General features: G+C 53.9%; 47 protein-coding genes and 1 pseudogene (1 of these 48 running past the window's edge). 17 read left to right on the forward strand and 31 right to left on the reverse strand.

Features of this window, described 5'->3' with window-relative positions:
- On the forward strand, nucleotides 1-1,075 hold the 3' portion of the coding sequence (gene hmpA / locus HMPREF1144_RS24970; protein WP_042928468.1) for an NO-inducible flavohemoprotein. Its footprint begins 116 nt before the window's first position; only the last 1,075 of its 1,191 coding nucleotides appear in the window; its start codon lies off the left edge, out of view; the stop codon is at nucleotides 1,073-1,075.
- Between the two features lie 58 nt (nucleotides 1,076-1,133).
- On the opposite strand, the gene glnB is transcribed toward hmpA, so the two are convergent.
- The 5 genes from glnB to purL all read right to left on the reverse strand — a co-directional run bounded on the left by glnB (nucleotide 1,134) and on the right by purL (nucleotide 9,490).
- Entirely contained in the window at nucleotides 1,134-1,472 is a 339-nt protein-coding gene (gene glnB, locus HMPREF1144_RS24975) for a nitrogen regulatory protein P-II (protein ID WP_002914032.1), read from the reverse strand.
- An 89-nt stretch (nucleotides 1,473-1,561) separates the two neighbouring features.
- Nucleotides 1,562-2,899: a two-component system response regulator GlrR gene (glrR, locus tag HMPREF1144_RS24980; RefSeq protein WP_004853246.1), complete on the reverse strand. Its 1,338-nt coding sequence runs from the start codon at nucleotides 2,897-2,899 to the stop codon at nucleotides 1,562-1,564.
- Nucleotides 2,886-3,590: a two-component system QseEF-associated lipoprotein QseG gene (gene qseG, locus HMPREF1144_RS24985; protein WP_004853248.1), complete on the reverse strand. Its 705-nt coding sequence runs from the start codon at nucleotides 3,588-3,590 to the stop codon at nucleotides 2,886-2,888. The genes glrR and qseG overlap by 14 nt, the downstream gene beginning before the upstream one ends.
- Before the next feature lie 13 nt (nucleotides 3,591-3,603).
- Nucleotides 3,604-5,040: a sensor histidine kinase gene (locus tag HMPREF1144_RS24990; RefSeq protein ID WP_085955011.1), complete on the reverse strand. Its 1,437-nt coding sequence runs from the start codon at nucleotides 5,038-5,040 to the stop codon at nucleotides 3,604-3,606.
- Between the two features lie 562 nt (nucleotides 5,041-5,602).
- Nucleotides 5,603-9,490 carry a phosphoribosylformylglycinamidine synthase gene (gene purL, locus HMPREF1144_RS24995; RefSeq protein ID WP_032721878.1) on the reverse strand — a complete coding sequence of 1,296 codons (3,888 nt, stop codon included), beginning with the start codon at nucleotides 9,488-9,490 and terminating at the stop codon, nucleotides 5,603-5,605.
- Nucleotides 9,491-9,664: 174 nt separating this feature from the next.
- Between purL and mltF the strand changes: the two genes are divergently transcribed.
- On the forward strand, nucleotides 9,665-11,281 hold the full coding sequence (mltF, locus tag HMPREF1144_RS25000) for a membrane-bound lytic murein transglycosylase MltF (protein ID WP_009654357.1): 1,617 nt from the start codon (nucleotides 9,665-9,667) through the stop codon (nucleotides 11,279-11,281).
- Here mltF and tadA read toward each other — a convergent pair.
- Nucleotides 11,278-11,784 (reverse strand): tRNA adenosine(34) deaminase TadA, encoded by a 507-nt coding sequence (gene tadA, locus HMPREF1144_RS25005; protein WP_004853255.1) that lies wholly within the window; start codon nucleotides 11,782-11,784, stop codon nucleotides 11,278-11,280. The two genes, mltF and tadA, sit on opposite strands and share 4 nt — an antisense overlap.
- 58 nt (nucleotides 11,785-11,842) lie before the next feature.
- Nucleotides 11,843-12,478 carry a phosphatidylglycerophosphatase C gene (gene yfhb, locus HMPREF1144_RS25010; protein ID WP_004853258.1) on the reverse strand — a complete coding sequence of 212 codons (636 nt, stop codon included), beginning with the start codon at nucleotides 12,476-12,478 and terminating at the stop codon, nucleotides 11,843-11,845.
- 209 nt (nucleotides 12,479-12,687) lie between these two features.
- Between yfhb and HMPREF1144_RS25015 the strand changes: the two genes are divergently transcribed.
- Nucleotides 12,688-13,536 (forward strand): MurR/RpiR family transcriptional regulator, encoded by an 849-nt coding sequence (locus HMPREF1144_RS25015; RefSeq protein ID WP_004853260.1) that lies wholly within the window; start codon nucleotides 12,688-12,690, stop codon nucleotides 13,534-13,536.
- A 167-nt stretch (nucleotides 13,537-13,703) separates the two neighbouring features.
- A complete protein-coding gene (locus HMPREF1144_RS25020; RefSeq protein WP_004114478.1) occupies nucleotides 13,704-13,964 on the forward strand; it encodes a YfhL family 4Fe-4S dicluster ferredoxin in 261 nt (86 codons plus the stop codon).
- A gap of 46 nt (nucleotides 13,965-14,010) precedes the next feature.
- Here HMPREF1144_RS25020 and acpS read toward each other — a convergent pair whose 3' ends face one another.
- The 8 genes and pseudogenes from acpS to HMPREF1144_RS25060 form a co-directional block, all read right to left on the reverse strand.
- Nucleotides 14,011-14,391, reverse strand: a complete 381-nt coding sequence (acpS, locus tag HMPREF1144_RS25025) for a holo-ACP synthase (RefSeq protein WP_004853265.1) — start codon at nucleotides 14,389-14,391, stop codon at nucleotides 14,011-14,013.
- Entirely contained in the window at nucleotides 14,391-15,122 is a 732-nt protein-coding gene (pdxJ, locus tag HMPREF1144_RS25030) for a pyridoxine 5'-phosphate synthase (protein WP_004853266.1), read from the reverse strand. The genes acpS and pdxJ overlap by 1 nt, the downstream gene beginning before the upstream one ends.
- A gap of 11 nt (nucleotides 15,123-15,133) precedes the next feature.
- On the reverse strand, nucleotides 15,134-15,871 hold the full coding sequence (recO, locus tag HMPREF1144_RS25035; RefSeq protein WP_004853269.1) for a DNA repair protein RecO: 738 nt from the start codon (nucleotides 15,869-15,871) through the stop codon (nucleotides 15,134-15,136).
- Nucleotides 15,872-16,069: 198 nt separating this feature from the next.
- Entirely contained in the window at nucleotides 16,070-16,975 is a 906-nt protein-coding gene (gene era / locus HMPREF1144_RS25040) for a GTPase Era (protein ID WP_004104571.1), read from the reverse strand.
- Nucleotides 16,972-17,652 carry a ribonuclease III gene (rnc, locus tag HMPREF1144_RS25045; RefSeq protein ID WP_004104573.1) on the reverse strand — a complete coding sequence of 227 codons (681 nt, stop codon included), beginning with the start codon at nucleotides 17,650-17,652 and terminating at the stop codon, nucleotides 16,972-16,974. Before rnc ends, era begins: the two co-directional genes overlap by 4 nt.
- A 226-nt stretch (nucleotides 17,653-17,878) precedes the next feature.
- A complete protein-coding gene (gene lepB / locus HMPREF1144_RS25050) occupies nucleotides 17,879-18,853 on the reverse strand; it encodes a signal peptidase I (protein ID WP_004853273.1) in 975 nt (324 codons plus the stop codon).
- A gap of 15 nt (nucleotides 18,854-18,868) precedes the next feature.
- Entirely contained in the window at nucleotides 18,869-20,668 is a 1,800-nt protein-coding gene (lepA, locus tag HMPREF1144_RS25055; RefSeq protein WP_004853275.1) for a translation elongation factor 4, read from the reverse strand.
- Nucleotides 20,669-21,145: 477 nt separating this feature from the next.
- A pseudogene (locus tag HMPREF1144_RS25060) lies at nucleotides 21,146-21,412 on the reverse strand (recombinase family protein); the annotation flags it as partial.
- Between the two features lie 138 nt (nucleotides 21,413-21,550).
- Between HMPREF1144_RS25060 and HMPREF1144_RS25065 the strand changes: the two are divergent.
- The gene (locus tag HMPREF1144_RS25065; RefSeq protein WP_042928471.1) at nucleotides 21,551-22,474 is read left to right on the forward strand and encodes a hypothetical protein; all 924 of its coding nucleotides are present in this window, start codon (nucleotides 21,551-21,553) and stop codon (nucleotides 22,472-22,474) included.
- A gap of 139 nt (nucleotides 22,475-22,613) precedes the next feature.
- Here HMPREF1144_RS25065 and HMPREF1144_RS25070 read toward each other — a convergent pair whose 3' ends face one another.
- The 3 genes from HMPREF1144_RS25070 to HMPREF1144_RS33810 are packed head-to-tail and all read right to left on the reverse strand — an operon-like array spanning nucleotide 22,614 to nucleotide 25,550.
- Nucleotides 22,614-22,832: a hypothetical protein gene (locus HMPREF1144_RS25070; protein ID WP_009654344.1), complete on the reverse strand. Its 219-nt coding sequence runs from the start codon at nucleotides 22,830-22,832 to the stop codon at nucleotides 22,614-22,616.
- A complete protein-coding gene (locus HMPREF1144_RS25075) occupies nucleotides 22,819-23,217 on the reverse strand; it encodes a hypothetical protein (protein ID WP_009654355.1) in 399 nt (132 codons plus the stop codon). The genes HMPREF1144_RS25070 and HMPREF1144_RS25075 overlap by 14 nt, the downstream gene beginning before the upstream one ends.
- A gap of 2 nt (nucleotides 23,218-23,219) precedes the next feature.
- The gene (locus HMPREF1144_RS33810; RefSeq protein ID WP_009654362.1) at nucleotides 23,220-25,550 is read right to left on the reverse strand and encodes a hypothetical protein; all 2,331 of its coding nucleotides are present in this window, start codon (nucleotides 25,548-25,550) and stop codon (nucleotides 23,220-23,222) included.
- 191 nt (nucleotides 25,551-25,741) lie between these two features.
- Between HMPREF1144_RS33810 and HMPREF1144_RS32080 the strand changes: the two genes are divergently transcribed.
- Nucleotides 25,742-25,894, forward strand: coding sequence for a hypothetical protein (locus tag HMPREF1144_RS32080; protein ID WP_009654380.1), 153 nt, complete (start codon nucleotides 25,742-25,744; stop codon nucleotides 25,892-25,894).
- A gap of 390 nt (nucleotides 25,895-26,284) precedes the next feature.
- Here the strand turns inward: HMPREF1144_RS32080 and HMPREF1144_RS25090 are convergent, their stop codons facing one another.
- Genes HMPREF1144_RS25090 through HMPREF1144_RS30790 form a run of 3 tightly spaced genes read right to left on the reverse strand, consistent with a single transcriptional unit; the run spans nucleotide 26,285 to nucleotide 32,637 of the window.
- The gene (locus HMPREF1144_RS25090; RefSeq protein ID WP_009654364.1) at nucleotides 26,285-28,759 is read right to left on the reverse strand and encodes a hypothetical protein; all 2,475 of its coding nucleotides are present in this window, start codon (nucleotides 28,757-28,759) and stop codon (nucleotides 26,285-26,287) included.
- 3 nt (nucleotides 28,760-28,762) lie between these two features.
- The gene (locus HMPREF1144_RS25095; RefSeq protein ID WP_042928474.1) at nucleotides 28,763-30,571 is read right to left on the reverse strand and encodes a hypothetical protein; all 1,809 of its coding nucleotides are present in this window, start codon (nucleotides 30,569-30,571) and stop codon (nucleotides 28,763-28,765) included.
- Nucleotides 30,568-32,637 carry a transglycosylase SLT domain-containing protein gene (locus HMPREF1144_RS30790; protein WP_009654376.1) on the reverse strand — a complete coding sequence of 690 codons (2,070 nt, stop codon included), beginning with the start codon at nucleotides 32,635-32,637 and terminating at the stop codon, nucleotides 30,568-30,570. Before HMPREF1144_RS30790 ends, HMPREF1144_RS25095 begins: the two co-directional genes overlap by 4 nt.
- A 120-nt stretch (nucleotides 32,638-32,757) precedes the next feature.
- On the opposite strand from HMPREF1144_RS30790, the gene HMPREF1144_RS25105 reads away from it, so the two are divergent.
- The 3 genes from HMPREF1144_RS25105 to xis are packed head-to-tail and all read left to right on the forward strand — an operon-like array spanning nucleotide 32,758 to nucleotide 33,593.
- Nucleotides 32,758-33,030 carry a hypothetical protein gene (locus HMPREF1144_RS25105; protein WP_009654349.1) on the forward strand — a complete coding sequence of 91 codons (273 nt, stop codon included), beginning with the start codon at nucleotides 32,758-32,760 and terminating at the stop codon, nucleotides 33,028-33,030.
- Nucleotides 33,031-33,037: 7 nt separating this feature from the next.
- A complete protein-coding gene (locus tag HMPREF1144_RS32085; RefSeq protein ID WP_071532314.1) occupies nucleotides 33,038-33,277 on the forward strand; it encodes a DUF4060 family protein in 240 nt (79 codons plus the stop codon).
- A 37-nt stretch (nucleotides 33,278-33,314) separates the two neighbouring features.
- The gene (gene xis / locus HMPREF1144_RS25110; RefSeq protein ID WP_009654360.1) at nucleotides 33,315-33,593 is read left to right on the forward strand and encodes an excisionase Xis; all 279 of its coding nucleotides are present in this window, start codon (nucleotides 33,315-33,317) and stop codon (nucleotides 33,591-33,593) included.
- On the opposite strand, the gene HMPREF1144_RS25115 is transcribed toward xis, so the two are convergent.
- The 5 genes from HMPREF1144_RS25115 to rpoE all read right to left on the reverse strand — a co-directional run bounded on the left by HMPREF1144_RS25115 (nucleotide 33,571) and on the right by rpoE (nucleotide 37,922).
- Nucleotides 33,571-34,800 (reverse strand): tyrosine-type recombinase/integrase, encoded by a 1,230-nt coding sequence (locus HMPREF1144_RS25115; RefSeq protein WP_009654389.1) that lies wholly within the window; start codon nucleotides 34,798-34,800, stop codon nucleotides 33,571-33,573. The genes xis and HMPREF1144_RS25115 overlap by 23 nt on opposite strands.
- A gap of 431 nt (nucleotides 34,801-35,231) precedes the next feature.
- Nucleotides 35,232-35,711, reverse strand: coding sequence for a SoxR-reducing system protein RseC (gene rseC, locus HMPREF1144_RS25120; RefSeq protein ID WP_009654369.1), 480 nt, complete (start codon nucleotides 35,709-35,711; stop codon nucleotides 35,232-35,234).
- Nucleotides 35,708-36,664 (reverse strand): sigma-E factor regulatory protein RseB, encoded by a 957-nt coding sequence (gene rseB / locus HMPREF1144_RS25125; protein ID WP_042928477.1) that lies wholly within the window; start codon nucleotides 36,662-36,664, stop codon nucleotides 35,708-35,710. The genes rseC and rseB overlap by 4 nt, the downstream gene beginning before the upstream one ends.
- Nucleotides 36,664-37,314: an anti-sigma-E factor RseA gene (gene rseA, locus HMPREF1144_RS25130; protein ID WP_004853279.1), complete on the reverse strand. Its 651-nt coding sequence runs from the start codon at nucleotides 37,312-37,314 to the stop codon at nucleotides 36,664-36,666. Before rseA ends, rseB begins: the two co-directional genes overlap by 1 nt.
- 32 nt (nucleotides 37,315-37,346) lie before the next feature.
- Nucleotides 37,347-37,922: an RNA polymerase sigma factor RpoE gene (rpoE, locus tag HMPREF1144_RS25135; RefSeq protein WP_004104583.1), complete on the reverse strand. Its 576-nt coding sequence runs from the start codon at nucleotides 37,920-37,922 to the stop codon at nucleotides 37,347-37,349.
- A gap of 424 nt (nucleotides 37,923-38,346) precedes the next feature.
- On the opposite strand from rpoE, the gene nadB reads away from it, so the two are divergent.
- Nucleotides 38,347-39,966, forward strand: coding sequence for an L-aspartate oxidase (gene nadB / locus HMPREF1144_RS25140; protein WP_004853280.1), 1,620 nt, complete (start codon nucleotides 38,347-38,349; stop codon nucleotides 39,964-39,966).
- Here the strand turns inward: nadB and trmN are convergent.
- Complete coding sequence (gene trmN, locus HMPREF1144_RS25145) at nucleotides 39,951-40,691, reverse strand: tRNA(1)(Val) (adenine(37)-N(6))-methyltransferase TrmN (protein WP_004853281.1); 741 nt, start codon at nucleotides 40,689-40,691, stop codon at nucleotides 39,951-39,953. The genes nadB and trmN overlap by 16 nt on opposite strands.
- 132 nt (nucleotides 40,692-40,823) lie before the next feature.
- Between trmN and srmB the strand changes: the two genes are divergently transcribed.
- A complete protein-coding gene (srmB, locus tag HMPREF1144_RS25150; protein WP_004853282.1) occupies nucleotides 40,824-42,155 on the forward strand; it encodes an ATP-dependent RNA helicase SrmB in 1,332 nt (443 codons plus the stop codon).
- A gap of 45 nt (nucleotides 42,156-42,200) precedes the next feature.
- Here srmB and grcA read toward each other — a convergent pair whose 3' ends face one another.
- Nucleotides 42,201-42,584, reverse strand: coding sequence for an autonomous glycyl radical cofactor GrcA (gene grcA, locus HMPREF1144_RS25155; RefSeq protein ID WP_004104596.1), 384 nt, complete (start codon nucleotides 42,582-42,584; stop codon nucleotides 42,201-42,203).
- Nucleotides 42,585-42,895: 311 nt separating this feature from the next.
- Between grcA and ung the strand changes: the two genes are divergently transcribed.
- Nucleotides 42,896-43,585: a uracil-DNA glycosylase gene (ung, locus tag HMPREF1144_RS25160; RefSeq protein WP_004853283.1), complete on the forward strand. Its 690-nt coding sequence runs from the start codon at nucleotides 42,896-42,898 to the stop codon at nucleotides 43,583-43,585.
- A 55-nt stretch (nucleotides 43,586-43,640) separates the two neighbouring features.
- Here ung and HMPREF1144_RS25165 read toward each other — a convergent pair whose 3' ends face one another.
- Entirely contained in the window at nucleotides 43,641-44,714 is a 1,074-nt protein-coding gene (locus tag HMPREF1144_RS25165) for a tRNA/rRNA methyltransferase (protein ID WP_004853286.1), read from the reverse strand.
- Between the two features lie 203 nt (nucleotides 44,715-44,917).
- Between HMPREF1144_RS25165 and trxC the strand changes: the two genes are divergently transcribed.
- From trxC to HMPREF1144_RS25190, 5 genes are all read left to right on the forward strand, one after another.
- Entirely contained in the window at nucleotides 44,918-45,343 is a 426-nt protein-coding gene (trxC, locus tag HMPREF1144_RS25170; RefSeq protein WP_004104599.1) for a thioredoxin TrxC, read from the forward strand.
- Between the two features lie 69 nt (nucleotides 45,344-45,412).
- Nucleotides 45,413-46,111, forward strand: a complete 699-nt coding sequence (locus HMPREF1144_RS25175) for a tRNA-uridine aminocarboxypropyltransferase (RefSeq protein WP_009654350.1) — start codon at nucleotides 45,413-45,415, stop codon at nucleotides 46,109-46,111.
- Between the two features lie 35 nt (nucleotides 46,112-46,146).
- On the forward strand, nucleotides 46,147-48,825 hold the full coding sequence (locus tag HMPREF1144_RS25180) for a bifunctional acetate--CoA ligase family protein/GNAT family N-acetyltransferase (RefSeq protein ID WP_004853290.1): 2,679 nt from the start codon (nucleotides 46,147-46,149) through the stop codon (nucleotides 48,823-48,825).
- Nucleotides 48,826-48,918: 93 nt separating this feature from the next.
- A complete protein-coding gene (gene pssA, locus HMPREF1144_RS25185) occupies nucleotides 48,919-50,274 on the forward strand; it encodes a CDP-diacylglycerol--serine O-phosphatidyltransferase (RefSeq protein ID WP_009654383.1) in 1,356 nt (451 codons plus the stop codon).
- A 39-nt stretch (nucleotides 50,275-50,313) separates the two neighbouring features.
- Complete coding sequence (locus HMPREF1144_RS25190) at nucleotides 50,314-50,640, forward strand: YfiM family lipoprotein (protein WP_004853293.1); 327 nt, start codon at nucleotides 50,314-50,316, stop codon at nucleotides 50,638-50,640.
- A gap of 2 nt (nucleotides 50,641-50,642) precedes the next feature.
- Here the strand turns inward: HMPREF1144_RS25190 and HMPREF1144_RS25195 are convergent, their stop codons facing one another.
- Both HMPREF1144_RS25195 and HMPREF1144_RS25200 read right to left on the reverse strand, forming a co-directional pair.
- Nucleotides 50,643-51,941, reverse strand: coding sequence for an MFS transporter (locus HMPREF1144_RS25195; RefSeq protein ID WP_004853296.1), 1,299 nt, complete (start codon nucleotides 51,939-51,941; stop codon nucleotides 50,643-50,645).
- Between the two features lie 273 nt (nucleotides 51,942-52,214).
- The gene (locus HMPREF1144_RS25200; RefSeq protein ID WP_032721880.1) at nucleotides 52,215-52,670 is read right to left on the reverse strand and encodes a DUF4385 domain-containing protein; all 456 of its coding nucleotides are present in this window, start codon (nucleotides 52,668-52,670) and stop codon (nucleotides 52,215-52,217) included.
- Between the last annotated feature and the right edge of the window lie 209 nt (nucleotides 52,671-52,879).

Genomic DNA, 52,879 nt, shown 5'->3' on the forward strand with positions numbered 1-52,879 from the left:
CAAAGAAATCTTTAATATGAGTAACCAACGCAACGGCGACCAGCGCGAGGCGCTGTTCAACGCCATTGCCGCCTATGCCAGCAATCTTGAGAACCTGCCTGCCCTGCTGCCGGCGGTGGAAAAAATCGCCCAGAAGCATACCAGCTTCCAGATCCAGCCCGAGCAGTACAACATTGTCGGTACCCACCTGCTGGCCACTCTTGATGAGATGTTCAGCCCCGGCCAGGAAGTGCTGGATGCCTGGGGTAAGGCCTACGGCGTACTGGCCAACGTCTTTATTAACCGTGAAGCGCAAATCTACAGTGAAAGCGCCAGCAAAACCGGCGGCTGGGAAGGCACCCGCGCGTTCCGCATCGTCAGAAAAACGCCGCGCAGCGCGCTGATTACCAGCTTTGAGTTTGAGCCGGTCGACGGCGGCGCGGTTGCTGAATACCAGCCGGGCCAGTACCTGGCGGTCTGGCTGAAGCCGGAAGGCTTTCCGCATCAGGAAATTCGTCAGTACTCTTTGACCCGCAAACCCGACGGTAAAGGCTATCGCATTGCGGTTAAGCGTGAAAACGGCGGCCAGGTTTCAAACTGGCTGCATGATTCTGCGAAAGAAGGCGACGTGATTTATCTGGCCGCGCCGGCCGGCGATTTCTTCCTCAACGTGGCGCCGGAAACGCCGGTCACGCTGCTCTCCGGCGGCGTCGGTCAGACGCCGATGCTGGCGATGCTGGACACGCTGGCGAAAGCACAGCATCCGGCGCAGGTTAACTGGTTCCACGCGGCAGAGAATGGCGACGTGCACGCCTTCGCGGAGGAAGTAAAAGCGCTGGGTGAAAACCTGCCGAAGTTTACTTCTCACGTCTGGTACCGCAGCCCGAGCGAAGCGGACCGTGAGGCCGGCGCGTTTGACAGCGAAGGATTGATGGATTTATCGACCCTGGCCGACAAGATCGGCGATCCGCAGATGCAGTTCTATCTCTGCGGCCCGGTGGCGTTTATGCAGTTTGCCGCGAAGCAGATGGTAAGGCTTGGCGTGGGCCGCGACAACATTCATTACGAGTGCTTCGGCCCGCACAAGGTGCTGTAAACAGAGCGATGGATGCAGGCGGCCCGGAAACTACCGGGCCGCCATTCGGTTTGTCAGCTTAAATCGCCGCGTCGTCTTCTTCGCCAGTGCGGATACGAATCACGCGCGCGACATCGAAAACAAAGATCTTACCGTCGCCGATTTTGCCGGTCTGCGCCGTACGGATAATGGTATCCACGCAGGTGTCGACGATATCATCGGTGACAACGATTTCGATTTTCACTTTCGGCAGAAAATCGACCATATACTCCGCGCCGCGATACAGCTCGGTATGCCCCTTCTGACGGCCAAAGCCTTTCACTTCCGTTACCGTCATCCCGGTGATGCCGACTTCGGCCAGCGCTTCACGCACGTCATCCAGTTTGAAGGGTTTAATAATCGCATCAATCTTTTTCATGGTGTTCCTGTCTTAGAGCCTGGCCCATTAGGGCTATTTTTCGCGTAACCGGTTGCTAACCGTATCATAACTTGCGTCATCACACGGAGCTACTCTTTAAAGTCGTTAGCGTCGAGCTCGTGGCGCGACAGCAGCTTATAAAATTCGGTGCGATTGCGCCCCGCCATCCGCGCCGCATGCGTGACGTTGCCTTTAGTGATTTGCAGCAGCTTGCGCAGGTAATTGAGCTCAAACTGATTCCGCGCCTCGACAAAGGTCGGCAGCGCGGTGTTTTCTCCCTCCAGCGCCTGCTCTACCAGGGCGTCGCTAATGACCGGCGAAGAGGTTAGCGCCACGCACTGCTCAATCACGTTCACCAGCTGGCGCACGTTGCCCGGCCATTTGGCGGCCATCAGCCGCTTCATCGCATCGGTGGAAAACGCGCGAACAAAGGGTTTGTGGCGATCGGCGGACTGGCGCAGCAGATGGTTCGCCAGCAGCGGAATATCTTCCGTACGCTCGGCCAGCGGCGGGATTTTCAGATTCACCACGTTGAGACGATAAAACAGATCTTCGCGAAACTCGCCGCGCGCCATGGCCTTCGGCAGGTCGCGATGGGTCGCAGAAATAATCCGCACATCAATGTCGATATCGCGGTTGCTGCCCAGCGGGCGCACTTTACGCTCCTGCAGGACGCGCAGCAGTTTAACCTGCAGCGCAACCGGCATATCGCCGATTTCATCAAGAAACAGGGTCCCGCCTTCTGCGGCCTGGAATAGCCCCTCGCGACTGCTAACCGCGCCGGTAAAAGCGCCGCGGGCGTGGCCAAACAGCTCCGACTCCAGCAGCTGCTCGGGAAGCGCGCCGCAGTTAATGGCGACAAAAGGTTTATCGCGGCGCGGGCTGGCGTTATGAATTGCCTGGGCGACAATCTCCTTGCCGGTACCGCTCTGGCCGTTAATCAGTACGCTGACGTCCGACTGCGCTACCATCCCGGCCTGCTCCAGCAGACGCTCCATCAGCGGGCTGCGGGTCACAATCGCCTGACGCCAGCGCTCATCGGTAGTAGGCGCGCTCTGCTCCAGCGCGTCATCAATCGCTTTATACAGAGCGTCTTTATCCACCGGCTTGGTGAGAAAGCTAAATACGCCCTGCTGGGTCGCGGCAACGGCATCCGGAATGGAACCGTGCGCGGTGAGAATGATCACCGGCATTCCCGGCTGAACCTTCTGGATTTCGCTGAACAGCTGGAGGCCGTCCATCTCGTCCATCCGCAGGTCACTGACCACCAGGTCGACTTTGTCACGGCTCAGCGTGCGCAGCGCCTCCGGCCCGCTCTCGGCGGTCAGTACGCTGTATCCTTCGCTGACAAGGCGCATGCCCAGCAGCTTCAGCAGCCCCGGATCGTCGTCCACCAACAGCAGACGGGCGGGTTTACGGATCGTCATGAATCACCTCCGGGACCTTTTCGCCGCCGTGCCCGGCGTCCGGGCTGAAGTTCCCGCCGGGTTTACGGCTGGAGAGCTGGCGCTCGATGTCGGTGAGATTCTCCAGCTTGCGGGTCGTCAGTTCGAGCTGACTGCGAAGTTCAATTTCCTGCTGACGCAGCGTCTCCAGCTCCGCATCGCTTGACTGCTGCAATTTGGCGTAGCGGGAGCGCTCCTCAATCAGCTGAAGCTGCCGGCCCTGGGCATCGCGCCAGAGCTGATAAAGCGGGCGAACCTGGGCGGCGATTTGCGGGCTGAAGGCATCCAGACTGGTCACCAGATCGCGACGTTCGTTGGGCGTAATTTTGGCATCGGCCAGTAAAATGCCGCGTTTAAAGGCATCCTGCCAGCTGTTGGCATCGTGCTGCCGGGCTTCAGCCCGCGCCTGTACCGGAGCAAGGCGGTCCGCGCAGTCAATTCCCCGCAGCCAGTAAAGCGGGTTTTTATCACTGGCCTCGCTTTGCAGGCTCCAGATGTCGGCACACTCCACCGAAAGAAAATCAGCGACCTGGTGCTGCGGCAGCGCGGAGAGCGTTTTGCCATCCGCGGCGTGTGGTGATGTAGAGGCGGAACATCCCGCCAGCGCCAGGCAGGACATGCCTGACAGCAGCCATCCCCTGAGGGGACGGACAAGTGCGAAGAAGTGGGACATATTCACCCGATAGTTATACGTTATTTTGTCCAGCCTCGGCGACGGGGAGCGTGATACGAAAACAGATTAGCCCTGATTTATCATCAACCAGGCTCAGTTCACCCTGCATTTGCCGTACGCAGTCGCGGGCAATGCTCAGCCCCAGACCGCTGCCTTTTACCGCCCCTTTACGCTGGTGGCTTCCCTGATAAAAAGGCTCAAAAATCATGTTTCTCTCTGCGGGCGGGATCGGCTCGCCGTCGTTAATGACGTCAATGCGCACCTGCTCGCCGTGCCGATAGCTATGGATTCGAATGTTACCGGATTCAGCACCATAGTGCACCGCATTGGAGTAGAGATTATCCAGTACGCTCACCAGCAGAGCAGGCTCCGCTTCGCAAAAACGCTCGCTGAGCGCCAGATCGGTATGCATCATTTTAGCTCTTGCCGGCAGGCTGTGGGCGGAAACCACGTTTTCCACCAGATCGGCCAGATTCACCGTCTCGCGCGCAATCGGGCCATCGGCCTGTTTACGGTTATAGTCCAGCAGTTGCTCAATCAGCTTTTGCAGGTTACGGCTGCTGTTATCCAGAATCTCAACGATCTCCTGCTGCTCGGGCGTCAGCGGCCCGGCCACCCGGTCGGCAAGCAGCTCTGTTCCTTCGCGCATACTGGCAAGCGGCGTTTTCAGCTCATGGGAAAGATGGCGCAGGAACTGGTGCCGCTGGGATTCCAGCCAGGCAAGGCGTTCGCTCAGCCAGATAATGCGTTTACCGACGGAGCGCAGCTCTCGCGGACCGGTAAACAGCGCGGCGTCGTCCAGCGACTTCCCCTCCCCCAGTCGGTTGATCATTCTCTCAATGCCCTTCACCGGGCCGATAATCATGCGGGTGAACAGCAGCACCAGCGCCAGGCTGAGCAGGAACAGCACCAGCGCCTGCCAGCCGAAGAACTGCCCGCGCTCGGCGATTTCCTGCTGCAGCTGCTGCCCGCGCGAATAGACCACCGTTCGGGTTGCCTGCACCATGTCGCTATTGGCCGAGGCAAACGCTTCCAGGCTGGCGGCTGACTTCGCCGCCGGACCGCTATTTTTACACTGTAGCTCGGCCAAATCGTCGAGATCCTGACGCAGCGCCTGCCAGATTTTCTCATCGGGCAGGACGCCCGCGTGAGCATCAAGCATTTCGCTGTAGCGTTGGCGCTGATTCTGGTAGACCCGCGCCAGCGTCGGATCGTCCAGCACGCAGTACTGGCGGTAGCTACGTTCCATCTCCAGCGATGCGTTAATCATCGCTTCGCTGCGGCGGGCGTCTATAAGGGTAGTACGGTTGATATGCGCCGCCTGCGCGCTCAGCGCGTTGAGGCTTTGCCACGCCTGCCATGCCAGCACCAGCAGCGGCAGCAGGATCAGCACGAAGGATAGCGTGACCAGCTGGCGCAGCGAACGGGGGAAAAGGGAGAGTCGCTTCACGGATAGGGTCTCAATCATTAGCTCATGACGATGCTAACCGAGGACGCAATAAACATCTACGCCGAAAATAATAAAGCCAGGCTACAGGAGCCTGGCTTTATTAAGAAATGAGGCGGTGCCTTACTCGACGTTTCGCCCGATGACTGATAAAGCAGAGCTGTTATCAGGAGTTGGACGGCAGGCACCTGTTTGTGCGTCATTCGAAGTTTATGTAGCGCGTCCCGGAGGGGCTGACATAAGAAGGTGAATGAGCCACTGGTTATAATTATGCACGAACTATGCCACATCTCAAAACATTTTATTAACACAATGAAATATAATACCTTTTTACTATTCATGGACATGAATGATGATGGTCAGTTTTCGCGCAAAGTGTCGCTGATTAGCAACACCGGATGAATGGTTTAGCAATGCTATTATAAATCAATATGTTAAGTGTCACCTTTTGACGACACCGCTATAGCGCGTTTGTCGGCGATCCCCGACACCTGCTGTCGATACGCCTCCCCAATAAAAAAGCCCCCTGCGCGGGCAGGAGGCTTAATGCGATTTGTGAGCGGTTTTAGCCCAGCTGTTTACGCGCGTTGCGGAAAATACGCATCCACGGGCCGTCTTCGCCCCAGTTTTCCGGGTGCCAGGAGTTCGACACGGTGCGGAACACACGTTCCGGGTGCGGCATCATGATGGTCGCGCGCCCGCTTTCGCTGGTCACCGCGGTGATACCGTTCGGCGAACCGTTCGGGTTAGCCGGATAGTTTTCCGTCACTTTACCGACGTTGTCGACGAAGCGCAGCGCCACCAGGCCTTTACTTTCCAGCTGAGCCAGATGTGCGCCATCGCGGACTTCCACCTGTCCTTCGCCGTGAGATACGGCAATCGGCATCATTGACCCCACCATCCCCTGCAGCAGCAGCGACGGGCTCTGGGTCACTTCAACCAGGCTGAAACGCGCTTCAAAGCGGTCGGACTGGTTACGCACAAAGCGCGGCCACAGCTCGCTGCCCGGGATCAGCTCGCGCAGGTTAGACATCATCTGGCAACCGTTGCACACGCCCAGCGACAGGGTTTGTGGACGATGGAAGAAGGTGGCAAATTCGTCGCGAACCCGCTCATTGAACAGGATCGATTTCGCCCAGCCCTCACCCGCGCCTAAAACGTCACCGTAGGAGAAGCCGCCGCAGGCCACCAGCGCCTGGAAGTCAGCAAGACCGGTACGCCCCGCCAGCAGGTCGCTCATGTGCACGTCGATGGCATCAAAGCCCGCGCGATGGAATGCCGCGGCCATTTCTACATGGGAGTTCACGCCCTGCTCGCGCAGCACCGCAACCTTCGGACGCGCGCCGGTGGCAATATAAGGCGCAGCGATATCCTCATTGATATCGAAGGAGAGCTTCACGTTGAGGCCCGGATCGGCATCGTTGGCTTTCGCCTCGTGCTCCTGGTCGGCGCACTCCGGGTTATCGCGCAGACGCTGCATTTGCCAGGTAGTTTCTGCCCACCACATGCGCAGCGTTGTGCGGCTTTCACTGAATACCGGGTGACCGTCGGCTTCGATGACAAAGCGATCGCCCGTCGTGGCCTGGCCAAGATAGTGAACGCAATCCGCCAGACCATGAGCGGCCAGCAGCGCTTCCACCGCCTGACGGTCGGCGGCACGAACCTGAATCACCCCGCCAAGCTCCTCGTTAAACAACGCGGCCAGACGATCCTCGCCGAGCGCGGCGATATCAACCTTGACGCCGCAGTGGCCGGTAAAGGCCATTTCGGCCAGCGTGACCAGCAGGCCACCGTCAGACCGGTCGTGCCACGCCAGCAGCTTACCTTCGGCCACCAGCGCCTGCATTGCGTCCCAGAAGCCTTTCAGCTGCGCGACATCGCGCACGTCGGCGGTCACATCGCCAAGCTGACGATAAACCTGCGCCAGCGCGGTCGCGCCCAGCGCATTGTTCCCCTTGCCTAAATCAATCAGCAGCAGGGCGTTGTCTTCGGTCGCGAGCTGTGGGGTGACAGTACGGCGTACGTCTTCCACGCGGGCAAAGGCGGAAATCACCAGCGACAGCGGAGAGGTCATCTCGCGCTGTTCAGTGCCTTCCTGCCAGCGGGTTTTCATCGACATGGAGTCTTTACCCACTGGAATCGTCAGTCCCAGGGCCGGACAAAGTTCTTCGCCAATCGCTTTTACCGCTTCATATAAACCGGCGTCTTCGCCCGGGTGACCGGCTGCGGCCATCCAGTTTGCCGACAGCTTCACGCGATTGAGCGCGCCAATCTGCGTCGCCGCGATGTTGGTCAGCGCCTCGCCGACCGCCAGACGGGCGGAAGCGGCAAAGTCCAGCAGCGCCACCGGCGCGCGCTCGCCAATGGACATGGCTTCGCCATAGTAGCTGTCGAGACTGGCGGTGGTCACCGCGCAGTTAGCCACTGGGATCTGCCACGGCCCCACCATCTGATCGCGCGCCACCATACCGGTGACGGTACGGTCGCCGATGGTGACGAGGAAGGTTTTCTCCGCCACGGTCGGCAGGTGCAGCACGCGATTCACCGCGTCGGCAATAGTAATTCCCTGGCGTTCCAGACTCTGGCCCTGAGCTTTGAGCGTCTGCACGTCGCGGGTCATTTTCGGCGTTTTGCCCAGCAGCACGTCAAGCGGCAGGTCGATCGGGCGATCGTCAAAGTGGGTATCGTCGAGGCTCAGATGCAGCGCTTCGGTCGCTTCGCCAATCACCGCGTACGGCGCGCGTTCGCGGCGGCACAGCTCATCAAACAGCGGCAGCTGCTCCGGCGCGACCGCCAGCACATAACGTTCCTGCGATTCGTTACACCAGATCTCCAGCGGGCTCATGCCCGGCTCATCGCTGAGGATATCGCGCAGCTGGAATTTACCGCCGCGTCCGCCGTCGCTGACCAGTTCAGGCATCGCGTTCGACAGACCGCCGGCGCCGACATCGTGGATAAACAGAATAGGGTTGGCGTCGCCCAGCTGCCAGCAGCGGTCGATAACTTCCTGGCAACGACGTTCCATTTCCGGGTTGTCGCGCTGTACGGAGGCAAAATCGAGATCGGCATCGGACTGGCCGGAAGCCATTGAAGAGGCCGCGCCGCCGCCAAGGCCGATGTTCATCGCCGGACCGCCGAGAACAATCAGCTTCGCACCAACGACGATCTCGCCCTTCTGCACGTGTTCGCCGCGAATGTTGCCGATACCGCCCGCCAGCATAATGGGCTTGTGATAGCCGCGCAGCTCTTCGCCGTTGTGGCTGCTCACCTTCTCTTCATAGGTACGGAAGTAACCGTTGAGCGCCGGACGACCAAATTCGTTGTTAAACGCCGCGCCGCCCAGCGGGCCTTCGGTCATGATATCCAGCGCGGTGACGATACGCTCCGGCTTACCGAAATCCTCTTCCCAGGGCTGCTCAAACCCCGGAATACGCAGGTTGGAAACCGAGAAGCCCACCAGACCCGCTTTCGGCTTCGCGCCGCGCCCGGTGGCGCCTTCATCGCGAATTTCGCCGCCGGAACCGGTCGCCGCGCCCGGCCACGGAGAGATCGCCGTCGGGTGGTTATGGGTTTCGACCTTCATCAGAATATGCGCGTCTTCCTGGTGGAAGTCGTAGCGGCCGGTTTCGTGGTCGGCGAAGTAGCGCCCCACGGCTGAACCTTCCATTACCGCGGCGTTGTCTTTATAGGCAGACAGCACGTAGTCCGGGGTTTTCTCGAAGGTGTTTTTGATCATTTTAAACAGCGACTTCGGCTGCTTTTCGCCATCAATGACCCAGTCGGCGTTAAAAATCTTGTGTCGGCAGTGCTCGGAGTTAGCCTGCGCGAACATATAGAGTTCGATATCGTTCGGGTTGCGCCCCAGCTTCTGGAAAGCATCCTGCAGATAGTCGATTTCATCCTCCGCCAGCGCCAGCCCCAGACGGAGGTTGGCGTCAATCAGCGCCTGACGGCCCAGGCCCAGCAGGTCAACGCTGGTGACCGGAGTTGGCTGATGGTGGGCGAAGAGTTTTTCACCCTCTTCCAGCGCCGTGAAGACGCTTTCCATCATGCGGTCATGCAGTTCGGCCGCCACCTGCGACCACTGTTGGTCATTCAGGCTGCTCGCTTCGACGTAATACGCCACGCCGCGTTCCAGGCGCACCACCTGAGACAGGCCGCAGTTATGGGCGATGTCGGTAGCTTTAGAAGACCAGGGAGAGATGGTGCCGGGACGGGGGGTAACGAGCAGTAGCTTGCCGGTTGGAGTATGGCTGCTTAAGTTCGGGCCATATTTGAGCAACCTTGCCAGACTCTCACGATCGTCGCCGCTGAGCGGGGCACTAAGGTCGGCAAAATGAACGTACTCGGCATATATCGTGCTGACCGGAAGGTTGGCCGCCTGGAAACGTGCCAGCAGTTTATTGATACGGAATGCCGACAGTGCAGGTGAACCACGCAAAATTTCCATCATAAGTCTCTCGTCTTCGAAGCTTTCATGGTGAGCCAGGGGGGAAACGGGCGCCATTATAGTGAATCCTGCGCCCCGACGAAACCGTTTGCGTAGAAATAAAATGATTGCCGGGGTTTATCAATTAATGTGACTCATCTCGCGAATAAGTTGCCAACTGACGCATTCTTAAGCAAAATGCCGCTCATTCTAAGACAACCTTTTCCTTTTTCTGGTCATAATCTGCTGAGGAACCCGAAGCTGCAGAAGATTAACTATCTGAAAAAACTAAAGATTAATTATCTGCTCATCGGCATAGTCACCCTCCTGCTGGCGGCCGCCCTGTGGCCGTCTCTCCCGTGGATGGGTAAACCAGAAAACCGCGTGGCGGGGATCATTGCGCGCGGAGAATTGCGCATCAGCACCATTAATTCGCCGATGACCTTCGCGACCCTCAATGATCAAACCTACGGTTTTGATTATGAGCTGGCGCAGCAGTTTGCTGACTACCTCGGCGTCGAGCTCAAAGTCACCACCAGGCAGAATATCAGCCAGCTCTTCGACGATCTTGATGAAGGCAAAGCCGACATGCTGGCAGCCGGGCTGGTCTACAACTCCGAGCGGGTGAAAAACTATCAGGTCGGGCCGACCTACTATTCAGTTTCGCAACAGCTGGTGTATCGCAAAGGCAACCTGCGTCCGCGCACCCTGGCAAACATCACCGCCGCGCAGCTGGCCATCGCTCCCGGGCACGTGGCGATTAACGATCTCCAGGCATTGAAAAAGCAAAAATATCCCGACCTTGAGTGGCACGTGGACGATAAGCGCGGCACGACGGCGCTGATGCAGGCGGTTATCGATGGCAAACTCGACTATACCGTCGCTGATTCGGTCGCCGTCAGTCTGTTCCAGCGCGTCCACCCGGAGCTGGCCGTCGCCCTTGATATCAGCGACGAACAGCCGGTCACCTGGTTTAGCGAAAAAGGTGAGGATAATTCCCTGCCGGCGGCAATGCTCGATTTCTTCAATAACATTAACGAAGATGGCACCCTGGCGAGGCTGGAGGAGAAATACCTCGGCCACGGCAACGATTTTGACTACGTTGACACCCGCACCTTCCTGCGCGCCGTGGAGAGCATCCTCCCTGACCTGCAGCCGATGTTTGAAAAATACGCCCGGCAGATAGACTGGCGGCTGCTGGCGGCTATCTCATGGCAGGAATCGCACTGGGATCCGCAGGCCACCTCTCCGACGGGCGTTCGCGGGATAATGATGCTGACCCGCAATACGGCGCAAAGCCTGGGCCTGACCGATCGTACCGACGCCGAGCAAAGCCTCGACGGCGGCATGCGTTATTTACAGGACATGATGAATAAAGTGCCGGAGTCGGTCCCACAGGACGAACGCATCTGGTTTGCGCTGGCGGCTTATAATATGGGCTACGCGCACATGCTTGACGCGATGGCGCTGACCAAAAAGCAGAAAGGCAACCCGAATAGCTGGGCCGATGTGAAGCAGCGTCTGCCGCTGCTAAGCCAGAAAAACTACTACAGCCGACTGAAGTACGGCTTTGCACGCGGGCACGAAGCCTACGCCTACGTCGAAAACATCCGCAAATATCATATTAGCCTTGTGGGCTATCTCTCTGAAAAAGAGAGAAAAGACGCGCAGATGGCCGCCTTGGGCGAACACTATCCGGCGGTCATGCCGGATGAGCTGGATAAAGAAGAGCAGTACACCAGGTCCTTTTTTAACTTTCGCGCCGAAACGCTGGTCGATAACGCAAAATTACAAATCCCCGGAATGGGGCATTAATCCTGCGCTTGCTGGCCAGCTCGCTTTAGCGCTTTTTTCTCTTCCCGCCGCCAGCGAAAGAAATCGCTCAGCATACCGGAACAAGCCTCCGCCATAACACCTTCCGCTATTTCTACCCGATGATTCATCCCTGGATGATGCAGCACATCCATCAGCGACCCGGCGGCGCCGGTTTTCGCATCCCTGGCACCAAACACCAGCCGGGAAATACGGCTGTGCACCATTGCGCCGGCGCACATCACGCAGGGTTCGAGAGTAACGTACAGCGTTGCGTCAATCAGGCGATAGTTTTGCAACACCAGCCCGCCCTGACGCAGCGCCATAATCTCGGCGTGCGCGGTGGGATCGTGGCGGCCGATGGGCCGGTTCCAGCCCTCGCCGATGACCTGATGATTATGCACCAGCACGGCGCCGACCGGCACCTCGCCCTCTTCCCAGGCGCGTTTGGCCAGCGTCAGGGCGTGACGCATCCAGTATTCATCATTTAATTCATGGTCAGACAAAGCGGGCACTCCTGCAGAAAAGCGGGGCGCATTATACATGGGCGCTATGTATTACACACTATTCTAACTGCTGAAGATCGCCCTGCGGCGTCACCCGCCAGCGGTGCTGGCAAAAAGAGAGCAGCGGGTTGTCCTGCTCGCTGTCGCTGTAGCCGCTATACAAGCGCAGCGGTGCGCCGATCTTTTGTTCCAGCTGCGTCACTTTTTCATTACCGAGACAGCGCAGGGTTAACCCCCAGCCGCCGTAGCGTCGCTCCATTCGGCTGGCGATCAGATTCACCCGCGGCAGCCAGGCTGTATCAAAATAGACCTGTTCAACCAGCGACTGCGGCGAACCGGTGATCAGCCAGACGTCAGCGTCCGTGCTGGTCAGATAATGTTTAAGCCGCGCCTGAACAACCGGGAATGCCGTGACGTGCTGGCGAAACCAGCGAACAAAATTGGCCTCCAGGCGTTTAAGCTGCTGCTCGCTGCGTCCGAAGGTTGATGCCCAGAGCAGCAGGCTCATCGGCCAGCGCGCGGCGCGACCGTATAACATCAATCCGGCCGCGATAACCGGCAATAAAGGAAGCAGCAGCAGCGCGTTCAGCGGCTGATGGCGCAGGGCATAGCGCAAAAAGCTGCCAAACATATCCTGCTGATGCAAGGTTCCATCCAGATCAAAGAAAACCACTCTCCGCGTGCTGCTATTCAAAACCCACTCCCCTGAACGATCGCATGATAACCAATAGCTTAACAGCCTTACGTCGCCAATAGCGAAAACATACGCTGCTGTTGAATCCATATTAAGAAAACGTCTTTGCCGAGAAATCTTAGGCACAGAATTTTTAATTCGCGATAATCCTCTTATAATCGAATACAAAATTCTTTCAGCCGAGGGTGAAGCTGTCCTCCGGAGCCGCTATGAACTGTTTGACCCGTATTCGCCAGCGCTATCCGACGTTGGCCGCAAGCGATAAAAAACTGGCCGATTTCATTCTGGCTCAACCGGATCAAACCCGCCACCTCAGCTCGCAGCAGCTGGCGGGCGAAGCCGGCGTCAGCCAGTCAAGCGTAGTGAAATTTGCGCAGAAGATGGGGTTCAAAGGCTTCCCGGCGTTAAAGCTGGCATTGAGCGAAGCCCTGGCAAGCGCGCCGACTCCGCAATCCGTACCGGTGCATAACCAGATTCGCGGCGACGATCCCCTGCGCCTGGTTGGCGAAAAGCTAATTAAGGATAACGTCGCGGCCATGCACGCCTCGCTGGACGTCAACACCGAAGAGAAGCTGCTGGAAGCCGTCACGCTGTTGCGCCACGCCCGTCGGATCATCATTACCGGCATCGGCGCGTCGGGCCTGGTGGCGAGAAACTTTAGCTGGAAGCTGATGAAAATCGGTATTAACGCCGTCTCTGAACAGGATATGCACGCGCTGCTGGCAACGGTACAGGCGATGTCCCCGGACGATCTGCTGCTGGCCATCTCCTATTCCGGTGAACGACGCGAGATCAATATGGCGGCCGGTGAAGCGCTGCGGGTAGGTAGTCAGATCCTGGCGATCACCGGCTTTAACCCCAACGCGCTTCAGCAGCAGGCAACGCTGTGCCTGTACACCATTGCGGAAGAGCAGGCCACGCGTAGCGCTGCGATCTCCTCCACCAGCGCGCAAATGATGTTGACCGATCTTCTGTTTATGGGGCTGGTGCAGCAGGATCTTGAGCACGCTCCGGAGCGGATTCGCCATAGCGAAGCGCTGGTGAAAAAGCTGGTGTAACCCCGAGTGCCCTGCCCGCTGTCAAAAGCACACTCTCTCTTATTGGCTCAGGCCGGGCAAAAATTTCTCCGCTGCGGATGGTCGCCCCGCGGTTGAAAAGAGCTGGCCCGGGCGAAAAATGAGCGTATAATGCCCGCCCTGTTTGTGTTGTTTCTGAGAATTTCCTGATGGCGCTGTTAATCACCAAAAAATGCATCAACTGCGATATGTGCGAGCCGGAGTGCCCGAATGAGGCGATATCCATGGGTGATAGCATTTATGAAATTAACAGCGATCGCTGCACCGAATGCGTTGGTCACTATGATACGCCGACCTGCCAGAAGGTGTGCCCGATCCCAAATACCATTCTGAAAGATCCGGCCCATAACGAAAATGAAGAACAGCTGTGGGATAAGTTTGTCCTGCTGCACCACGCGGACAAACTGTGATATTGCCGGATGGCGGCGTTAACCGACCTCTCCGGCCTGTAACACTCTAGCTTTCGATAATCACCGTGGCGCAGGCATAGTGACGCTCGTCGGCCAGCGTCACGTGAATGCTGCTTACGCCCATACGCTCGGCCAGACTCTTCGCTTCGCCCCACAATCGCAGCTTTGGCTTACCCAGCTCGTCGTTGTAAACCTCAAACTGATTAAACGCCAGACCATTGCGGATGCCGGTGCCAAGCGCCTTGGCCGCCGCTTCTTTAACGGCGAAACGCTTGGCCAGAAAACGGACCGGCTGCTGATGCTGTTCCCATATCGCCCACTCGCTATCGCTCAGGACGCGACGCGCCAGACGATCGCCGCTGCGGCCGATTACCGCTTCAATACGGGCAATTTCTACAATATCAGTACCCAGTCCGAGAATGGCCATCAGGCGCGCGCTTCCTGCATCAAACGCTTCATTTCCGCCACCGCTTCTTTCAGGCCGCTCATCACCGCACGGCCAATAATCGCGTGGCCGATGTTCAGCTCGTGCATTTCCGGCAGCGCGGCAATGGCCTTCACGTTATGGTAGGTCAAACCGTGACCGGCATTAACCTTCAGCCCCAGGCTGGCGGCATAGGCCGCCGCTTTGGCAATACGCTCCAGCTCTTTTGCCTGCTCAGCGTCAGTTTGCGCATCAGCGTAGCATCCGGTGTGAATTTCGATATAAGGCGCGCCAACGTCCGCTGCCGCCTTAATTTGCGCGTTGTCCGCGTCAATAAACAGCGAAACCAGGATACCGGCATCGGCAAGGCGTTTACAGGCGTCGCGCATTTTGTCGAGCTGGCCCGCCACGTCCAGTCCACCTTCGGTGGTCACTTCCTGACGTTTTTCCGGCACCAGGCAGCAAAAATGGGGCTGGGTCTCACAGGCAATCTTCAGCATCTCTTCCGTCACCGCCATCTCAAGATTCATGCGGGTATCCAGCGTCTGGCGCAAAATACGGACATCGCGATCGGTAATATGGCGACGATCTTCGCGCAGATGGACGGTAATACCGTCAGCGCCGGCCTGCTCGGCGATAAAGGCCGCCTGTACCGGATCCGGATAAGCGGTACCGCGAGCGTTGCGTAATGTCGCAATGTGGTCAATATTGACCCCCAACAGTAATTCAGCCATGACAATCCTCGTTAATCGTTATTTGTTTTATCGGCTCGCGCTGCCCGCGCGGGCAAAAACTGACGAAAAAGCTCGCGACTTTTTAGCGGCTTCCCGCCCAGATAGGGCTTCAGGGCGATACGGGTGAAACGCTTTGCCGCGCGCAGCGCATCGCTGTCCGGAAATTCACGGCTCGCCAGCGCCTTAAGATGGTGCCCGGTAAAGGTGTTGTTATCAATAACCACGCTGGCGATAAAGCCTTTTTCTTCACGGTAGCGATAGGTCATTGCGTCGTCAACCGCTTCTCCGCTGCCGGCGCAGTGCAGGAAATCCACGCCATATCCCAGATGCCCCAGCAGCGCCAGTTCAAAACGACGTAGCGCCGGTTCCGGCGAACCGCTTGCGCCAGCCAGAGACTGGATACAGTGCAAATAATCGAAGAAGAGTTCGGAGAAGCGCGTTTCGTGCTCAAGCACGCGAGAGAGAAGCTCGTTGACGTAAAGGCCGCTGTAGAGCGTGATGCCGCTGAGAGGGAGCGCCAGCGAGACGGCTTCCGCGCTGCGCAGCGTTTTGACTTCGCCGCGCCCGCCAAAGCGAAGCAGTAAGGGAGTAAAAGGCTGAAGCGCGCCTTTGAGGTTAGAACGTTTGGAACGTGCGCCTTTAGCCACAAGGCGCACGCGGCCGGACTCTTCCGTGAAGACGTCCAGCATCAGGCTGGTTTCGCTCCAGGGACGGCTATGCAGTACGAAAGCGCGTTGCCAGCCTTCCATCATACTCGTCGTCTTTCAGGCCGCAGGTGCGTTGGCTGCGCCCACTCACCCCAGTCACTTACTGAAGTAAGCTCCCGGGGACTCGCGGTCTTGCCGCGTGACTCAGCCTCTGGCCTCACTCCTTCGGAGCCAGCGCAAGCGCTGTTCAAAACACTTTGTGTTTTGTCCTGCACCTCGAAAGCCATAGAGTATCCAAACTTAGAGATCGTCGCCGTAACCGAGACTGCGCAGCGCGCGTTCGTCATCAGCCCAGCCGGACTTCACTTTCACCCACAGCTCGAGGTGAACCGGCGCTTCAAACATATCCTGCATGTCTTTACGCGCTTCGATACCGATGGTTTTGATTTTGGCCCCTTTGTTGCCAATCACCATCTTCTTCTGCCCTTCACGCTCAACCAGAATCAGACCGTTGATATCGTAGCCGCCGCGCTCATTGGTTACAAAACGTTCGATTTCCACGGTAACGGAATACGGCAGTTCAGCGCCGAGGAAACGCATCAGCTTTTCACGAATGATCTCGGAAGCCATAAAGCGCTGAGAGCGGTCGGTGATGTAATCTTCCGGGAAGTGATGAATGGCTTCCGGCAGATGCTTACGCACGATACCGGCGATGGTATCAACGTTCAGTCCCGTTTCCGCGGAAATCGGCACGATATCAAGGAAGTTCATCTGGCTGCCAAGGAACTGCAGGTGCGGCAGAAGATCGGCTTTTTCCTGTACGTTATCGACTTTGTTGACCGCCAGAATCACCGGCGCTTTACCGTCGCGCAGCTTGTTGAGCACCATCTCGTCGTCCGGCGTCCAGCGGGTACCTTCAACGACGAAAATAACCAGCTCAACGTCACCAATTGAGCTGCTTGCCGCTTTGTTCATCAGACGGTTAATCGCGCGTTTTTCTTCCATATGCAGGCCCGGTGTATCGACGTAGATCGCCTGATATGGACCTTCAGTATGAATACCAACGATGCGGTGACGCGTCGTCTGCGCTTTTCGGGAAGTGATCGAGATCTTCTGCCCGAGCAGCTTGTTCAGCAATGTGGATTTGCCCACGTTTGGACGACCAACGATGGCAATAAATCCGCAGTAGTTCTTTTCTTCGCTCATTCCAGCTCCAGCTTTTTCAGCGCCTGTTCGGCGGCAGCCTGCTCCGCCTTGCGGCGGCTAGAACCCGTGCCAACCACCGGTTCACTCAGGCCGCTAACCTGGCAGTGGATAGTAAATTCCTGATCGTGCGCTTCACCGCGAACCTGTACCACCAGGTAAGACGGCAGCGGCAGATGGCGCCCCTGCAGATACTCCTGCAAGCGCGTCTTCGGATCTTTTTGCTTGTCACCCGGGCTGATTTCATCCAGACGACTCTGGTACCAGGAGAGAATAAGGCGCTCAACGTTCTGAATATCGCTGTCGAGGAAAATCCCGCCGATTAACGCTTCAACGGTGTCCGCCAGTATAGATTCACGGCGAAAGCCCCCGCTTTTCAGTTCACCCGGCCCAAGACGCAGACATTCACCTAATTCGAACTCGCGGGCAATCTCTGCCAGCGTGTTGCCTCGTACCAGGGTCGCGCGCATGCGGCTCATATCGCCTTCGTCTACCCGAGGGAAACGATGATAGAGCGCGTTCGCGATCACAAAGCTCAATATTGAGTCGCCTAAAAATTCCAGGCGCTCATTATGTTTGCTGCTGGCACTGCGGTGAGTTAATGCCTGTTGCAACAGCTCCTGATGATGAAAAGTGTAGCCCAGCTTCCGTTGAAGCCGATTAATTACGATGGGGTTCATGCGTTACCAATAGATGAATGCGTCAAAAATGCAGCACACGAAACCGACCTGAGTAAAAACCAACGCGGTTTCGTGTGCTGTGTCAATCTTACGAGAGACAACCTAAAACTTCGGGGGGATATTCTATACGCAACGACAAGGGATGTCGTTAGTTTGAATAGATTTAAATTTTAAATAATTCACGCTGCCGTTATTGCGTCGGCAGCGTGAATAAAGCAGGAAAAATTTACTGGATACCACCGATACGCGATAAACGTACGCCGGTAGGCCATTCGCCTTCCTGTTTTTCGAAACTCATCCAGATTGCGGTTGCTTTACCCACCAGATTCGCTTCCGGCACAAAGCCCCAATAACGGCTATCGGCGCTGTTATCGCGGTTGTCACCCATCATAAAATACTGTCCCGGCGGGACAATCCAGGTCGCCAGCGGCAGACCGGACTGATGGTAATACATCCCCACCTGGTCCTGAGCAATCGGTACGGTCAATATACGGTGCGTCACTTCGCCCAGCGTCTCTTTACGTTCAGTCAGACGGATGCCATCGGCTTTCGTCTCGCCTTTCGGCAGTTGCCAGAAACCGCTGGTCGCTTCGCCGCCGTTGCTGCGGGAGAAGGTCTGTACGAAATCGCTCGGCTCAACGTTGGAGTAAGTGACCGGCAGCGCGTTGCCGCAGGCCTGGCCAGAACTACAGCCCGGCTGGATAGTGACCTGCTTGGCAATCGGATCGTAAGTCACTTTATCACCCGGTAAACCGACCGCACGCTTGATATAATCCAGGCGCGGATCTTGCGGATATTTAAAGACGACAATATCGCCGCGCTTCGGATGTCCGGTTTCGATCAGCGTTTTCTGGTAAATCGGATCTTTAATGCCGTAGGCAAACTTCTCAACCAGAATAAAATCGCCGATCAGCAGCGTTGGCATCATCGAGCCGGAGGGGATCTGGAAGGGCTCATAAATGAATGAGCGAACCACCAGCACAATCGCCAGTACCGGGAAGATTGACGCGCCGGTTTCCAGCCAGCCCGGTTTCGGGCCGACCTTTTTCAGCGTTTTCTTGTCCAACTGGTCGCCGGTCGCCACCTGGGCAGCGGCCTGACTTTCGCGACGTTTTGGCGCAAAGATAAACTTATCCAGGCACCACAACAGACCCGTCACCACAGTAGCGATGACCAGGATCAGGGCAAACATGTTCGCCATGCCAACTCCTTAGGGTTATTTGCCGTCTTTACCAACGTGCAGAATGGCGAGGAACGCTTCCTGCGGAAGCTCGACGTTACCGACCTGCTTCATGCGTTTCTTACCGTCTTTCTGCTTCTGCAGCAGCTTTTTCTTACGGCTGACGTCGCCGCCGTAGCATTTCGCCAGGACGTTTTTACGCAGCTGTTTTACGGTAGAGCGGGCAATGATGTGGTTGCCGATGGCAGCCTGGATAGCGATATCGAACTGCTGACGCGGGATCAGCTCTTTCATCTTCTCTACCAGTTCGCGGCCGCGGTACGGCGCATTGTCGTTATGCGTGATCAGCGCAAGCGCATCCACACGCTCGCCGTTAATCAACACATCCACACGCACCATGTTGGAAGCCTGGAAGCGCTTGAAGTTGTAGTCCAGCGACGCATAGCCGCGGGAGGTAGACTTCAGTCGGTCGAAGAAGTCGAGCACCACTTCCGCCATCGGGATTTCATAGGTCAGCGCAACCTGATTGCCGTGGTAGACCATGTTGGTCTGTACGCCGCGTTTTTCGATACACAGGGTGATGACGTTGCCCAAAAACTCCTGCGGCAGCAGCATGTGACACTCCGCGATCGGCTCACGCAGTTCCTGAATATTGTTCAGCGGCGGCAGCTTGGACGGGCTGTCGACGTAAATAACCTCTTTCGAGGTGGTTTCGACTTCATAGACTACCGTCGGCGCCGTGGTGATCAGATCCAGATCGTATTCACGCTCCAGGCGCTCCTGGATGATCTCCATATGCAGAAGACCCAGGAAGCCGCAGCGGAAACCGAAGCCCAGCGCCGTAGAGCTTTCCGGCTCATAGAACAGAGAAGCATCGTTGAGGCTCAGTTTGCCCAGCGCGTCGCGGAAGTTTTCATAATCATCGGAGCTGACCGGGAACAGGCCGGCATAGACCTGCGGTTTCACCTTTTTAAAGCCGGGCAGCGCTTTATCTGCCGGGTTGCGCGCAAGCGTCAGCGTATCGCCGACCGGCGCGCCGAGGATGTCTTTAATGGCGCAAACCAGCCAGCCTACCTCGCCGCATTTCAGCTCGGTACGGTCCACCTGCTTCGGCGTGAAGATGCCCAGGCGATCGGCGTTATACACCTGCCCGGTACTCATCACCTTAATTTTATCGCCTTTGCGCATGGTGCCGTTTTTGATACGCACCAGAGAAACGACGCCGAGGTAGTTATCAAACCAGGAGTCGATAATCAGAGCCTGCAGCGGCGCTTCCGGATCGCCTTCCGGCGGCGGAATATCGCGCACCAGGCGCTCCAGCACGTCCGGTACGCCAACGCCGGTCTTCGCTGAACAGCGCACCGCATCGGTGGCATCAATACCGACGATGTCTTCAATCTCTTCCGCTACGCGTTCCGGATCGGCTGCGGGCAGGTCGATTTTGTTCAGGACCGGTACGACTTCAAGGTCCATTTCCATCGCCGTATAGCAGTTAGCCAGCGTCTGGGCTTCGACGCCCTGGCCGGCATCAACCACCAGCAAAGCGCCTTCACAGGCGGCAAGCGAACGAGAAACTTCATAAGAGAAGTCGACGTGGCCGGGGGTATCGATAAAGTTCAACTGATAGGTTTCGCCATCAGTCGCTTTGTAATCCAGGGTGACGCTCTGCGCCTTGATAGTGATACCGCGCTCACGTTCAAGATCCATGGAGTCCAGAACCTGGGCTGCCATTTCACGATCGGAAAGGCCACCGCAAATCTGGATAATACGGTCAGACAATGTCGACTTACCGTGGTCGATGTGAGCGATGATTGAAAAGTTTCTTATATTCTTCATATATAAGGATTTTTTAACCTTATTTCGTAACGTTTTCTATTTAATGGACACATCGGTGGACACTATCGCAAACCTACCTGTCCGTATGCTGGCCTGCATATTACACTGTAGCGCCTTAATCGTCAGCAAGGGATACGTTACAGGAACGAACCAGGATTATCGCAAGGCTCTTCTAATGTTTTATCGAGAAACTAAATCCTTTCGTTAAACAGGAGCATCATCGTGCCGCATATCGTTGATCACGTGCGTTGCGACTCCGAGCACTTCAACATCCCCAGGCCCCCTTAAGTAAAAACATACCCATGCAACCGGAACTTTAACTTAACTGTTCAGACCAGAAATATCTGGAAACATCAGGAATTTTCTCAGAAGATATACTCCGCGCAGAGACGCACGCAGCAATAATGTAATGAAGTTTTTTCCCCTGAGTGTGCCTGCTCCGGGGATTTTTTTATCAAACTGGGCTATCACCCTACCTCACTCGCCTACCGGAAAATATTTGTAAATCGTTTTCACGTCCACGCCTATCACATCGGCTACCTGTTGCCGGGTTGCGCCGTTCTCCAGCATCCGGCGGCAGCGTTCCACGACCTCTTCAGTCATTACTCTCCGGCGGCCGCCGATGCGCCCCTGCTCTCTCGCCGCGGCTAATCCTGCCCGGGTACGCTCAACTATCAATTCGCGCTCCATCTCCGCAAGGGCGCTCATAACATGAAAGAAGAAGCGGCCGGCAGGTGTCTCACTAGACTCCTACAACGTAGTTATTGAGATAATAACTACCATTCTAGTGAAGTTACGATTGAGCTCTAGTGCATGCTTTAAATATTCTGATAAAATCTTTTCGTATGAACGTTTTTCCCATTTCAAAGTAGAGAGGTACAAATGATATCCATTCTATTTGGTGCAGGAGCTAGTTATGGTTCCGAAAGGTTCGGTATAGAGGTTCCACCATTAGGAAATAACCTTTTTCACGAACTGGATAGGCTAGGTGGATGTTTTAATAAATTAAGCGGAGAATTAAAAAATAACTTTTTAGTGCAAGGATTTGAAGCGGCAATGCTTGAAATACCTAATGACAGCAAAGTTTTAAACCCTTTACAGAATGAACTCGCTTTATACTTGTCAGGATTTACCCCATCAGATAACAGCGCCTACGTCAGTCTATTCAGTAAAATTTCAGATATCAGCAAACCACAGTTAATTACATTGAACTATGATTTATTAATAGAAAAATCCTTGGAGTTGCTCCAAAAAGATATTGGCAATAATATAAACTCCTATCCACAACTATTAAAGCTACACGGCTCATCAAATTTTATGCCTGATTTCCGCAATATTAATATCAATGAAATCTCAGCCTTTGGCTATGCTTCTTTCATTGAAACTGATGATATCAAGGTATTAAAACATCATGAAATAAAGCCGTGGGTTGAAAAATACCATTTTGATTCAAGCCCAGTAATGTGCATGTATAGTAAAGACAAAAGAATGATTACTTGTCCCTCCTACTTCAATATGGCAAAAAAGGAATTCATTAATAAGGTCAGCAAAACCAAGTTAATGATTATCATTGGAACTAAATATACACCACATGACAAGCACATATGGGATGTGATTCTGTCAAATAAAAAATCAAGAATTATATTGATAGACCCCTACCCAGATAATGATTTGAAAAAATTTATAAACAAAAAAAACAGAAGAGTCAAAAAAGATGAGATTATAGAAAAATCATTTTCAGATAGCGTTGATGATATTGTCAAAATAATCAATACTGAAATCAACAAATACGAGAAGAAAGATTGACAACAGCGCATCAATTATGTCAAAACCAGAACCATCACTACCGTGATGGTTCTTTACAAAAAAAATAATAAAATATACCACTGCATATAAGCTAATGCAGAGCGCCAAGAAAACACTCTTTTTAAAAAGCATGTATAAATTATTTTTTCAGCAGTTCATTATTCGCTTTTTGTCCAGGAACGCTTAGAATTTCCGCCTGATAGCCAATGCCGTATTTAATCCCGTTAGCTTCAACTACAGGACAACCAACTGACCAGTCGCATTTATCAACCAGAATGCCGCTGAGCTTTTGACCATCTCGAGTCCTGATTGTTACTTGTTGACCTACGTTTAACCGCTGCGTGTTAATTCGCTTCATTAAAGCCAACCTTCTGATAAATGCTCCCCTCAATAGTTTTAGCCATTTCCTCTGCTAATGCAATTTGCTCAGCCTCTTGTTGCTTTTTCGCAGCGATTTCAGCAGATTTAGCGTCTAACTCTTCGATTGCCTGCTTGAGAAACTCTTCAGCCTCTTCAAGCGGACTATCACCACCCGAATAGGGGCAATCAATATGGCGAATACCTGTCTGTCCGTACCCTGCCACCGTCACTTCAAACTCAACCGTGGCTATGTCACCAGATATAAAGACGATTGAGTTTGCGGTATAGGTTACGTCAACAGCACCTTCAGCCTCTTCAATCTGAAAACCCAGCGATGATGCCGAGTTTTGTTGTGTTATTTTTCTCGCGATGGTAATGCTCATGATTAATCTCCGGTCAGTACTTTCTGCGCGACCCAGTCAACGTTCAGGACGTGTGAACTGCCCGTGGTTACGCGCAGCCAGCTCTTAATTACGTAACGAGAACCTGCAACACCCTGTATTGTCAGAGTCATATTTTTTACTTCATCCCCGGACTCATATGATCCAGAGACAGGCATGGAAATGCCGGGGTATTCATGTTTCTGTTGATAAAAAGAAGTGACCCCGCGAATGTTGACGGACGTTGTGGCTCCAGCGATCGTCACTCCGCGTTCGATGTATTCTTTGTTACCCCCATCAACACCGCCATCCCATCGATAGGATTCGTATGTCGCACCGATTAGCTCAGCGCCGCCACTTATATGCAATTCAGAATTACCATGCCCGCCGTCATACACGCAACGTGTATATAATCCCGCTGACGCATATATTTTGGTGCCGTTAATTTTTACTGTCGCTGATGCTGTTAATTCAATGGCGTTTCGGATTAGAGATGCACTGGAGTCATAACCAAAGCCCCAGATTTTTCCACCAATTAACTCCAGTGTCGTTCCGTTCGTTCTTAATACTGAACCTGAGAAGTTATTCAATGTGCAACCAATGAATGAAACGACAGCATCCGGATCGCCAACATCGTTAATATAAATAATGTTAGGAGCGATACGGGAAAACTCAGAACCGCGATCGCCAGTGAAGCCACAGGCAATAAACGTCAGGTAATTGGTAAAATTTTGCGCATAAACTGGGTATACGCAATGATCTGCCGTACAACCAACGAATTTAAGCCTGTCTGCAGAACCTGTAAAACCCCATGCCTGCATAAAAAAGGTATAGCAATAGCCGTAAGCAAACAGGTTGTTGATAGTGGCCCAGTCAATACGCCCAAACCTGAACGCCACGGCATTATCATGCATCCATTGTTTTAGGGTTATGTCATAGTTATATGGAGATGTACTTCCTGCAACGTAGTTATAATTCCACCGGATATTTTGGATAACAGGAACGTCCAGAACCTGAGTTAATGACACCCCAATATAAAGAGGTGCGCCGATTATCTGGTCGATTACAACCCTTGACGAAGATCCCGAGTCAGCGCTATTAACAATCCCCCCGAGTCGAAATGCGTAATACGCATTACCAACATCCAGGCATTCAAACCGGGACTCGAATGCACCACCGTGAAAAATAGGCGGGTACACGACAGGCGCGGTTATTGTGTCTGTTAAGGCAGTTACCTGATTGGGGTATCGAAACCGGAGATTACGAAACCGGTTAAACCTTCCGCCACCGAGAGAATTGCTCGTGCGCAAATCAAAAGTACCGTAAGTGCCCACGGGATTAGTTATATTGAAATTAACGTAACTTCCTTCCGGGCCAATAAATCCTGTCCTTTGAGCGAATGGGATGTCGTTCTCGTCGATATCATATGTTTTCCCGGACTCGAAGATGACAGCCTCACCCGAGGCAGCAGCCTCTCTTATAGCCAGCATGACATCGCCAGAGTTTTTAGCCAGATAGTAAGCAAATGGCCTGATGGGAACATTGAATACATGGATGTAATTGACTGACGCCACACCCAGTTCGTCTGAACCCAGGTTTGAGCGAAGAGTCGCATCGGTGACATCCAGCCACTTTCCTTTACCCCGTCCGCCAGCCGTATCCGGTGTGCTACCTGGTAAAACGATCTTCGGCATTGCCCCATCCCAGCGCCAGTATTCATCCGTGGATTCCCACAGAAGAACCTCAAAGCGTTGAGTGAGTAGCGAACCTTTCTCAAACGAGCCGATTGCCGGAACATACCCCCATAAGCCAGTTCCCGCAGGATCCTGCAGTTTTGGCTGCCCGGCACCATCAAAGCCCAGCCCCTTCCATGCCCGGTCCTCTGCTGAAGGCAAAACATTTACCGAGGCTTCAGGGACTCGTAAGGTACGCTGGAATATGTCCAGATTTGCTTCAAACGGGTAAGTTGGCCGGAAGTGAATAGCAGACTTACCGATGACTACGGGATCATCAGCTTCTACCTGCCAGCAGTCACCATTAATCGAAAAAACCAGCGTACCGTTAACCGCGTCCCGGGGTCCGTTAAAATCAGTCGCCCTGACCCAGAACGAACGGCGCGCAACCCAGATACCGTTTTCGACGGGGTTATCCTGCCCTAAAAGCAGAACACGCATCCCTTCCGTGGTAGTGATCGTCCGCTCATCCGTTGGCGTTTTGGACGTAATAGTCTGCTCGCCGAAACGGGTGATGTCATAATCAGCTGAAATATAGACCGGTGGCTTTACAGCAACACTCGTGGTCAGTCCATAAAGGCGGTCTTGAGGAGTCGCGGGCATTTACTTTTCTCCGGACGTGAGTGGTCCCCACAGGGCAAGGCCTGCGGTATGTGCAACGAAAGCCCGGTGCTTGTACGGGCTGGATTTTAGAGATAAAAAAACCCGCATTCGCGGGCTTGTTTGTTTATGAATCTTGAACTAACTTTTCATGGCTATCAGCAGATAGCCACACTACACACAAGGTATTAAACATGAAAAAAGCATTTGCAGTGCTGTTTGTTCTGCTTTCTCTGGGATCGGTAACACAAGCCTACGCTGGCAATTGCCAGAGTCCGGATGATCGCGCCTCTGATGGTTCGCGTTGCGGTGGTCGTTCTGCTGATTCCCGGCCTGGTGGTCAGTAATAATTAAGGCCGCGAAAGCGGCCTATTTAATGAGATGCATTCTGAGTGCAGAAGAAGATGAACCCACCTAAATGGGCTATGTTATCTCTGTTTAAAAAACGAAGTTATTCTCTTCCACGCTTGGTGTGGATTCTCACTGGCAACTACATAAGCAGGGATGCAGAGAACACAGCCTACAATGAACAAAATACCAGCCGCCATAGTGCTGTTTTGCTGATAGTAGACGAACGAAGAAAGAAAAATTGTCAGCGGCCATAAAAATGTAAACAGCCATTTAACTGAGAACTCAAACTTACGCCTTGCTCTGTCGTGCTTCCCCATAAAGCTCAGGAACGCCCATACAACAAGGCCAAAAATAATGTATGAAATATAATCTATATCTGACATTAGTTACCTCGGTACTGTGTCCTGTGGGCGCCACCAGTATGTTTGGTTAAACTCTTTGCGGGAACGCTGTTCCATTTTATGAAGATAGCCAGGGGAAAAATACTCCTGCAACTGGTTAAAAATCATATGATCAAGAGCCGCTTTTGCATACCACAGATTTGCCCCCGGAATAAGGCCTTTACCCAGTTTAACCAGATCCCCTCCTGTCTGCTCTGGTTTCCCTTCTACGGCATTTAGTGGGATACCTTGGGCCAGTTTAACTACATCATCAACTAGCCCCGCAACCGGCCCTAGCATTGATGCAAGCGCGCCACCACCATAGCGGGTGTGATCAGAGAGAAGGAAATCTCCATATAATCCGAGTCCTCCACCTTTAAGCAACGCCCCCAGCCAGAATTTTCCTGCATCCTTTCCGATCATTTCACGTGGATTTCGGCCAGACGCCATGTCGTTTAATTGCTGAGAAAGCGCACCAAGTAACGTGGTGCTGGCAATAAATGCTGATACATAAGCTGCACGCCCACCGGCTGAAGGCATTCCCATAGCTCTGGACCAATGACGCATAACTACAGATATTGGAAAGGATTTGAACAAAAATACACTTCGGGTCAATTCACCTTTCCACGTCCCACGCTGAAGCCCACCACCAGTGACCATCTGTTCACGAGCCCCGGGGGTAATCACCGCCATATCAACTTCTTCGGCAACAGCGCCAAGCAAACGCCGCATAGCCTCAAACTTGACTCGCTCGGGTGGGCCAATGTGAGAAACGGCTGCATCTGGAATGCGCATAATGCTCTCAGGCGTAAGCATTGTATTATTCCCCTTGCCCCAATCCTCCTGATCGGCCAGTTTCCAGACGGCAAAGTCTTGCTCTGTCACGCCCTTGCTTTTTAAAATTCGAAAATCATTATCGTCCAAGCTGCGGAGGTCTGGCGTTCGACTAATGACATCTCCTAGGCTTCCCATCATCGTAACGCCATATGCCCGTTTATGGGCATCTGACCACGCTGTCAAACCACTGGCTCGCATAACAGCAGTCGCAGCCCAGCGAGCCTTCGACGGCCCCATGTTATCCATCGCCCAACGATTGACACTGCCAAGAAGTGACTCCATTGCTAGCCCCGCTCGACGTGCACGCGCTAGCTCTGTACGATTCGTCGGGTCCATCGCCTCCAGCTGGTTACGGAGTAGCTGGCTCATTGGCAGATTAGTGACCTTTGCCGACAGATACATCGTGCCGAGATCAGAGAAGGAAGCTAGCAGGGCGGAGCCAAGACGGCTGGCCACCAGCCAGTTACGGATATTGTCGGACCATCTGGCGATATGCGGATTCGCTATCGGTTGCGTCTTTCCCGAAATGAAGTTGTAAAGATTTTCGGTGCTGTTAGCCAGGCGCTTAACCCGGCCGGCGCGTCGCGGGTTCGCGACAGCTGTTTCCGCCCTTACTTCGTCGAGAATAGAACGAAATACGTGATCCGGGTTCGGCCCGTAAGTTTCCACCAGCGCAATATCTTTGCTGATGCTTTCCAGATGATGCACCATAATTTCCCACAACGAACGGTCGCCATACTGACGCTGGTATTCAAGGTACGCCTCACCATCTTTGAAATGGATCTGCCGGGAAGCATTTCCCCGGTTGGCTCTCGCCCCGGAAATACGCAAACCTGTCTCGCTGAGTTTATTTAAACCACCGGTAGCGATAGTCTCGTATGCCTCACCCAGAAACGCCGTCAGCTCCGCATCGGACATCAGCTGCCCGTCGCTTTTGGTGTAATACTTTCGGTCAAGTTTCCCAATGATATCGCTGACCCACTTATCCTTAGAAACCTTGCCAACTTTTTCCATTGAATGATGCTGAGGCATGCCCCAGTCATCCAGATGCCCGATGTCGCCACCCGCATCGTTAAACCGGCGGCGGAGCAATTCAGTAACATCCTTCCAGGCTTTTGCACCTTCCCGGGCTTTAGCATTCCCCGTACTTTTCCCCCGAATTTCATAAACCAGATCACGAACGCCTTTTTCATCTTCGAACAGGCCGAAAAATCGAGGGTCAACAGCTTCAAAAGCTTCCTGCAGCTGACTGAGCGCATAATCTCGCGTAGCCTTCCCGCGAGATTCAACAGACAGGAAATTTGCTTTGCCATCAGCGTGAAAAGCTATCGTGCGATTCAGTGCCTCCAGCTTTCCGTCTTTCCCTTTGTAATTGTTAATAAATGAATCAAGGCGCTGGCGGGCAGTGATAGTTAAGGCAACGCGACGTTTCTTTAACGCCGCCTCTTGCTTTAACTCATCGGCGGCAAGTTGCCCGGCCCTGCGCAGACGTTCGGCTTCGGACAGCATCCGCCACGACGCAGGGTCGTTACGCGCGAGCGATCGCATGTTTCTGTAGATACGGTCTTCAATATTCTGAATTTCACGAGCGCTCAGAGTGCGCTGCGCTGCCTTTTGTACTGCCTGAATGCATTCCTGACGCATAAATTATCCCCTCAAGAAACATGCAACTGCGACATCAAAAAGGCCGGAATCCTGAATAGCCTGTTCATTTTCACGATTCGCCTCGTCAAGCAATTCACGAGCAGGGCGAGACTGAGGGTTACCTTCGTCATCCAGCGTGGTGATCATCATGTCGGGGGCGGTGGTCAGCGATTCCTCAGCAGCTTTCACATCAATGTCGCCCGTTTCGCTTTTGCTCTGTGTGCGCCGTTGGTCGCTATTACGGACATGAGTAGCGGTATCGGGTGGCGCAGCTTCATCAGCGCTGCGCACTTCGGCCGTTTTGTAATATGAGAGCGCCTGCGCATTCAGATCGCTTTCTGCCTGCTGTCTGCGGGAAAGTTCAGCGCGCGCCTCATAGAATTGTCCGCCGGGTTCATGGGGCGCCAGAATATTACGCGAAAACTCAAGACGCCCCTGCGCCTCTGTGATTCGCTGGTCAAGGTCTCGCAGACGTCCCTGCTTCTCGGCTCTCGCACGTGCCAGCACTTTGCCATTCCCCGCGGGTTCCTCGGATAGGATCTGATTGCGCTGCTCAGTCAGGTTATCAATAAGGCGCTGGCTGTTAGCCACTTCAGACTGGTAAACCTGACGTTCGCCGCGAGGTAGCAACTGCGCTGCCTGCTCTTCAAGCCGGCGCGTATCTGCCGCACGGGCTGCGGTTCCTTCCTCCGCATTAAAAAGTACCTCATCCAGAGACTGCGCAATCAGGCTGCGGCGCCCGGGTATCTCGCTGAATACTGCCGGGTCGACAATGCTGGCCACATCGACGGGATTACCTTCGCTGACATTGCGCATTGCCTGCTGTAATGCCTGGGCGTGTGCATCCCGTGACAGAACGTTGACCGGTACTCCGGGAGCAATATCGATTTCTGCATGGTGGGCTGCATTAGCCGCCAGCGCCGCATCGACATCGGACGGAGCAAACTCCGGCGCACGAACATTCTCGCCGCGGGAGTTAACAAAGCGGCCAAGACCGCCGAACGCAACGCCGAGCACTGCATCAATCGCCATTGCCTGGCGGTCAAAAACATCGTACTGACCGGCCATATCATCGTAACCGGCGTTGCGCAGGGTTTCTGCCGTCATTCCGCGTAGCGCCATACCAAACGCAAGGTTAGTACCCGCAGCATACGCTACGTCAGGCGCAGCACGCGCTACGGCTGCACTGGCATTGAGTAACGCATTCTCGCCCGTTCTGGATATCTGCGCGCCAACACCTTCCGCCAGCGCGCCACCCGCACGAAGACCGAGACTCATGGGGATCAGTGTACCGGCGCCGGTCGTTATACCGTGAATCAACGCGACATCCTGCGCCGTTGATAAATCCACGCCTTCCGACCTAAGACGTTCAAACTCAGAAAAGCCCTGCAGTGACGTAACCGCCGCCGCACCGCCCATCGGCCCCCCGATTGCGGTGCCAGCTACAGCCTGGCCACCCATATCAAAAAGACCAAACAGAATCTGACCCGCGGTTCCGGTTGTACCGGCATCGGGAGTCAGACGCTTAACCTGCTGTGTTGCCAGCCTCCTCTGCTCGGCGATGTATTCTTCAGAAGAATCCCGTACGGGTGTATTTTCATTAATAAACCGGGACAGAGGGGAAACAACTTTATCCATCCCCGCCCAAAGCAACTGATCCGGTTTGGCCACAAGGCCAGAATACAAACCCGATACACCGGCACCCACAGCATTATCGAAAAAACCGACATCACTTTTTAAGCCAATGGGACTGGATGCCGCTGTTTCTGACAGTTGGTTTTGATTCGACTGATTTAGCCCGAAATAACTCATTGCGGTATGCCCTCTATAAAGCGCTGACGCTGCTGAGTCAGATCCAGTATTACCGGAGAACCATCAGATTTAAGCAGATACCCTGCACCGAGCTTAACCAGATACTGGCTGTCACCGTAACTTTGCAGGCCGTATTGTCCCGGTGGAGCTTTGACTCCTGCACCTGTGACCTGTGTTTGCCACGCCTGATCGACTTGTTTATCAAACTGTTCTGCCGACATTCCCCACGGTAGCAGAACATACCCCATGCCGTTATAGTCATGAACACCGCCAGTTGACACATTAACAGCCTGCTTCCAGACATCATTATCCAGAACACCGGAGTAATCCCCCTTCTGGGCCATTATTCCCGCGTAGTAATCCTTTGCCACCTCATATGCCATTGCGGCTCCCTGAGCGTCACCGGCAAACGCATCCTGCACGGAGTTTGAGAACTCAAGCCGCATATCGTTTTCCTTGGGCATCGACATCCCTTTTGCGTCTTTAGTCCCTTTTCGTGCAGCAGAACCCGCGAGAATGGTTTTTGACGCTTGCGAAGGTGAAATCGTGATATCAGGATTGATCCAGTTCTCCTGAGCAATTAACGACGAAGGCTTATCCATCAGGACGCCGGCAACCGCCGCAGAGGGCGCATTTACCGCTATTTGTTTGAGTGTGGCCATGTAAGGTGCACCACCGCCAGTACCTTTATGAATGGAGTCCAACAGTTTTGATTGGTTATCTGGTGTTGACTGTAATAGAGCCTGAGATAAAGCATCGGCCTGAACTTTTGGTATCACAGCATCACTTTTAATTCCGAGCCGTTTCTTTTGGATAATGACATTTTTTACATAGTCGCCCATTAAATCAGGGTTATCGGTATAAGCCGCGAATGCTTTTTGGGTCGTCTCATCATTCTGAACCAGCCAACCACCTGGATCTGCTTCACGGGCATCCATGATGCGTTGATAGTTCTGTTGGGCCTGCGCATATTGCTGTTTTTTAAACTGTAAATCAGCTGCGTTATCGGCAGGTTTCAGCGCCTGAACGGCGGCCAGTCCATCGACGGCAGAATTCTGCATCACAAAGTTATTTACCGGCTGAAGCGCCAGCGTATCTTTGTAACGGTTCCATTGCTGATAAAACTGTGCACGCTCTCCCGGTGTTGCAGAAGAAGGGACGGAACGGATGAACTCAGCTTCGGTCACAGGATTCTCAATATTGAGTCCTGATTGCGCGCGTGCAGCATCGTCAGTTATGCGCTGCTGAATATTGACGCGATATGCTGAATCAACCTGATCCTGGATTTGTACTGTGCGTGACGCTATCTGAGCCTGCTGCTGCCCGTCCAGATTTTTGAATTCCTGCGAATCTATGACGGAACGGACATTTCCCATACGCTGAGCGTTCGCCGAAACGGAGTAAACATAGTTACGCGTCTCATTGAATGGAATAGATGCCGCAAATTGCTCATAACTCACCTGGCCCGTACGTGGATCGCCAATCTGTTTCAACCAGTCGTCGACTTTACCAGGGCCAGCATTGTAAGCGGCAAGAGCTAGGATCTGGTTCCCACTATAGCGTTTGAGCATTGCATTGAGGTAATCACCAGTAAACCGGCGGTTTTCCTGTTCGCTGTCGTCCTGAAGTGGTTTAACACCAAATCCCGGATCTTTACCCGTGGGGGGCATTATCTGCCCGGCGCCCTGTGCCCCCGCTGGTGACGTAACAAGGCTACCGTCAGCATTACGATGCCGATTACCGCTTTCCTGCTGGTACACGGCCTGCAGCAAAGTGGCCTGGGGCACAGCCAGCACATTCATACCAGCATCGCCGGTATACATCTGCAATTGCTGTTGCCCAAGCCTGGTGTTTAACGCCTCATATGACGCGTCTTTAATCATTGCCTGCCGCTGATCTGGCGGAAGAAAAGACACAATGCCGGTCGGATTCTGTAATGCGGAAAGACGCTGCTCTGGCTGCATCATTTTCAGGGAACCGGTGGCTGCATCTGTGATCCAGCGCTGCCCAAGCTGCTGAGCCTGAGTCTGGTCTATATACCCCTTACTGGCGGCGCCCTGAATCATATTGTTCGTGGCATTAAGAATTTGCTGACGGGTTGCGCTGTGTCCTCGGCCTCCGACGTGAAGCGAACGACAATGCGCGCGCCGCCGGTGACCCCGTAGACGTTTTTGTGTGAGGTGAGTATGCGTATTGAAGAAATGAAAGTACTCCCGAAATTATACCGGGTCATCACTGTTGAGCTTGACGTTTTGCGCAACGGGTTCGGGGCTAACTACGGCGTAATTTACGATATTGATACCATCGTTAAACGCAAAGTTCGCCGCGTATTAGATACCGATGGTTGGCGTTGGGCATTGGTCCGTGAGTACCACAATCAAGAGCAATGGGACTACTTCTTTGAGTATGACAAAGAATGCCTTCATGAACTTAATTACACGCTTGGCCTGATTAAGTGAGGTGAATATGCGACTGATAAACCGAAGCAAACAATCTCCTCTCGGACGCCAGGCATGCGATGCGGCACTAGCGAAGCATTTTGAGCGTTATGGGAATTATGGACACTGCGAAAGGAAAGTGACTTACACCGTAGAAGTTGAAGGGGTGAAAGTCTGGGTTGAGGTAGTCAATCGCCATAAAAGCTACGTCGCCACAGCGATGACAGGAATGCGCAGACTGAGAAGTCTCCCGGGCCAGACTGACTGATTAGAGATGGCCCTGTAAAGGGCCAGTGGAGGAAATGATGGGCAACGAACTCGAATTAATGAAAACTCGCGATATTTGCGAACAACTGAGCATCACACCGCGGACACTCGATCGCTACCGGAAGCGAAAGAAAAATGATAATCCCTTCCCTGCCCCGGACTGCTCCTATATGGGCGGTCCAAATAAGTGGCTAAAGAGCAAGGTCACCGAGTGGCAGGAAAAAGAGATGCGACGCAGAACGCGCCGCCCTATGTCACACCTCAACGATCTGGTAAGGGATGTAAAGGGGCGCCTTACCCGGCATGCCTCGGCGTGAACTCCAGCACATCGGGCTCGATGATGCTCATCAGTCGAGCCCACCATCTGCTATAGGCATCACGCATTTCTTCGATATAAGTATGCTTGTCATAGACTGACCAGACGCCGGGCAATTTATGCCCCAGCATGATTTCTGCAATATGCGGCTGCGTCAGCTCTGAAAAGTTAGTTCTCGCCGTTCTGCGCAGATCGTGAACGGTAAAGTGAGGGACCTGCTCACTATATGACTTCAGCATAAACTTAACCAGGTTGCTGCTGATACTTAAGTGGAAACCTTCACTCATCGGCTTATCCTCGTACCTTGAGAAGACATACCGACCGGGAGCCAGTTCAATGGCCCTTTTTAGCAATGGTAACATTTCTGGGATGATCGGCCTTATAAGCGGCTTTTTGGTCTTGCGGCCAGTCTTGTGGTTTTCCCATGGCACTGTCCAGACACCTTCCTCAAAGTCAAAATGCTGAACTTCTGCTAAACGGATCTCCCCAACCCTGCAAGCCCAAACCAGGCATAGCTTGTACATTATCTTGTTTCTTTCCATGAGGCGCGAATCTTCAATGGCACGCCAGACAATGGCCAGTTCTTTGCGATTAAGCGTCCGCTCCCCCATCTTTTTCTGAATGCCAAAGTCGCGCCCGGAAAGCTCTGACAGTGGGTTATTTTCCAGTAACTGGCGCTTAACTGCCCAGGAGTAGCACTGCCGGCCGTTACTGATCACCCGCTTCGTTATTTCTGTGTAACCTTCGGCGAGTCGGTCCAGAACGGTTAGCCAATTATGTAACGTGAGTTGGTTAGCCGGGTACTTCCCGAGCTTTGGGAATACATGAAGTTCGAACGTTCTGAGGATCTGGTCAGCTGTTTCCTTTTGAATACAGACCATCTCATGCCATTCACGAAATAATTCTTCAAACGTGTGCTGACTGTTTATTTTTGCTTTGTCCAGACTCTGGCGGATTCGGGGATTCTCACCCCGGGCAAGGATAGCCGACCATTTAACGACCTCATCACGAGCGGCCTTTAGCCCAAACTCAGGGTAACTACCGATTGTCATCTTGTCCTGCTTACCAAGAAAACGGTAACGGTAGAAAAAGGTTACCGCCCCCTTCCGGGATATGCGAACCCATAGGCCATCGCGGTCTGATTTCTCTTCAACCTTCTCTCTTTCACGCCCGAGGCAAGACTTTAGATAACTATCTGAAATAGCCATAGAAAATAATCCACCGTGTCCATCAGAAATGTTGTGATCGTGTCCATCATAGTTCATGGACGCGGCTATGGACACAAAAAGAGTGGCTTACGTTGTCTTGGGTTGTCTGTATATGTAAACAGTAGTTTTTCGAAGAGGGTTGATTCTGGCGGGTCTTGAGCGGGAAATTGTCTAAGGTTGGCTTAGGGTGTCTTGGTATCAATTATCGATGTGAGCGATGATTGAAAAGTTACGTATATTCTTCATATTTAGAGTTAATTATGCCTTACGCGAATCATGAGGCCGCTGTTCTGTGCCTGACGTTTTTTAATCCGAAAACGCCGCATTCTACACTACATCCACGAAACCAGGAAATGCTCTTACCGCTAGCATAACCGGAGTAAATGATGAGTTCTTGCGGGAGTTGTAAATAAAGATAAGGGCCAGTGAAATCACTGACCCAGTTGGGAGGAAGGCGTCTCGATGCGGACTGAATCTGGCGGTAAACCGACGCTGATAATAACCGGCTGCCACGACTGCCGGGAGGCTAAGCCAGGCGAAAGACCGCGAGCGACCAGAAACCCGCCAACGCCGCCCAAAATTGCCCCGCAAAGCGAGGCAAAGTCGTTGGCAAACAGCACCTGGAATATTGATGCCATCACAAACAAACCGACTAACGGCGCCATATAAACCAATACCGCCGACCCGAGCAGGCTGCTTTCGGCAATGCCCAGTTCGACTTTTTGCCCGGCCGACAGCGGCTGTTCGCTGGGGACGCTAAGGGTATGGCTGGTTTGCGGCCCAAGCTTATTCAGCACCCGGCTTCCGCAACCGGCGCGAGAAGCACAGCTGCTGCAGGAGGCTTTCACATCGCAGTGCACCAGCGCAACGCCATTTTGCCAGGAAACGACCGTCGCCCACTCTTTAATCATTGTACTGCCCTGAATTTAATACTATCGGAAATACGCTTCGCCGTTTGCGGCGGCAGCTCGCCAACGATGGTTATCTCTGCGTTATCACGCACGGTAGTCGCCACGGTACGACGGCCGGTACGCAGCAGCTGATCGCTGCTATTTGCCGTGGCGCGATTGATATTGACAGAGAAACTAAACAGCCCATCGGAATACAAACGGGACTCTACTGGGCCATCGAAAGTGGGCAGACGACGCTGGCTGCTGGAGACTTCGGCCACGCCCTGCGGCAGCCAGGTTGGCGCCCAGTTAAAGTTGGCCTTATTGCCCCCTTCCGGTACCGACAGCTGCGGAGGCAGGTTGGCCTTAGCCAGGGTTTCCATACTGGCGCTAACGTTATCGCCAACGTTGAACGAGACGACGCGGAACTGCTCAAGCGTTTCGCCGTCGCGATCAAGCAGATCAACGCGCAGAGGCAGCTTAGTTTCAGCATCTAACCATGCGATATAGCTATAACGGGTGCCATCGCGAGCCACGACGCGCACAACATCGCATAAACGATCGGCAATACGCGTCCGCCCCACGGAGATGAAGTCGTAATAGGATGACAGACGTTTAAAGTCGGAGTAGACCAATGAAGGCAGCGAATCAACGATATAGTCGCCGTTCAGGGTGAAAGGATCGAGTCCGGGCTCAAAATAGCTGATTTCCGTTCCGCGCAGCACCACTTCCCGACGCGGACCGTCAAGCTGGAGCAGCTGTGCCAGGGTGCGATTGTTTAGTTTAGCGTGTCGATAACGCAGCGACTCAACACCCTGCTTGTTGATGCTGACGAAAGAGAGCTCGTAATTAAGGGACTGGCTGGCCAGGTTCATCTGCTGCAACAACGCCCCGGACGATGTATCAGCCGAGGCGTTGACGGAGAAGAACAGGCTGCCTGCCATGAGCGACATGGCACACCAAAGTTGCTTCATTACTGCGATTGTGTTCCTAAAGTTTGATAGCCCGGCACCTGAACAGCGGCTTGCTGAGTCTGGGCCTGGCCAAACTGAAGCTGTTCCGCATGCAGGCGACGCTGCAATTCATAGTCCTGCAGCATAGCATTAATTCTGCGGCGCTGTTCCTGCACCTGAGCCTGCTGACCGCTACCTGCCGAAGCATCCGCCGGCACGCCCAGGCTGACCGGGCTGGCCTTACCCATCATCGGCATGGTGTTAAACACCGGCGCCTCTGGCTGCTGGGATGAATCAGACTGGCCATTATACTGCTGAACGCCAACAATCACAGCAAGGGATACGCACGCGGCAACGCCCATCTGAGTAAGCGAGCTGGCCCACGGGCGTACTTTTTGCCAGAAAGGCATCTGACGCCACTGGTGCGGTGCGGGCTGAGATTCAGGAATTAGAGGAACCGTCTGACGAACGGGCTCGTTTTCAATGGCGGCCATGACGCGAGCTGAGATATCAAAATGGAGCACCTCACTCGTATCGCCTCGCAGCGTATCGCGGATGAGATGGTAGCTCTCCCAGGTTTTTTGCATTTCAGATGAACGCTCCAGCTCGTTGAGCAGTTCGTTATCCAGCGTTTCACCATCCATTAAGGCCGAAAGTTTTTCTTTCTGCATGCCTGATACCCTTTTCCAGTATTCCGCTATCGTCAACGCCTGATTAGCGGTTGAACTTTATTATCAATAGCTTCTCGCGCCCGGAAGATGCGCGAACGCACTGTGCCCACCGGACAATCCATGATGGCGGCTATTTCTTCATAGCTCATGCCATCCAGCTCCCGCAAGGTAATTGCCATGCGTAAATCTTCCGGAAGCGATTCAATGGTACGAAAAACTATTTGTCTCAGCTCTTCTGACAACATTAAGTTCTCAGGGTTCGAAATTTCTTTCAATGCCCCGCCACTTTCGAAGTTTTCAGCATCATTCGCATCAACATCGCTGGATGGCGGACGGCGTCCCTGAGCAACCAGATAATTCTTCGCCGTGTTTACGGCGATGCGATATAACCAGGTGTAAAAAGCGCTATCCCCCCGGAAAGAATCCAGCGCACGCCATGCTTTAACGAACGATTCCTGAACAACGTCAGCGATATCGCCCGGCGGCACGTAGCGGGAGACCAGACTTGCAACCTTATGCTGATAGCGCACCACCAGCAGGTTAAATGCTTTCTGATCTCCTTTCTGGACCCGTTCAACGAGGACCTGATCCGTTAACTGCTCGCTCATCCGAGGTAATGTCTCCCCAAACCCAATTCCCATGCGTATTCAAAAACACCACCCAATTACTGCATCAAGTGAGCAAGCAGAGGGTTGGAGTGTCTGAAAACAATAAAGTTCCGTTACGCCTTTGTTTTTCGTCCGGCACCGGCTGACGGATTGTTATCTCTCATTATATGTCCCGGTCGCTAAACGATATGTAAGATAATAAGAAAAAGCGCAAGACCCGCCAGAAGGGTAACGTAACCCGGCTTTTATTTCACTATAAAATCTGAAGCTCACGAGCCGCTTCGCAAAACCTTTTTTCCATTTACAGCCCGCCTCATTACGCCGTTATGTTTAGCCCTCACAACGCCGAGTAAAAAAAATGTACGATTTCTCGCTGGCTGGTGCTATTGTTCGCTCATTGTGTTTAGTAAATTAAACAAAGGCCATGAAAACAACTTCCGATTCCTCCTGTGATGTGCTGATTATTGGCAGCGGCGCTGCCGGATTATCCCTTGCCTTACGCCTGGCGGAACGCTGCGCGGTCACGGTTCTCAGCAAAGGCCCTATCAGTGAAGGTTCTACTTTCTACGCTCAGGGCGGTATTGCCGCCGTATTTGATGAAACCGATAGCGTTGAATCGCACATCGAGGACACGTTGATAGCCGGAGCGGGTCTTTGCGATCGCCATGCGGTCTCATTCGTGGCAAGCAACGCTAAACCCTGCGTTCAGTGGCTAATCGATCAGGGCGTGCTGTTTGATACTCAGGTTCAGGCGAACGGCGAAGAGAGCTACCATCTGACCCGCGAGGGAGGTCACAGCCACCGAAGAATTCTCCACGCCGCCGATGCGACCGGTAAAGCCGTTGAGACTACCCTGGTGAGCCAGGCGCTGGCCCACCCAAATATCCGCATACTGGAACGCAGTAACGCCGTTGACCTTATTATCTCCGATAAAATTGGCCTGCCCGGCACGCGCCGGGTGGTGGGCGCGTGGATCTGGAATCGTAATAAAGAAGCGGTTGAAACCTGTAGCGCAAAGGCCGTGGTGCTGGCTACCGGCGGCGCGGCTAAAGTTTATCAATATACGACGAATCCTGACGTCTCTTCCGGGGATGGTATCGCGATGGCCTGGCGTGCCGGCTGCCGGGTCGCCAACCTCGAATTTAATCAGTTCCACCCAACCGCGCTGTACCATCCGCAAGCGCGCAACTTCCTGCTGACGGAAGCGCTGCGCGGCGAGGGCGCCCTATTGAAACGCCCTGACGGCACGCGGTTTATGCCGGACTTTGACGAGCGCGGCGAGCTGGCTCCGCGCGATATCGTCGCCAGAGCCATCGATCATGAGATGAAGCGCCTTGGCGCTGACTGCATGTATCTGGATATCAGCCATAAACCAGCAGAATTTATTCGCCACCACTTCCCGATGATCTACGAGAAGCTGCTGGGGCTGGGCATCGATCTGACAAAAGAAGCGGTGCCCGTGGTTCCTGCCGCGCACTACACCTGCGGCGGCGTCATGGTTGACGATCACGGGCGCACCGACGTCGACGGGCTGTATGCCATCGGCGAAGTAAGCTATACCGGATTACACGGCGCTAACCGGATGGCATCAAACTCGTTGCTTGAGTGCCTCGTCTACGGATGGTCCGCCGCCGAAGATATCGTTAAGCGTCTGCCGTTCGCGCAGGCGGTCAATGAACTGCCATCATGGGACGAAAGCCAGGTTGAAATACCTGATGAACTGGTCGTGATTCAACATAACTGGCATGAGCTGCGCTTGCTGATGTGGGATTATGTCGGCATCGTGCGCACCACACGCCGTCTTGAGCGCGCCCTGCGCCGCATTACTATGCTGCAGCAGGAGCTGGACGAATACTACGCCCGCTTCCGCGTCTCCAATAATTTACTGGAGCTACGGAACCTGGTGCAGGTTGCCGAGCTGATTGTGCGCTGCGCCATGCTGCGTAAAGAGAGCCGCGGGCTTCACTATACGCTGGACTATCCTGACCAGTTGCCGGAGAGCGGGCCGTCGGTGCTCTCGCCGCTGGCTCACATAAAAAGATAAAAGTCCTGGGTCAGAGCGGTAAATCCTTCGGAATACTGCTGCTCTGGCCCACGGATGACCAATCTGTCGCTAAAGCACTCCTCCCCCGCCGTCGGCGAAAAAGCCAACAGAACCCGATGCGGCGGGCGCACTTCCGTTTCCGCCACGTCGGTACGCAGACGCAGATGCCAGCCCATATTCTGCGCCCGCTGCACAAAGGCGTTACCAATGTCGACCGGAAGCACGACGCAGAAAAACCCCTCCTCCGTAATAAGCTCGGCGGCACAGGTTAATAATGTTGCGTGATCCAGGGAGGAGGTATAACGAGCCTGCTCGCGCTGCGAGGTGGCGCAAGGTACGCCTTCAGCGAAAAAAGGTGGATTGCTGACAATCAGCTCATAGCGCCGGGTTTGCTGCGGCTGCCATTGCTGAATATCCGCCTGATGAATCAGCAGGCGCTCGGCCCAGGGAGAATCCCCGGCGTTTTCTCGCGCCTGCTCTGCCGCTTCTTCATCCAGCTCCACGGCATCCACAATCACCGTATCGCCGGTTCGCTGCGCGAGCATCAGCGCTAACAGACCGCTGCCCGCGCCGATATCCAGCACGCGTTTAACCTGAGCGATGGGGGCCCATGCGCCGAGTAAAATGCCGTCGGTACCCACTTTCATCGCACAGCGATCGTGGGCGACAAAAAACTGCTTAAACGTAAAACCATTGCGCGGCAGCGCGAACTTCGACTGGGACATCCTCGATAACCTTGCGGGCAAAAAACTCCTGAGCTTAAGGCTATGCACAATACCGGAGAACAGATAGCCTTACAAACAGATGAACATTGCGTCCGTAACGTCTATAATCGGCGGTCCACTCAGAGGTAGATCATGACTGTAACGACTTTTTCCGAACTTGAACTCGACGAAAACCTGCTGGACGCCCTCCAGGATAAAGGTTTCACACGCCCGACAGCCATTCAGGCCGCCGCTATTCCGCCTGCGCTTGATGGCCGTGATATTCTCGGTTCAGCCCCGACCGGCACCGGTAAAACGGCGGCGTATCTCCTGCCAGCGTTGCAGCATCTGCTCGATTTTCCGCGCAAGAAGTCTGGTCCGCCGCGAATTCTTATCCTGACCCCCACGCGCGAACTGGCGATGCAGGTTGCCGACCATGCGCGTGAGCTGGCAAAACATACTCATCTGGATATCGCCACGATTACCGGCGGTGTCGCCTATATGAACCATGCCGAAGTGTTCAGCGAGAACCAGGACATCGTGGTCGCCACGACCGGTCGCCTGCTGCAATATATTAAAGAAGAAAACTTTGATTGCCGCGCCGTTGAAACGCTGATCCTTGATGAAGCGGACCGCATGCTGGACATGGGCTTCGCGCAGGATATCGAACACATTGCCGGTGAAACCCGCTGGCGTAAGCAGACCATGCTGTTCTCCGCCACCCTCGAAGGTGACGCCATTAAAGATTTTGCTGAGCGTCTGCTGGAAGAACCGGTGGAAGTCTCTGCGACCCCCTCCACCCGAGAGCGTAAAAAGATTCACCAGTGGTATTACCGCGCCGATGACGTCAAGCATAAGACCGCACTGCTGGTCCATCTGCTGAAGCAGCCGGAAGCGACGCGTTCCATCGTCTTCGTCCGTAAGCGCGAGCGCGTGCATGAACTGGCGGGCTGGCTGCGTGAAGCGGGTATCAACACCTGCTGGCTGGAAGGCGAGATGGTACAGGCAAAACGTAATGAAGCGATTAGCCGCCTGACCGATGGCCGTATTAACGTGTTAATCGCCACCGACGTTGCCGCGCGCGGGATCGACATCGCGGACGTCAGTCACGTTTTCAACTTCGACTTGCCGCGCACGGCCGACATCTATCTGCACCGTATCGGTCGTACCGGACGCGCGGGTAAAAAGGGAACGGCCATCTCTCTGGTCGAAGCCCACGACCATCTGCTGCTGGGTAAAATTGGCCGCTATATTGAAGAGCCGTTAAAAGCCCGCGTCATCGATGAACTGCGCCCGACCACTCGCGCACCCAGCGAGAAGCAAACCGGTAAACCTTCCAAGAAGGTTTTAGCCAAGCGTGCAGAGAAGAAAGAGAAAGAAAAAGAGAAACCGCGCGTGAAAAAACGCCATCGCGATACCAAAAATATTGGTAAGCGTCGTAAACCAAGCGCAGCGGATGCTCCGCAGAAGTCAAACGAAGAGTAAAAAAAACGCCGGGATATCCCGGCGTTTTCACATTAAAAGGGAATCTTACAGGCTTTCAGTAAAAGTACGGGCGATAACGTCGCGCTGCTGTTCCGGAGTCAGAGAGTTAAAGCGTACCGCATAGCCAGACACGCGAATGGTCAGCTGCGGGTATTTTTCCGGATGTTCAACCGCGTCCAGCAGAGTTTCGCGACGCAGCACGTTAACGTTCAGGTGCTGACCGCCTTCAACGCGGACTTCAGGCTTCACGTCTACCGGGATTTCACGGTATTCGATTTCACCCAGATTGCTCACTGCAACCACGTCATCTTCAGCAAAACCAGCTTTCGCGCACAGGCAGCGGGCTTCGCCTTTTTCGCTATCCAGCAGCCAGAAAGAGTTCAGCAGGTCGTCGTTTGCAGCTTTAGTAATTTGGATACCAGTAATCATTTTATGCCTCCCAGGCAGGGTTTGTTCGATTATTGGCCTTCGCGGCCAATTGGTAAAACCATTGTTCTATGAGTGTATATATATCAGCCGTACACCCGGCATTCTTTGATTTAAATCAACAAAAACCACATCACAAAAGTGGTCATAGGCGGATATTATTGTTTTACATCAAGTTACGCCATACCACCCACCAAATAAATTTGTAAGTTTTCAATTTTTTTTGCATAAAGAGCGTCAATCACGTGGGGCAAATTTTGTGATGTTGAAAGATGCAGTTAAGCTATGGCAATGACACTTTGCAGGAGAGCAAAATGACCGCCCCATTAACCTGGCATGACGTGCTGGCAGAAGAGAAGCAGCAACCCTGGTTTGTTAATACCCTGAAAACCGTTGCTGACGAGCGGCAATCGGGAATCACCATCTATCCCCCGCAAAAAGATGTCTTTAACGCGTTTCGTTATACTGAGCTAAGCGACGTTAAAGTGGTGATTCTGGGCCAGGATCCTTACCATGGACCCGGGCAGGCGCACGGCCTCGCCTTCTCGGTTCTACCGGGCATTCAGATTCCGCCATCGCTGCTGAATATGTACAAGGAACTGGAAGGGACGATACCAGGCTTTCAGCGCCCGACTCACGGTTATCTCGAAAGCTGGGCGCGCCAGGGCGTGTTGCTGCTCAATACCGTATTAACGGTACGTGCCGGACAAGCGCACTCTCACGCCAGCCTCGGTTGGGAAACCTTTACCGATAAAGTCATTTCGCTGATTAACCAGCATCGGGAAGGCGTCGTCTTTCTGCTGTGGGGTTCGCATGCGCAGAAGAAAGGCGCGATAATCGATCGCCAGCGCCACTGCGTGCTCAAAGCGCCGCACCCGTCGCCGCTCTCCGCCCACCGCGGGTTCTTTGGCAGTAATCATTTCGTGCAGGCGAATCAGTGGCTGACCGAACGCGGTGAAGCGCCCATTGACTGGCTGCCCAGGCTACCGGCTGAAAGCGAATAGCTCTGAAAATGAAAATGCCAGCATTACGCTGGCATTTTGACTCTGAGACAAGGTGTTACGCCTTGTTCTGCCGCCACCATTCAGCCAGCAGCACGCCGGTTGCTACGGACACGTTCAGGCTTTCAACGTTGCCGGTGCCTTCAATCGCAATGTTCAGATCGGCGCTGGAGATAGCGGCGTCAGAAAGACCGTCACTCTCCTGCCCTAACACCAGCACCATTTTCTTCGGCAGCTCAGCTTTGAACAGCGGAGTCCCGTTATGGCTGGAAGTAGAAACAATCGCGTAGCCCGCTTTACGGAAGCGCTCGAGCGTATCGATGAAGCTGTCGCCCGTAATCGGCTCAACGTGCTCCGCGCCGCCTTCCGCAGTACGAATCGCGGCGCCGGATTCCATAACGCCGGCATCCTGCACAATCACGCCTTTGACGCCAAAGTGCGCACAGCTGCGCATAATCGCGCCGAGGTTGTGCGGGTTGCCGACATCTTCCAGCGCCAGAACACAATCTTCAGCGTCGGATTTAGCCACCCACTGCTCAACGGAAGTGCCGTGGCGCTTTTTAATCAGGAAGCAAACCCCGCCGTGATGTTCAGTGCCGGACGCTTTCGCCAGCTCTGCTTCATCGACCACGTGATAGGCTTTACGATTTGCCGCCATCCAGCGCAGAGCTTCTTTGAAGCGCGGGGTCACGCTCTGGATAAACCAGGCGCGAACGATGGCGTCCGGACGGCTCTGGAACAGCGCCTGGCAGGCGTTTTCACCATAAACGCGGGTTTCTTCCGCGCGCTGGCGGCGCAGTACTTCAGGATCGATAAAGCTTTTTCCGCTGATCCCGCCGTGATCCGCTTTTACCGGCGCCTCATCGCCCGGCGCGCGGGATACGGTACGCCACGGAGAGGAGCCCTCGCCGCCAAAGCCTTCACGCTTGCGATCGTCACGTTTACGATCGCCACCGCGGCTCTCTTTTTCATCGCGCGCAGGGCGGTTACGACCGTCAACACGAGACTTTCCTGGACGTCCCCCGCCCTTCCCGGTACGCGGGTTATGGGTACGTCGGTCAGAATCATCATCACTGCGGACATACATCACTTTGACCTTGCCGCTTTTATTTTTCAGTTCGTCGTCGCTCATTCATTTTCTCCACCTGCGCTGCGCGAAGCGCGCAGATTACCCGATGTGCCATCACTTAGCCATTATTTCATTTAAAAGCCTGAGTCTATCGTATTCATTGAATAAAACTCATTGTCCTTTATTCGCAGTGCATCGATAATATGTAACATTACAGAAACAAATCGGCCACGTGCCGCGCTGCAACCCATAACCAGAGGTTAGTTATGAATACCGTTTGTGCCAGTTGTCAGGCTCTGAACCGCATCCCCGACGATCGTAGCGCCGATGGCGCGAAATGCGGGCGCTGCGGTCACGATCTTTTTGATGGCGATGTGATCAACGCGACCGGGGCAACGCTGGATAAACTGCTGAAGGACGATCTGCCCGTGGTTGTTGATTTCTGGGCGCCGTGGTGTGGCCCCTGCCGTAACTTTGCGCCAATCTTTGAAGATGTGGCTGAAGAACGCAGCGGCGAAATGCGTTTCGTGAAAGTGAATACCGAGATGGAGCGTGAGCTGAGCGCTCGCTTCCGCATTCGCAGCATCCCGACCATTATGATGTTTAAAAATGGCGAAGTTATCGACATGCTCAATGGCGCCGTACCTAAAGCACCTTTCGATAGCTGGCTAAACGAAGCAGGCCAGCAGTAAACCTCACGGGGCACCGCTTGTGCCCCGTTTTCTCCTCTGCGACAATGGCGTTTTTTCTTAGCGATCCCCATGACTGATAACGCCGTCCTTCGCCTTCGCGCCGAACGCCTCGCGCGCGCCACCCGGCCTTTTCTTGCTCGCGGCAACCGTATCCACCGCTGCCAGCGTTGCTTGCTGCCGTTGAAGCAGTGCCTCTGCGCCACCCTCAAGCCGGCTGCCGCCGCCAGCCGTTTTTGCCTGGTGATGTTCGATACCGAGCCAATGAAGCCCAGCAATACCGGCCGCCTGATTGCCGATATCCTGCCGGATACGGAGGCCTTTCAGTGGTCACGAACCGAACCGCCGCAGGCGCTTCTCGATCTCGTCGGCGACGCGCAATATCAGCCGATGGTGGTTTTTCCTGCCTCTTATGCTGGCCCGGAGCGTCAGGTACTTGATTCACCGCCCCCGGGTAAACCACCGCTGTTTATTATGCTCGACGGCACCTGGCCCGAAGCGCGAAAAATGTTCCGTAAAAGCCCCTGGCTTGACGCGCTGCCGATGATTTCCGTCGATCTGTCGCGTATCTCCGCTTATCACCTGCGGGAAGCTCACGCAGAAGGCCAATACTGTACTGCCGAAGTCGCGATTGCGCTGCTGGATCTCGCGGGAGATAAAAGCGCAGCCACGGCCCTTGGCGAGCACTTCAGCTTATTCAGAACGCGCTACCTGGCAGGAAAAACTCAGCATAAGGGCAGTATCACAGCACAACTGACAGAAAACGTTTAAAATCATTCGGTCACTGGGGATCAAAGGAGACCGGTATGAGCCAACGAGGCCTGGAAGCATTGCTGCGGCCAAAGTCGATCGCCGTTATTGGCGCATCAATGAAACCACAGCGCGCCGGTTATCTGATGATGCGCAACCTGCTGGCGGGCGGATTTAGCGGCCCCGTTCTCCCCGTAACCCCAGCGTGGAAAGCGGTTCAGGGCGTACTGGCCTGGCCTGACGTCGACAGTCTGCCCTTCACGCCCGATCTCGCCGTGCTTTGTACTAACGCCCGCCGAAATCTTGAGCTGCTGGAAGCGCTGGGGCAAAAAGGGTGCAAAACCTGCATCATTCTCTCCTCCATCCCCGAACAGTATCCCGCGCTGCTTGAATGCGCCTCCCGCTACCAGATGCGTCTGCTCGGCCCTAACAGCCTTGGCCTGCTTGCGCCGTGGCAGGGCCTCAATGCCAGCTTTTCGCCGGTGCCTATTCATCGCGGCAAACTGGCGTTTATTTCGCAATCGGCGGCGGTCTCCAATACCATCCTCGACTGGGCCCAGCAGCGCGAGATGGGGTTTTCTTACTTTATTGCGCTGGGGGATAGTCTGGACATCGACGTTGATGACCTGCTTGATTTCCTCGCTCGCGATAGTAAAACCAGCGCCATTTTGCTTTATCTCGAACATCTCAGCGATGCCCGTCGTTTTGTCTCAGCGGCCCGTAGCGCATCGCGTAATAAGCCGATCCTGGTGATTAAAAGCGGACGCAGCCCCGCTGCGCAGAAGCTCCTGCACGTCAATTCCGGTATGGATCCGGCGTGGGACGCCGCTATTCAGCGCGCAGGCTTATTGCGGGTACAGGATACGCACGAGCTGTTCTCTGCGGTCGAAACCCTCAGCCACATGCGCCCGCTGCGCGGCGAGAAACTGATGATTATCAGCAACGGTGCCGCTCCGGCTGCGCTGGCGCTGGATGAACTTTGGCTGCGTAACGGCAAACTCGCAGTGCTCAGCGAAGAGACCAGCGGCGCTCTCCGTCAGGCCTTACCTGAAACCATCGATATTGCCAACCCGCTGGATCTCCGCGATGACGCCAGCAGCGAGCATTACCTCAAAGCGTTGAACGTACTGCTGGATAGCCATGACTACGATGCGCTACTGGTGATCCACTCTCCCAGCGCTGCCGCACCGGGAACAGAGAGCGCGCTGGCGCTGATTGACGCCCTGAAGCGCCACCCGCGCGGCAAATACGTTACGGTTCTTACCAACTGGTGCGGTGAGTTCTCTTCACAAGAAGCGCGGCGCCTGTTTAGCGATGCGGGGTTGCCAACCTATCGAACGCCTGAAGGAACCATTACCGCTTTTATGCACATGGTGGAGTACCGGCGTAACCAAAAACAGCTCAGGGAAACCCCGGTCCTGTCAGATTCGTTAACCACTAACGCTGCCGAAGCGCACAGCCTGCTGCAACGCGCAATGAATGAAGGCGCAACGTCGCTGGATACCCATGAAGTGAGCCCCGTTCTGCACGCTTACGGTATTCATACCCTGCCAACGTGGATTGCCGCCGATAGCGCCGAGGCTGTACATATTGCCGAGCAGATTGGCTACCCCGTCGCTCTGAAGCTGCGCTCGCCTGATATTCCGCATAAGTCGGAAGTTCAGGGGGTTATGCTTTATCTGCGCACGGCTACCGAGGTACAGCAGGCTGCGGACGCGATTATCGATCGCGTCAAAATGACCTGGCCTCAGGCGCGTATTCACGGGCTGCTGGTGCAAAGCATGGCTAATCGCGCCGGGGCACAGGAGCTGCGGGTTGTCGTTGAGCACGATCCGGTTTTTGGGCCGCTGATCATGCTGGGAGAAGGCGGTGTCGAGTGGCGGGCTGAGGATCAGGCCGCCGTCGCGCTCCCGCCGCTGAATATGAACCTTGCGCGCTATCTGGTTATCCAGGCCATCAAAAGTAAAAAAGTGCGCGGCCGCAGCGCGCTGCGCCCTCTCGATATTCCTGGCCTGAGCCAGCTTCTGGTACAGGTATCGAATTTGATCGTCGACTGTCCGGAAATACAGCGCCTGGATATTCACCCTCTTCTGGCTTCCGGCCACGAGTTTACCGCGCTTGATGTCACGTTAACTCTCGCACCGTTTACCGGCGATAGTGAAAGTCGCCTGGCCATACGCCCTTACCCTCAGCAGCAGGAGGAGTGGGTGGTGATGAAGAATGGCGAACGCTGTCTTTTCCGTCCCATCCTCCCGGAAGATGAGCCGCAGCTTATGGCCTTTATCGCTCAGGTCACGAAGGAAGATCTTTATTATCGTTACTTCAGCGAAATCAACGAATTTACTCATGATGATTTAGCCAATATGACGCAGATCGACTACGATCGAGAAATGGCCTTTGTTGCGGTGCGCACCACCGCCGAGGGGAACGAGATCCTCGGCGTAACGCGAGCGATCTCCGATCCGGATAATATCGATGCCGAGTTTGCTGTACTGGTGCGCTCCGACCTGAAGGGTATGGGGTTAGGCCGCAAGCTCCTGGAAAAGCTGATTGCCTACACGCAAAACCACGGCCTGCAGCGTTTGAATGGCATTACCATGCCGAATAATAAAGGCATGATCGGACTCGCCAGAAAGCTAGGATTCTCGGTTGATATTCAGCTTGAAGATGGAATTGTCAGTTTGTCTCTACAGCTTGTACCTGAGCAATTACAAACGGCTGGCCGCAATTGTTGACTACTTTAACGGGTAGTAATGGTATTATTGCCCGCTTACGTCGTCTGCATGGTACAGAAGACCCTTCAATAAACAGAGAAGAAACGCACTGTGATGTTGTCAAAATTTAAACGCAATAAACATCAACAACACCTTGCCCAACTCCCTAAGCTTTCTCAGTCAGTTGATGATATCGAGTTCTTTTACGCTCCGGCAGATTTTCGGCAAGCGTTACTGGCCAGGATAGCTCAAGCCACCCAGCGTATTTGTATCATTGCGCTTTATCTGGAACAGGATGATGGCGGCAAAGGAATTTTGCAGGCGCTCTATGACGCTAAGCGTCAGCGTCCCGAATTAGATGTTCAGGTGTTGGTCGACTGGCATCGCGCCCAGCGCGGGCGTATTGGCGTCGCGGCGTCAAACACCAATGCCGACTGGTACTGCCGCATGGCGCAGGAAAATCCCGGTGTCGATATCCCGGTTTATGGCGTTCCGGTCAATACCCGGGAAGCGCTCGGCGTCCTCCACTTCAAAGGTTTTATCATTGATGACAGCGTTCTCTACAGCGGCGCCAGTCTGAATGATGTTTACCTGCATCAACACGATAAGTATCGCTACGACCGCTACCAGTGCATTCGCAATAGTAAAATGGCTGATGTGATGTTCGACTGGGTTGAAAATAACCTGGTGCAAGGGCGTGGCGTTAACCGCCTTGACAGGGCCGATCGGCCAAAAAGCCCGGAGATCAAAAATGACATCCGCCAGTATCGCCAGGAGCTCCGCGATAGCAGCTATCATTTTATCGGCAATGCTGACGATGACCAGCTGTCGGTCACTCCGTTAGTGGGCCTCGGGAAGACGAGTCTGCTGAATAAAACCATTTTTCATCTGATGCCCTGCGCTGAGCATAAGCTGACTATCTGCACCCCCTATTTCAACCTGCCCGCTCTGCTGGTACGTAATATCATCCAGCTGCTGCGTAGCGGGAAGAAAGTCGAAATTATCGTTGGTGATAAAACCGCTAATGATTTCTATATTCCGGAAGATCAGCCGTTTAAAATTATCGGCGCGCTGCCCTATCTTTACGAAATCAATCTGCGTCGCTTCCTGAGCCGACTGCAGTATTACGTCAATACCGATCAGCTGATTGTCCGTTTATGGAAGGACGACGATAACAGCTACCACCTGAAAGGCATGTGGGTTGATGACGAATGGATGCTGCTGACCGGCAATAACCTGAACCCGCGCGCATGGCGGCTGGATTTGGAAAACGCGATACTTATCCACGATCCAAAACACCAGCTCGGCGCAATGCGTGAAAAAGAGCTCAATCTCATCCGCAAACATACTACGATCGTTCAGCACTATCGCGATCTACAAAGTATTGCCGATTACCCGATAAAGGTACGCAAACTGATCAGGCGTCTGCGACGTATTCGAATCGACCGTCTTATCAGCCGTATTCTCTGAATTCCCGCCCCGCCCAGCGGGGCTTTTTCTGGAATTAGTATGCGCGTCATCATGCTTATTGCCCCACTATTATTACTGACTGGCTGCAGCCATATGGCTAATGATCCATGGAGCGGCCAGGATAAAGCCCAACACTTCCTCGCCTCAGCCATGCTTTCCGCCGCAGGCAACGAATATGCCCAGCATCAGGGCTATAGCCGTGACCGGAGTGCCGCTATAGGCTTTATGTTTTCCGTGAGCTTAGGGGCATCGAAGGAGCTATGGGACAGCCGCCCGTCAGGGAGCGGCTGGAGCTGGAAAGATTTCGCCTGGGATGTGGCAGGTGCCACTACCGGCTATGCGGTATGGCAGCTGGCACATCAGTAATGCTACAAACGTAGCCCCTTGCCTTTACGATGCAGCGTCAGGGAGACCAGGAAGGCAATCGCGCCCATGACGGTCACGTACCAGTAAAAGGCGTGCTCAATTCCCGCTGATTTTAGCGACAGCGCGACATACTCTGCCGAGCCGCCAAATAGCGCATTGGCCACCGCATAAGAGAGTCCAACCCCCAGGGCACGAACCTGAGCCGGAAACATTTCGGCCTTCAGAATGCCGCTGATTGAGGTATAGAAGCTTACTATCAACAGGGCGCATATCACTAAAGCAAATGCCGCATACGGTGAACTCACGTTCTGTAATGCATTGAGAATCGGGACAGTGAAGACGGTGACGAGTACGCCAAAACAGAGCATTGAGGTCCGGCGGCCAATCTTATCCGAAAGCGCACCGAAAAGCGGCTGAACAAGCATATAAACAAATAAGGCAGCGGTCATAATCATGCTGGCGGTGCCCGCGCTCATGCCTGCGGTGTTGACCAGATATTTCTGCATATAGGTTGTAAAGGTATAAAAGCTTAACGACCCTGCGGCAGTGAATCCGAGCACCATGATAAATGCCTTACGATTACGCCATAATCCTTTAAACGATCCCGCTTCTTTTAACGCGCGCGTTTCCTGTTTAGACGTTTCGTCCAGCTGTCGTCTCAGCCACAGGGCAACGATAGCCAGGACTGCGCCAAGAGCAAACGGGATACGCCATCCCCAGGCATGAAGCTCTTCATCGCTGAGGATCTGCTGTAAGGCAACCACAACAAGCACGGCCAGAAGTTGCCCACCAATCAGCGTGACGTACTGAAATGAGGCATAGAAACCTTTCTTTCCTTCCACCGCGACTTCGCTCATATAGGTCGCGCTGGTACCGTATTCTCCGCCAACGGACAGTCCCTGAAACAGGCGTGCAAGTAGCAGTAGAGCCGGGGCCCAGGTCCCTATCGTTGCATAACCCGGCAGGCAGGCAATCACCAGTGAACCAAAACACATCATGCATACGGAGATAAGCATAGAGGTTTTACGTCCACGGCGGTCAGCAATGCGCCCGAATATCCATCCCCCGATCGGACGCATCAGAAAACCCGCCGCAAATACCCCTGCAGTTTGTAACAATTGCGTAGTGGTGTTGCCAGAAGGAAAGAAGATGTGCGCAAAGTAGAGTGAGCAAAATGAATAGACGTAGAAATCAAACCATTCCACCAAATTCCCTGATGACGCCCCCACAATTGCCCATATACGGCGCCGGGTATCACCCTGATCCTGGGATCCGCGTTCGCTAATACTGCTTTCTGTCATTGTAATTCTGCTCCAGCAAAGACTGCAATCTGCCGCGTCGGGTGACCCCGCTCAATCAGACAAATCGATTGGTAAATCAAATGTTATATAATTGTTATTTTTTAGTTTGTGATGCCATTCACATTTTTTTTCGTACTGCAGGTTTTCGCGATTAAAACGAGATTCTTCAGGATTAGCCAAGTGAAATATGGTGAATAGCGGGCCAGAACAGGTTTTTATACAGGCGATATTGCGGCACAAATTTATGTGGGGCAGGAAGATCGATGCTGAAAATTATCCCCAATGAGCCTGATGTTTCTTTTTTCGCTGGAGGTAATCTTCATCCTGACGAAGCATATCCCACCATTGTTTGAAAACTGCCGCAGCTGCCGCCTTAACAGGATCATTACCTCGCGAATTCAGGTGACCCTCCTTCGCGTATTTTTTACCGCCTTTGTAATTGGCATAACGCCTTGCCCGGGTGTAGCCCATCTGAATAAATTTGCGCGCCATATCCATACCGACAAAATCATTCTGCTGTCGATAGAACTCGAAGAGCTGATAAATTTTCCTGGCAGATTCAATCGCCGATGCTTCATCTTTATAGCGCCAGTAGGGAAGAATTTCGCTTTTATAGGGTTCAACCAACAACACGCCCTGTTCACCTCTTCCTACCTGATAAAGTTCCGGGTGCTGGCGAAAATCGATGCTGGAAAAGTCTTGCTGGTAATTAAAAGGCTTAATGGCCATTATTTTCTCACGGGCTGGCTGATACACGTTGTAATCCTGGTACATAAGACTGAAGTGTGGTTAGTGGAATCTTCTGTATCTTTAAACCGGCAGGTTATTATTATGAAGATGTGGATGAAAGCAGGGAGTAAAAGGCAGATATGACCGCGGAGATGGGTTTTATGGGTAAACCGATGTCCGGTCGGTTCAGGGGACAAAAACGCAAAAAG

Origin of the sequence: Klebsiella sp. OBRC7 (assembly GCF_000293135.1) — a bacterium.
Taxonomy (GTDB): Bacteria; Pseudomonadota; Gammaproteobacteria; order Enterobacterales; family Enterobacteriaceae; genus Klebsiella; species Klebsiella michiganensis.

Bases quoted from the DNA above. Each gene is read 5' to 3' on its own strand.
- pdxJ (WP_004853266.1), bottom strand. From the start codon at position 15,122: ATGGCTGAATTACTGTTGGGGGTCAATATTGACCACATTGCGACATTA.
- HMPREF1144_RS25190 (WP_004853293.1), top strand. From the start codon at position 50,314: ATGCGCGTCATCATGCTTATTGCCCCACTATTATTACTGACTGGCTGC.
- HMPREF1144_RS25200 (WP_032721880.1), bottom strand. From the start codon at position 52,670: ATGGCCATTAAGCCTTTTAATTACCAGCAAGACTTTTCCAGCATCGAT.
- recO (WP_004853269.1), bottom strand. From the start codon at position 15,871: ATGGAAGGCTGGCAACGCGCTTTCGTACTGCATAGCCGTCCCTGGAGC.
- HMPREF1144_RS25095 (WP_042928474.1), bottom strand. From the start codon at position 30,571: ATGAGTTATTTCGGGCTAAATCAGTCGAATCAAAACCAACTGTCAGAA.
- grcA (WP_004104596.1), bottom strand. From the start codon at position 42,584: ATGATTACTGGTATCCAAATTACTAAAGCTGCAAACGACGACCTGCTG.
- HMPREF1144_RS30790 (WP_009654376.1), bottom strand. From the start codon at position 32,637: ATGATTCAGGGCGCCGCCAGTAAGGGGTATATAGACCAGACTCAGGCT.
- HMPREF1144_RS32080 (WP_009654380.1), top strand. From the start codon at position 25,742: ATGAAAAAAGCATTTGCAGTGCTGTTTGTTCTGCTTTCTCTGGGATCG.
- trxC (WP_004104599.1), top strand. From the start codon at position 44,918: ATGAATACCGTTTGTGCCAGTTGTCAGGCTCTGAACCGCATCCCCGAC.
- purL (WP_032721878.1), bottom strand. From the start codon at position 9,490: ATGATGGAAATTTTGCGTGGTTCACCTGCACTGTCGGCATTCCGTATC.
- xis (WP_009654360.1), top strand. From the start codon at position 33,315: ATGGGCAACGAACTCGAATTAATGAAAACTCGCGATATTTGCGAACAA.
- rseA (WP_004853279.1), bottom strand. From the start codon at position 37,314: ATGCAGAAAGAAAAACTTTCGGCCTTAATGGATGGTGAAACGCTGGAT.
- lepA (WP_004853275.1), bottom strand. From the start codon at position 20,668: ATGAAGAATATAAGAAACTTTTCAATCATCGCTCACATCGACCACGGT.
- glrR (WP_004853246.1), bottom strand. From the start codon at position 2,899: ATGACGATCCGTAAACCCGCCCGTCTGCTGTTGGTGGACGACGATCCG.
- HMPREF1144_RS25165 (WP_004853286.1), bottom strand. From the start codon at position 44,714: ATGAGCGACGACGAACTGAAAAATAAAAGCGGCAAGGTCAAAGTGATG.
- HMPREF1144_RS25090 (WP_009654364.1), bottom strand. From the start codon at position 28,759: ATGCGTCAGGAATGCATTCAGGCAGTACAAAAGGCAGCGCAGCGCACT.
- glnB (WP_002914032.1), bottom strand. From the start codon at position 1,472: ATGAAAAAGATTGATGCGATTATTAAACCCTTCAAACTGGATGACGTG.
- rnc (WP_004104573.1), bottom strand. From the start codon at position 17,652: ATGAACCCCATCGTAATTAATCGGCTTCAACGGAAGCTGGGCTACACT.
- HMPREF1144_RS25180 (WP_004853290.1), top strand. From the start codon at position 46,147: ATGAGCCAACGAGGCCTGGAAGCATTGCTGCGGCCAAAGTCGATCGCC.
- HMPREF1144_RS25195 (WP_004853296.1), bottom strand. From the start codon at position 51,941: ATGACAGAAAGCAGTATTAGCGAACGCGGATCCCAGGATCAGGGTGAT.
- pssA (WP_009654383.1), top strand. From the start codon at position 48,919: ATGTTGTCAAAATTTAAACGCAATAAACATCAACAACACCTTGCCCAA.
- rseB (WP_042928477.1), bottom strand. From the start codon at position 36,664: ATGAAGCAACTTTGGTGTGCCATGTCGCTCATGGCAGGCAGCCTGTTC.
- srmB (WP_004853282.1), top strand. From the start codon at position 40,824: ATGACTGTAACGACTTTTTCCGAACTTGAACTCGACGAAAACCTGCTG.
- rpoE (WP_004104583.1), bottom strand. From the start codon at position 37,922: ATGAGCGAGCAGTTAACGGATCAGGTCCTCGTTGAACGGGTCCAGAAA.
- HMPREF1144_RS25015 (WP_004853260.1), top strand. From the start codon at position 12,688: ATGAACTGTTTGACCCGTATTCGCCAGCGCTATCCGACGTTGGCCGCA.
- acpS (WP_004853265.1), bottom strand. From the start codon at position 14,391: ATGGCCATTCTCGGACTGGGTACTGATATTGTAGAAATTGCCCGTATT.
- HMPREF1144_RS25105 (WP_009654349.1), top strand. From the start codon at position 32,758: ATGCGTATTGAAGAAATGAAAGTACTCCCGAAATTATACCGGGTCATC.
- nadB (WP_004853280.1), top strand. From the start codon at position 38,347: ATGAAAACAACTTCCGATTCCTCCTGTGATGTGCTGATTATTGGCAGC.
- HMPREF1144_RS25070 (WP_009654344.1), bottom strand. From the start codon at position 22,832: ATGAAGCGAATTAACACGCAGCGGTTAAACGTAGGTCAACAAGTAACA.
- mltF (WP_009654357.1), top strand. From the start codon at position 9,665: ATGCCGCTCATTCTAAGACAACCTTTTCCTTTTTCTGGTCATAATCTG.
- HMPREF1144_RS25115 (WP_009654389.1), bottom strand. From the start codon at position 34,800: ATGGCTATTTCAGATAGTTATCTAAAGTCTTGCCTCGGGCGTGAAAGA.
- qseG (WP_004853248.1), bottom strand. From the start codon at position 3,590: ATGTCCCACTTCTTCGCACTTGTCCGTCCCCTCAGGGGATGGCTGCTG.
- ung (WP_004853283.1), top strand. From the start codon at position 42,896: ATGACCGCCCCATTAACCTGGCATGACGTGCTGGCAGAAGAGAAGCAG.
- HMPREF1144_RS25175 (WP_009654350.1), top strand. From the start codon at position 45,413: ATGACTGATAACGCCGTCCTTCGCCTTCGCGCCGAACGCCTCGCGCGC.
- HMPREF1144_RS25065 (WP_042928471.1), top strand. From the start codon at position 21,551: ATGATATCCATTCTATTTGGTGCAGGAGCTAGTTATGGTTCCGAAAGG.
- HMPREF1144_RS32085 (WP_071532314.1), top strand. From the start codon at position 33,038: ATGCGACTGATAAACCGAAGCAAACAATCTCCTCTCGGACGCCAGGCA.
- HMPREF1144_RS33810 (WP_009654362.1), bottom strand. From the start codon at position 25,550: ATGCCCGCGACTCCTCAAGACCGCCTTTATGGACTGACCACGAGTGTT.
- trmN (WP_004853281.1), bottom strand. From the start codon at position 40,691: ATGTCCCAGTCGAAGTTCGCGCTGCCGCGCAATGGTTTTACGTTTAAG.
- era (WP_004104571.1), bottom strand. From the start codon at position 16,975: ATGAGCGAAGAAAAGAACTACTGCGGATTTATTGCCATCGTTGGTCGT.
- HMPREF1144_RS25075 (WP_009654355.1), bottom strand. From the start codon at position 23,217: ATGAGCATTACCATCGCGAGAAAAATAACACAACAAAACTCGGCATCA.
- HMPREF1144_RS25020 (WP_004114478.1), top strand. From the start codon at position 13,704: ATGGCGCTGTTAATCACCAAAAAATGCATCAACTGCGATATGTGCGAG.
- rseC (WP_009654369.1), bottom strand. From the start codon at position 35,711: ATGATTAAAGAGTGGGCGACGGTCGTTTCCTGGCAAAATGGCGTTGCG.
- lepB (WP_004853273.1), bottom strand. From the start codon at position 18,853: ATGGCGAACATGTTTGCCCTGATCCTGGTCATCGCTACTGTGGTGACG.